This is a genomic window from Blastococcus sp. SYSU D00813, from assembly GCF_054050735.1.
Map to the genome: position 1 here is coordinate 1 of NZ_JBJGZX010000027.1, position 54,754 is coordinate 54,754.

Annotated in this window: 60 protein-coding genes (1 of these 60 cut by a window edge); 37 read left to right on the forward strand and 23 right to left on the reverse strand. The window is 74.7% G+C overall.

Annotated elements, in window-relative coordinates; all coding sequences use genetic code 11:
* Positions 1-126: 126 nt before the first annotated feature.
* The 9 genes from ACI8AX_RS16930 to ACI8AX_RS16970 form a co-directional block, all read right to left on the reverse strand.
* A complete protein-coding gene (locus ACI8AX_RS16930) occupies positions 127-891 on the reverse strand; it encodes a hypothetical protein (RefSeq protein WP_456551005.1) in 765 nt (254 codons plus the stop codon).
* On the reverse strand, positions 888-1,196 hold the full coding sequence (locus ACI8AX_RS16935) for a hypothetical protein (RefSeq protein WP_456551006.1): 309 nt from the start codon (positions 1,194-1,196) through the stop codon (positions 888-890). The genes ACI8AX_RS16930 and ACI8AX_RS16935 overlap by 4 nt, the downstream gene beginning before the upstream one ends.
* A gap of 241 nt (positions 1,197-1,437) precedes the next feature.
* Positions 1,438-2,523, reverse strand: coding sequence for a flagellar biosynthesis protein FliA (locus ACI8AX_RS16940; RefSeq protein WP_456551007.1), 1,086 nt, complete (start codon positions 2,521-2,523; stop codon positions 1,438-1,440).
* Between the two features lie 57 nt (positions 2,524-2,580).
* A complete protein-coding gene (locus ACI8AX_RS16945; RefSeq protein WP_456551008.1) occupies positions 2,581-3,111 on the reverse strand; it encodes a hypothetical protein in 531 nt (176 codons plus the stop codon).
* A gap of 199 nt (positions 3,112-3,310) precedes the next feature.
* Positions 3,311-3,613, reverse strand: coding sequence for a carbon storage regulator CsrA (gene csrA / locus ACI8AX_RS16950; RefSeq protein WP_456551009.1), 303 nt, complete (start codon positions 3,611-3,613; stop codon positions 3,311-3,313).
* A 79-nt stretch (positions 3,614-3,692) separates the two neighbouring features.
* Positions 3,693-4,097, reverse strand: a complete 405-nt coding sequence (gene fliW, locus ACI8AX_RS16955; protein ID WP_456551010.1) for a flagellar assembly protein FliW — start codon at positions 4,095-4,097, stop codon at positions 3,693-3,695.
* Entirely contained in the window at positions 4,094-5,029 is a 936-nt protein-coding gene (gene flgL / locus ACI8AX_RS16960) for a flagellar hook-associated protein FlgL (protein WP_456551011.1), read from the reverse strand. The genes fliW and flgL overlap by 4 nt, the downstream gene beginning before the upstream one ends.
* Positions 5,029-6,456 (reverse strand): flagellar hook-associated protein FlgK, encoded by a 1,428-nt coding sequence (flgK, locus tag ACI8AX_RS16965; RefSeq protein ID WP_456551012.1) that lies wholly within the window; start codon positions 6,454-6,456, stop codon positions 5,029-5,031. The genes flgL and flgK overlap by 1 nt, the downstream gene beginning before the upstream one ends.
* Position 6,457: 1 nt before the next feature.
* A complete protein-coding gene (locus ACI8AX_RS16970) occupies positions 6,458-6,949 on the reverse strand; it encodes a flagellar protein FlgN (RefSeq protein ID WP_456551013.1) in 492 nt (163 codons plus the stop codon).
* A 247-nt stretch (positions 6,950-7,196) separates the two neighbouring features.
* Here ACI8AX_RS16970 and ACI8AX_RS16975 point away from each other — a divergent pair, with 247 nt between their 5' ends.
* A complete protein-coding gene (locus ACI8AX_RS16975; RefSeq protein WP_456551014.1) occupies positions 7,197-8,024 on the forward strand; it encodes a sigma-70 family RNA polymerase sigma factor in 828 nt (275 codons plus the stop codon).
* A 159-nt stretch (positions 8,025-8,183) separates the two neighbouring features.
* Here ACI8AX_RS16975 and ACI8AX_RS16980 read toward each other — a convergent pair whose 3' ends face one another.
* Positions 8,184-9,257, reverse strand: a complete 1,074-nt coding sequence (locus ACI8AX_RS16980) for a glycosyltransferase family protein (RefSeq protein ID WP_456551015.1) — start codon at positions 9,255-9,257, stop codon at positions 8,184-8,186.
* Positions 9,258-9,638: 381 nt separating this feature from the next.
* On the opposite strand from ACI8AX_RS16980, the gene ACI8AX_RS16985 reads away from it, so the two are divergent.
* From ACI8AX_RS16985 to ACI8AX_RS17135, 31 genes are all read left to right on the forward strand, one after another.
* Positions 9,639-10,424, forward strand: coding sequence for a flagellin N-terminal helical domain-containing protein (locus ACI8AX_RS16985; RefSeq protein WP_456551016.1), 786 nt, complete (start codon positions 9,639-9,641; stop codon positions 10,422-10,424).
* A gap of 135 nt (positions 10,425-10,559) precedes the next feature.
* Positions 10,560-11,840 carry a flagellar filament capping protein FliD gene (fliD, locus tag ACI8AX_RS16990; protein ID WP_456551017.1) on the forward strand — a complete coding sequence of 427 codons (1,281 nt, stop codon included), beginning with the start codon at positions 10,560-10,562 and terminating at the stop codon, positions 11,838-11,840.
* A gap of 32 nt (positions 11,841-11,872) precedes the next feature.
* Positions 11,873-12,259, forward strand: coding sequence for a flagellar export chaperone FliS (gene fliS / locus ACI8AX_RS16995; protein ID WP_456551018.1), 387 nt, complete (start codon positions 11,873-11,875; stop codon positions 12,257-12,259).
* The gene (locus tag ACI8AX_RS17000) at positions 12,256-12,600 is read left to right on the forward strand and encodes a hypothetical protein (RefSeq protein ID WP_456551019.1); all 345 of its coding nucleotides are present in this window, start codon (positions 12,256-12,258) and stop codon (positions 12,598-12,600) included. The genes fliS and ACI8AX_RS17000 overlap by 4 nt, the downstream gene beginning before the upstream one ends.
* Positions 12,601-12,988: 388 nt before the next feature.
* On the forward strand, positions 12,989-13,336 hold the full coding sequence (locus ACI8AX_RS17005; protein WP_456551020.1) for a flagellar basal body rod protein FlgB: 348 nt from the start codon (positions 12,989-12,991) through the stop codon (positions 13,334-13,336).
* 1 nt (position 13,337) lies between these two features.
* The gene (locus ACI8AX_RS17010) at positions 13,338-13,736 is read left to right on the forward strand and encodes a flagellar basal body rod protein FlgC (protein ID WP_456551021.1); all 399 of its coding nucleotides are present in this window, start codon (positions 13,338-13,340) and stop codon (positions 13,734-13,736) included.
* A 2-nt stretch (positions 13,737-13,738) separates the two neighbouring features.
* The gene (gene fliE, locus ACI8AX_RS17015; RefSeq protein WP_456551022.1) at positions 13,739-14,062 is read left to right on the forward strand and encodes a flagellar hook-basal body complex protein FliE; all 324 of its coding nucleotides are present in this window, start codon (positions 13,739-13,741) and stop codon (positions 14,060-14,062) included.
* The gene (gene fliF, locus ACI8AX_RS17020; RefSeq protein ID WP_456551023.1) at positions 14,062-15,657 is read left to right on the forward strand and encodes a flagellar basal-body MS-ring/collar protein FliF; all 1,596 of its coding nucleotides are present in this window, start codon (positions 14,062-14,064) and stop codon (positions 15,655-15,657) included. The genes fliE and fliF overlap by 1 nt, the downstream gene beginning before the upstream one ends.
* Before the next feature lie 28 nt (positions 15,658-15,685).
* A complete protein-coding gene (gene fliG / locus ACI8AX_RS17025) occupies positions 15,686-16,765 on the forward strand; it encodes a flagellar motor switch protein FliG (RefSeq protein ID WP_456551024.1) in 1,080 nt (359 codons plus the stop codon).
* Positions 16,749-17,564, forward strand: coding sequence for a FliH/SctL family protein (locus tag ACI8AX_RS17030; RefSeq protein WP_456551025.1), 816 nt, complete (start codon positions 16,749-16,751; stop codon positions 17,562-17,564). The genes fliG and ACI8AX_RS17030 overlap by 17 nt, the downstream gene beginning before the upstream one ends.
* Positions 17,561-18,916: a FliI/YscN family ATPase gene (locus tag ACI8AX_RS17035; RefSeq protein ID WP_456551026.1), complete on the forward strand. Its 1,356-nt coding sequence runs from the start codon at positions 17,561-17,563 to the stop codon at positions 18,914-18,916. The genes ACI8AX_RS17030 and ACI8AX_RS17035 overlap by 4 nt, the downstream gene beginning before the upstream one ends.
* A 16-nt stretch (positions 18,917-18,932) precedes the next feature.
* Positions 18,933-19,406, forward strand: a complete 474-nt coding sequence (locus tag ACI8AX_RS17040) for a flagellar export protein FliJ (RefSeq protein ID WP_456551027.1) — start codon at positions 18,933-18,935, stop codon at positions 19,404-19,406.
* Positions 19,394-20,356 (forward strand): transglycosylase SLT domain-containing protein, encoded by a 963-nt coding sequence (locus ACI8AX_RS17045; RefSeq protein WP_456551028.1) that lies wholly within the window; start codon positions 19,394-19,396, stop codon positions 20,354-20,356. The genes ACI8AX_RS17040 and ACI8AX_RS17045 overlap by 13 nt, the downstream gene beginning before the upstream one ends.
* The gene (locus ACI8AX_RS17050) at positions 20,353-21,699 is read left to right on the forward strand and encodes a flagellar hook-length control protein FliK (RefSeq protein ID WP_456551029.1); all 1,347 of its coding nucleotides are present in this window, start codon (positions 20,353-20,355) and stop codon (positions 21,697-21,699) included. Before ACI8AX_RS17045 ends, ACI8AX_RS17050 begins: the two co-directional genes overlap by 4 nt.
* 13 nt (positions 21,700-21,712) lie before the next feature.
* Positions 21,713-22,135 (forward strand): flagellar hook assembly protein FlgD, encoded by a 423-nt coding sequence (locus ACI8AX_RS17055; RefSeq protein WP_456551030.1) that lies wholly within the window; start codon positions 21,713-21,715, stop codon positions 22,133-22,135.
* 47 nt (positions 22,136-22,182) lie between these two features.
* Positions 22,183-23,445: a flagellar hook protein FlgE gene (locus tag ACI8AX_RS17060; RefSeq protein ID WP_456551031.1), complete on the forward strand. Its 1,263-nt coding sequence runs from the start codon at positions 22,183-22,185 to the stop codon at positions 23,443-23,445.
* A 405-nt stretch (positions 23,446-23,850) separates the two neighbouring features.
* Positions 23,851-24,141, forward strand: a complete 291-nt coding sequence (locus tag ACI8AX_RS17065) for a flagellar FlbD family protein (RefSeq protein ID WP_456551032.1) — start codon at positions 23,851-23,853, stop codon at positions 24,139-24,141.
* Positions 24,142-24,144: 3 nt separating this feature from the next.
* On the forward strand, positions 24,145-24,915 hold the full coding sequence (locus ACI8AX_RS17070; RefSeq protein ID WP_456551033.1) for a flagellar motor protein: 771 nt from the start codon (positions 24,145-24,147) through the stop codon (positions 24,913-24,915).
* On the forward strand, positions 24,912-25,874 hold the full coding sequence (locus tag ACI8AX_RS17075) for a flagellar motor protein MotB (RefSeq protein ID WP_456551034.1): 963 nt from the start codon (positions 24,912-24,914) through the stop codon (positions 25,872-25,874). The genes ACI8AX_RS17070 and ACI8AX_RS17075 overlap by 4 nt, the downstream gene beginning before the upstream one ends.
* A complete protein-coding gene (locus tag ACI8AX_RS17080; RefSeq protein WP_456551035.1) occupies positions 25,871-26,341 on the forward strand; it encodes a flagellar basal body-associated FliL family protein in 471 nt (156 codons plus the stop codon). The genes ACI8AX_RS17075 and ACI8AX_RS17080 overlap by 4 nt, the downstream gene beginning before the upstream one ends.
* Before the next feature lie 123 nt (positions 26,342-26,464).
* Positions 26,465-27,436: a flagellar motor switch protein FliM gene (locus tag ACI8AX_RS17085; protein ID WP_456551036.1), complete on the forward strand. Its 972-nt coding sequence runs from the start codon at positions 26,465-26,467 to the stop codon at positions 27,434-27,436.
* Positions 27,433-28,188 (forward strand): flagellar motor switch protein FliN, encoded by a 756-nt coding sequence (gene fliN / locus ACI8AX_RS17090; RefSeq protein ID WP_456551037.1) that lies wholly within the window; start codon positions 27,433-27,435, stop codon positions 28,186-28,188. The genes ACI8AX_RS17085 and fliN overlap by 4 nt, the downstream gene beginning before the upstream one ends.
* A complete protein-coding gene (locus ACI8AX_RS17095) occupies positions 28,185-28,604 on the forward strand; it encodes a FliO/MopB family protein (RefSeq protein WP_456551038.1) in 420 nt (139 codons plus the stop codon). The genes fliN and ACI8AX_RS17095 overlap by 4 nt, the downstream gene beginning before the upstream one ends.
* Entirely contained in the window at positions 28,604-29,443 is an 840-nt protein-coding gene (gene fliP, locus ACI8AX_RS17100) for a flagellar type III secretion system pore protein FliP (protein WP_456551039.1), read from the forward strand. The genes ACI8AX_RS17095 and fliP overlap by 1 nt, the downstream gene beginning before the upstream one ends.
* An 82-nt stretch (positions 29,444-29,525) precedes the next feature.
* Complete coding sequence (gene fliQ, locus ACI8AX_RS17105; protein ID WP_456551040.1) at positions 29,526-29,801, forward strand: flagellar biosynthesis protein FliQ; 276 nt, start codon at positions 29,526-29,528, stop codon at positions 29,799-29,801.
* A gap of 5 nt (positions 29,802-29,806) precedes the next feature.
* Positions 29,807-30,571 carry a flagellar biosynthetic protein FliR gene (gene fliR / locus ACI8AX_RS17110; RefSeq protein ID WP_456551041.1) on the forward strand — a complete coding sequence of 255 codons (765 nt, stop codon included), beginning with the start codon at positions 29,807-29,809 and terminating at the stop codon, positions 30,569-30,571.
* A 55-nt stretch (positions 30,572-30,626) separates the two neighbouring features.
* Positions 30,627-31,775 carry an EscU/YscU/HrcU family type III secretion system export apparatus switch protein gene (locus ACI8AX_RS17115; RefSeq protein ID WP_456551042.1) on the forward strand — a complete coding sequence of 383 codons (1,149 nt, stop codon included), beginning with the start codon at positions 30,627-30,629 and terminating at the stop codon, positions 31,773-31,775.
* 182 nt (positions 31,776-31,957) lie between these two features.
* A complete protein-coding gene (gene flhA / locus ACI8AX_RS17120; protein ID WP_456551043.1) occupies positions 31,958-33,991 on the forward strand; it encodes a flagellar biosynthesis protein FlhA in 2,034 nt (677 codons plus the stop codon).
* Positions 33,978-36,893, forward strand: a complete 2,916-nt coding sequence (locus tag ACI8AX_RS17125) for a hypothetical protein (protein ID WP_456551044.1) — start codon at positions 33,978-33,980, stop codon at positions 36,891-36,893. The genes flhA and ACI8AX_RS17125 overlap by 14 nt, the downstream gene beginning before the upstream one ends.
* On the forward strand, positions 36,890-37,138 hold the full coding sequence (locus ACI8AX_RS17130; RefSeq protein ID WP_456551045.1) for a hypothetical protein: 249 nt from the start codon (positions 36,890-36,892) through the stop codon (positions 37,136-37,138). The genes ACI8AX_RS17125 and ACI8AX_RS17130 overlap by 4 nt, the downstream gene beginning before the upstream one ends.
* A 159-nt stretch (positions 37,139-37,297) precedes the next feature.
* Entirely contained in the window at positions 37,298-38,209 is a 912-nt protein-coding gene (locus ACI8AX_RS17135; RefSeq protein ID WP_456551046.1) for a hypothetical protein, read from the forward strand.
* Positions 38,210-38,297: 88 nt separating this feature from the next.
* Here the strand turns inward: ACI8AX_RS17135 and ACI8AX_RS17140 are convergent, their stop codons facing one another.
* From ACI8AX_RS17140 to ACI8AX_RS17155, 4 genes are all read right to left on the reverse strand, one after another.
* Positions 38,298-39,596, reverse strand: a complete 1,299-nt coding sequence (locus ACI8AX_RS17140; RefSeq protein WP_456551047.1) for a PhoH family protein — start codon at positions 39,594-39,596, stop codon at positions 38,298-38,300.
* 257 nt (positions 39,597-39,853) lie between these two features.
* Complete coding sequence (locus tag ACI8AX_RS17145; protein WP_456551048.1) at positions 39,854-40,150, reverse strand: hypothetical protein; 297 nt, start codon at positions 40,148-40,150, stop codon at positions 39,854-39,856.
* 5 nt (positions 40,151-40,155) lie between these two features.
* On the reverse strand, positions 40,156-41,373 hold the full coding sequence (locus ACI8AX_RS17150) for a DUF885 domain-containing protein (RefSeq protein ID WP_456551049.1): 1,218 nt from the start codon (positions 41,371-41,373) through the stop codon (positions 40,156-40,158).
* 13 nt (positions 41,374-41,386) lie between these two features.
* Positions 41,387-42,166: an isoprenyl transferase gene (locus ACI8AX_RS17155; protein WP_456551050.1), complete on the reverse strand. Its 780-nt coding sequence runs from the start codon at positions 42,164-42,166 to the stop codon at positions 41,387-41,389.
* Positions 42,167-42,308: 142 nt separating this feature from the next.
* On the opposite strand from ACI8AX_RS17155, the gene trhA reads away from it, so the two are divergent.
* Positions 42,309-43,124 (forward strand): PAQR family membrane homeostasis protein TrhA, encoded by an 816-nt coding sequence (gene trhA / locus ACI8AX_RS17160; protein ID WP_456551051.1) that lies wholly within the window; start codon positions 42,309-42,311, stop codon positions 43,122-43,124.
* A gap of 4 nt (positions 43,125-43,128) precedes the next feature.
* Here trhA and ACI8AX_RS17165 read toward each other — a convergent pair whose 3' ends face one another.
* The 6 genes from ACI8AX_RS17165 to ACI8AX_RS17190 form a co-directional block, all read right to left on the reverse strand.
* Positions 43,129-44,379 carry a geranylgeranyl reductase family protein gene (locus tag ACI8AX_RS17165; RefSeq protein ID WP_456551052.1) on the reverse strand — a complete coding sequence of 417 codons (1,251 nt, stop codon included), beginning with the start codon at positions 44,377-44,379 and terminating at the stop codon, positions 43,129-43,131.
* A gap of 12 nt (positions 44,380-44,391) precedes the next feature.
* Positions 44,392-45,054 carry a maleylpyruvate isomerase N-terminal domain-containing protein gene (locus ACI8AX_RS17170; RefSeq protein ID WP_456551053.1) on the reverse strand — a complete coding sequence of 221 codons (663 nt, stop codon included), beginning with the start codon at positions 45,052-45,054 and terminating at the stop codon, positions 44,392-44,394.
* A gap of 20 nt (positions 45,055-45,074) precedes the next feature.
* Positions 45,075-45,677, reverse strand: coding sequence for a hypothetical protein (locus tag ACI8AX_RS17175; RefSeq protein WP_456551054.1), 603 nt, complete (start codon positions 45,675-45,677; stop codon positions 45,075-45,077).
* Between the two features lie 121 nt (positions 45,678-45,798).
* Positions 45,799-46,698, reverse strand: coding sequence for an ABC transporter permease (locus tag ACI8AX_RS17180; protein ID WP_456551055.1), 900 nt, complete (start codon positions 46,696-46,698; stop codon positions 45,799-45,801).
* Positions 46,688-47,500 (reverse strand): ABC transporter ATP-binding protein, encoded by an 813-nt coding sequence (locus ACI8AX_RS17185; RefSeq protein ID WP_456551056.1) that lies wholly within the window; start codon positions 47,498-47,500, stop codon positions 46,688-46,690. The genes ACI8AX_RS17180 and ACI8AX_RS17185 overlap by 11 nt, the downstream gene beginning before the upstream one ends.
* 20 nt (positions 47,501-47,520) lie before the next feature.
* Positions 47,521-48,609, reverse strand: coding sequence for an ABC transporter substrate-binding protein (locus tag ACI8AX_RS17190; protein WP_456551057.1), 1,089 nt, complete (start codon positions 48,607-48,609; stop codon positions 47,521-47,523).
* Between the two features lie 434 nt (positions 48,610-49,043).
* Here ACI8AX_RS17190 and ACI8AX_RS17195 point away from each other — a divergent pair, with 434 nt between their 5' ends.
* Positions 49,044-49,613 carry an AMIN-like domain-containing (lipo)protein gene (locus ACI8AX_RS17195; RefSeq protein ID WP_456551058.1) on the forward strand — a complete coding sequence of 190 codons (570 nt, stop codon included), beginning with the start codon at positions 49,044-49,046 and terminating at the stop codon, positions 49,611-49,613.
* Between the two features lie 200 nt (positions 49,614-49,813).
* Positions 49,814-50,386, forward strand: a complete 573-nt coding sequence (locus ACI8AX_RS17200) for an AMIN-like domain-containing (lipo)protein (RefSeq protein WP_456551059.1) — start codon at positions 49,814-49,816, stop codon at positions 50,384-50,386.
* A 45-nt stretch (positions 50,387-50,431) separates the two neighbouring features.
* On the opposite strand, the gene ACI8AX_RS17205 is transcribed toward ACI8AX_RS17200, so the two are convergent.
* Both ACI8AX_RS17205 and mca read right to left on the reverse strand, forming a co-directional pair.
* A complete protein-coding gene (locus tag ACI8AX_RS17205; protein WP_456551060.1) occupies positions 50,432-50,749 on the reverse strand; it encodes a hypothetical protein in 318 nt (105 codons plus the stop codon).
* The gene (gene mca / locus ACI8AX_RS17210; protein WP_456551061.1) at positions 50,746-51,633 is read right to left on the reverse strand and encodes a mycothiol conjugate amidase Mca; all 888 of its coding nucleotides are present in this window, start codon (positions 51,631-51,633) and stop codon (positions 50,746-50,748) included. Before mca ends, ACI8AX_RS17205 begins: the two co-directional genes overlap by 4 nt.
* Before the next feature lie 205 nt (positions 51,634-51,838).
* On the opposite strand from mca, the gene greA reads away from it, so the two are divergent.
* Both greA and ACI8AX_RS17220 read left to right on the forward strand, forming a co-directional pair.
* The gene (gene greA / locus ACI8AX_RS17215; RefSeq protein WP_456551062.1) at positions 51,839-52,339 is read left to right on the forward strand and encodes a transcription elongation factor GreA; all 501 of its coding nucleotides are present in this window, start codon (positions 51,839-51,841) and stop codon (positions 52,337-52,339) included.
* 23 nt (positions 52,340-52,362) lie between these two features.
* On the forward strand, positions 52,363-52,683 hold the full coding sequence (locus ACI8AX_RS17220) for an RNHCP domain-containing protein (RefSeq protein WP_456551063.1): 321 nt from the start codon (positions 52,363-52,365) through the stop codon (positions 52,681-52,683).
* 149 nt (positions 52,684-52,832) lie between these two features.
* On the opposite strand, the gene ACI8AX_RS17225 is transcribed toward ACI8AX_RS17220, so the two are convergent.
* On the reverse strand, positions 52,833-54,754 hold the 3' portion of the coding sequence (locus ACI8AX_RS17225) for a M3 family metallopeptidase (RefSeq protein WP_456551064.1). It continues 118 nt past the right edge of the window; the window shows 1,922 of its 2,040 coding nt (coding positions 119-2,040); the start codon falls outside the window, past its right edge; its stop codon occupies positions 52,833-52,835.

The window sequence follows — 54,754 nt, forward strand, 5'->3', positions numbered from 1 at the left end:
CCCCCCCCCCCCCCCCCCCCCCCCCCCCCCCCCCCCCCCCCCCCCCCCCCCCCCCCCCCCCCCCCCCCCCCCCCCCCCCCCCCCCCCCCCCCCCCCCCCCCCCCCCCCCCCCCCCCCCCCCCCCCGCTACAGCCAGGGCAGGGTGGGCAGCGCCGTCCAGGGCAGCCGCACGCAGGGTTCGCCGGTCGACTCGGCCAGGCGGGCCGCGACCCCGGCGGCGGCGCCGGCCACCGGCCGCCCGGGGGTGAGCACCACGTGCATGTCCGGCATCACGAGCCCGGCGGCGGCCACCCGGTCCAGCTCCCGCTCGGGCGCGGCGAACGGCGCCGACGCCAGCATCGGCGCGGCCGCGTGCGACCACAGCGCGACCGGCCCCTCGACGCGCAGCTGCGTCTCGACGGCGGCCGCGCGGGCCAGCGCCGCGGCGCGGACGCGGGAGACGCAGACGGGGTCGACGGCGGACGACGGCGTCCACGGCAGCGCGACCTCGTCCCGGCGGACGACGACCCGCCAGGCCACCGCGGTCCGTCGCGGGTCGCTCCAGTCGAGCACCGCGACCCCGGCCGTCGCCGCGGCGGCGTCGGGCACCGGGCGGTGCGCCACCCAGGAGCTGAGCGCGGCCGCGAGCGCACCCGGCGTCGGCGCGACACCGGCCGCGGTCATGTCCTCCGCCAGGTCGCGCAGCGGGGTGCGCAGGATGCGCTCGTCCTCGCGCAGCACGACGACCGGGCCGTGGGAGCGGTCGTCGGCGAGCACCACGCGCAGCCGCGGGGTGGCCAGCTCCGGCAGCACCTCGCGGGCGACGTCGAGCAGGTCGGCGGGGTCCACCGGGACCGGGCGCAGCCGGGCGAGCAGGCCTGCGGTGGACCGGCCGAAGCGGGGGTCGCTCACCGCGGCGCCCGCACCAGCGCCGTCCGCAGCGCCTCCGGCAGGGCCGGCAGCGCCAGCACGCTCCGCAGCTCCACGTCGGAGAGTCGCACGGGCAGGACGTCGTCGTCCCAGCCGGCGATCCGCCGCACGCGGGCGGCGGGACCGGGCCAGACGGCGTCGCGGGCCATGGCCACGTGCAGCTCGGTGAGGACGTCGGCGAGGTGGATCGCCGCGACGGGGTGGACCTCGTCGGCGGCGAGCCCGGTCCGCACCGCGGCCGCGAGGGCGGCACGCGCGGGCGCGGCCAGCCAGTGCGGCACGAGCACGTCCGGGGTCGGGTCCCCCGCGGCCAGGGCGCTCAGCTCGAGCTCCCCGGAGACGTCCCCGGCGCCACGCGGCGGAGCGGGGAGGCGTTCACGCTGGAGATATCGGCAGTCCGGCGGCCGGTCGGACCCGGTCCCTTGACAAATCTCCACGGACGGTCCCGTTCCGCTGAGGTGCGCGGACCTGCCCGGAGACGCCACCGGCCCCGGTCCGCGAGGGACCGGGGCCGGCGTGGCCGTGCGCTCAGTCGGTGAGCTCGGACAGCTGGGCCTTGAGCGCCCGCTCCACCCGGTCGGCGTGCACGTTCATGTTGCGCACCGAGGTCCCGAGGTCGGCCGACAGCTGGGTCTTGGTGACCCCGCCCCACGTGGTCAGGTACCAGGTGGCCCAGCCCAGCACGTTGGGCTGGCCGGCCCGCTGCTCGCGCCGGGCGGTCGGGTCGGGGGCACAGGCGGCGGTGAGCGCGTGCGACAGCAGGGTCTGCTCGGCCTCGCCCATGATCTCGTCGGGCGCCTCGGAGCTGTCCGGGATCAGGATCTCCGCGGCGTCCGGTGCGCCGTCCAGCGACTGCAGGTTGCGCAGCCCGTTGAGCGTGGCCACGGTCTGGGAGTTGCGGCGCAGCGTCGCGACGCTCTGCCCCATGTAGGCGGCGAGCTCCTTCTCCGACGGACGGCGCTGGTGCTCGGCGACGAAGGCGGCGATCGCCTTCTGCTGCTTGTTCTCGGTGTCGGCGGCGGTGCGGCCGTGCGCGGCCCGGCCGAGGTCGTGCACCCACTTGGACAGCTGGGTGGCGAGGAACGCCCCGAACGGCACGCCCTTGGTCTCGTCGAACTGGCCGACCGCCTTGAGGATCCACTCGTAGACCTGCTGGACCAGGTCGTCGGGGTCGGGCAGGTGCAGCCGGATGGTGCTCATGTTCCGCTGCAGGCGCTTCATGCTGACCGGCCCGTAGTGGCGGCACAGCTCGTCGAGGAAGGCCGGGGGCAGGTCCCGCGGGGCGCGGCGCCGGACGCCGGCCTCGGCCCGCAGCCCCACCGTGGTGATCCCGCGGCCGGCGCACCAGGCCCGGATCCAGTCGGCCAGCACCGGGCCCTGCCCGCACGCGCCGTCGACCCGGTAGAGGCCCTCGCCGTGGTCGAAGCTGACCTCGACGCCGTCGGGCAGGGCCGCCTCGAACTCGTCGAGCGGGAGGTCGCGGTCCACGCGGAAGTGCACGCGGTCGCGGGGGGTGATCGGGACACGGGCGAAGCCCTCGGCCTCGGGGACGCCCCCGAACACGAGGGGCTGGCGGGGGCGGGCATCGACGGCGGGGCCGGGGATGGTGGTCACGGGAGCTCCAGGCGAGGCGGGGAAGAAGGCGTCGCGGCGGGCGGCGGCCCGGGAGGACTAGAGGAGGACGTGCTCGGCGGCCGGGACGGCGCGCGGGGCAGGGACGGCGTCCGTGGCGGGGACGACCGTGGCGACCGGCGCGCCCACACCCAGGCTGGCCATGAGACCGGCCGCGGCGGCGCGCTCGGCCGGGCCGGGCTCGGCCGAGTAGACCGGCATGTGGTCGTAGAGCGTGGTGAACAGGTCGCTCACGAAGGCGTAGGCCGCCTGGGCCTGCGGGGAGAAGCGGGCGACGCCGGCGCGCGGGCCGAGCTCGACGCCGACGGTGACCCGCACGGTGCGCTCGTCCTTGCCCAGCCCGGTCACCGAGACGGCGACGTCGGGGTGGGCGGCGGCCAGCGCGGCGAGGCCGGCGAGGCAACGGCGGGCCGAGCCGCGCCGCGGCCGCAGGGCCACGTGCACCACGACCGTGTCCGCCTCCTCGGCCGCCAGGGCCGGATCGGTCCCGGGCGCCGTGGCGCAACCCGTCGACTCGGTCGACAGGTCGTGGAGCTCGGCCGGGACGGCCGGGTCAGCGCTGCGGTACATGGAATCGCCCCCTCGTCGTGCTTGGGGGCAACTCTGGCGCATGACGACGACGACACCGCGACAACACTCGCTCAGCGGACCGCAGTTGTCTGGCCCACTCTTCGGCACTTCTTGCCCGTGTCGCTGCTCTGTCGCAGCCCGGCCGCCGCTGCTTCGGCAGACTCTGCCGAGCGGCGGACGGCCGGGCCGTGCACTTGCGTCAGGCCGAGGTCGTCCCGGTGGGGGCCGGCGTCGTCCGGGTGGCCGCCGTCGTCCTGGTGGCCTCGTCGGCCGTGCCGGCCGGGGCGAAGGCGGCCAGCGCCCCGAGGGTGTCGGCCGTGACCTGGGCCGCGAGCAGGTTGGCCTCGGCGATCTGCCGGTAGACCTCCTCGCGGTGGATGGTCACCTCGCGCGGCGCCTTGAAGCCGAGGCGGACGGTGCCGCCCCGGACCTCCACGACGTGCACCTCGATGTCGTCGCCGATGCGGATCGTCTCGCCGACGCTGCGGGTCAGGGTGAGCATGTGAACCCCTCCATGGGTCTGTGGTGGCCTCCGTGGCACCCCGCGGGAGCGGGGACGGGCGCGGTGTGCGCCTCCTGGGTTATCGGCGCAGTGGCCGCCGGATGGGATGGGCGGCATCCATCAGGACCACCTGGGTGGCGCGCCAGTTCGCCGGGTTGACCACCACCGGCGCGCGCAGGTTCGCCGTGGCCGCGGCCGGGCCCTCCGCGGGAACCGTCACGAGACAGAACAGCTGCGCGTCGGCGGGGTCGGCCAGGCCGAGGTCCGCGCAGACCGACCGGGGCAGCTCGGGCGCGTAGTCCGGGAAGTACCGGGCCGGGGGGATGGCCAGGAACCGCGGACCGTCGGCGTCGAGCGACTGCAGCCAGAACAGCAGCCCGTCGCCGTCCGCCGTGACGAGCACGTAGTCACGGTGGTCGGGGAAGCCGGGCACCGGCTGCACCATGCCGAGCAGCGGCAGGGTGGCGACGGGGGCGAGCGTCATCGCAGGTAGTCCACGAGCGAGGTCTGGATCGACTGGGCGGTGGCCGACAGCGCCGCCTCGTAGCCGGTCTTCGACAGGTTCAGCTCCATGATCGTCTTCGGCAGGTCGATCTCCTCGACGTCGGCCAGCTGGCTCTTCAGGGTCAGCTGCAGATCGGCGTTGACCTGCCCGGCCCGGTCGAGCCGCGCGGCGCGGCTGCCGATGTCGGCCGCCGCCGTCAGCAGGCGGTTCATCGCGCCGTCGAGGGCGTCGAGGTCGGTCCGCAGGTCCGAGGCGTCGGCGCCGGCGGTCAGCACGTGGTCGGCGATGTCGCCGACGATGGCGAACAGGTCGCGCCCGGTGCGCTGGTCGCCGAAGGCCTCCGGCCCGGTGAGGTCGACGCGGACGACCTCGCTGTCGGAGATGCGGCGGGTCAGCGGCACGGTGAGGTCGGTGACGACCCCGCCGCCGTCGACGGTGGTCCCGCCCACGCCGACGTAGGCCCCGGAGGCGTCGTACGCCTGCGTGCCGGTGGTCGCGCCGCCGAAGACCGGGCGGCCGCTGATGGTCTGGTTGGCCAGCCCCAGGAGGCTCTCGCGCAGCGAGTCGACCTCGGTCTGGATGGCGGCGCGCGCGGCGTCGGACATGGCGCCGGTGTTGAGCCCCTGGACGGTGAGGTCCCGGACCCGGCGCACCTGCGACAGCATCGACTCCAGGGCGCTGTCGGCGGCCTCGAGCCAGCCCTTCCCGTCGGAGATGTTGCGCGCCTGCTGGTCCACGGCGCTGGCGTCCTTGCGGATCTGCATCGCCCGGTTCGTGCCGGTCGGCGAGTCCGAGGGGGAGCTGATGACCTTGCCGGAGGTGAGCTGCTGCTGCAGCTTGGAGATCCGGTCCTGGTTGGCGTAGAGCCCGAGCAGACTCGTCTGCGCGATGGCCCGCTGGGTGACGCGCATCAGCGACCCACCACACCCGTGCCGTTGATGAGGGTGTTGAGCGCCTCGTCGATGGCGGTCACGAGGCGGGCCGCGGCCGCGTAGGCGTGCTGGTAGGACATCATGTTCGTCATCTCCTCGTCGAGGTTGACCCCGGCGCTCCCCTCGCGGGCGGCGTCCACCTGGTCCCGGACCACGGTCTGCACCTCGAGGTTGCGCGTGGCCACCGCCGACCGGAGCCCGAGCCCGACGATGAGCTCGCGGTAGGTGGCGTCCACCCCGGCGGGGTCGAGCGACAGCCTGTACAGCGCGTCGGCGTTGTCGCCGTTCGCGGTCACCCCCCCGCCGGGGGCCGGCCGCGCGGCGGCGACGTCCCGGGGGTCGGTGACCCGGACGGTGAGGCTGGCGGCGGTCACCAGGGCCGGGTCCACCGGGCCGGTGCCCGTCCCGTTGCCGAGCAGCGGCACGCCGCTGTCCCCGTCGAGGTCCAGGCCCGCCGCGTGTGCCCCGTTGAAGGCCGCGGCCAGGTCGCCGGCGAACGTGTCCAGGGCGGTGCGGTAGCTCGGGACGACGGACGTGAGGACGTCGAGCTGCCCCCGCGCGGTGCCGCCGGGCGCCACGGTCGTCCCGCCGGGGACGGTGACCAGACGCGGCGGGTCACCGGCCACGCCGCCGATCCCGGTGGTGCCGGTGAGCTGCAGGGAGATCGCGCTGCGGCCGGCGACCAGCGTGGACCCGCCGACGACGACGTCGACCATGCCGCCGTCCCGCGCGACCGCCGTCGCGCCGACCTGCTCGGCCAGCTTCATGACGAGGGCGTCGCGCTTGTCGGTCAGCTCGTTGACCGAGGCGCCGCTCAGGGTGCCGGACTGGATCTTCGTGTTGAGGTCGGCGATCGACAGCGCGGTGGCGTTCACGTCGGCGACCAGCGCCCCCAGCGCCGTGCGGGTGTCGTCCCACTGCTGGTCGAGGTCGTTCGCGGTCGTCCGGACGCCGGCGGCCAGCGTGCTCAGGCGCTCGATGACCTGGCTGCGCGCCGCGAGGTCCAGCGGGTTCTTGGCGACGTCGCTGAAGCCGCTCCACATCTCGGCGAGCATGCTCTGGATGCCCGTGTCGCCCGGCTCGCGGAAGGCCTGCTCGACCTGCTCCAGGGCCTGGCTCTCCACCGTGAGGCGCGCCGTCGAGGACGTCTCCAGGCGGCCGCGCGCCTCCAGGAAGGCGTCCCGGATGCGGATGACGGTGTTCGAGTCCACGCCGGAGCCGACGCCGTCGCTCACCGACCAGATCGCCGGCAACGTGGCGCCGTTCATCGACGCCTGCTCGACCCGCTGGCGGGAGTAGCCGGCGGTGTTGACGTTCGAGATGTTCTGACCGGTGACGTCCAGTCCGCGCTGGGCCGCCCACAGCGCCGTCGTGGCGCGGGTGAGACCGCCGAAGGTGCTGCTCACGTCAGAGTGCTCCGTCCAGGGTGACCGCCCGGTTGCTGCCGGCGGTGGTACGTCCGGTGGCGCCGTAGGTGCCGGCCGTGGCCGAGGGCGCCCGGACCGACAGCAGCGCCTCGTCCAGGGCGGCGAGGCCGCCCTCGATGAGCTCGCGGTTGGTGTCGGAGAGCGTGCGCAGCTCGGTCACGAGCACCAGCAGCGCCTCGTGGTGCTTGGTGAACAGGTCGTTCCACGGGGCCGGTGCGGCCTCGGCGACCTGGCGCAGGGAGGGGTTGGCGTCCAGACCGAGCCGCACGGCGAGGGACTCGGTGACGGCGGCGCGCTCGACCTCGAGGGTGCGCAGCTGGTCGAGGACGACCTCGATCTCGTGCGCGATGCGGGCCAGCCAGCGGGTCTTGCCGGTGACGATCAGGTACTGCTTCTCCTCGGCCTTGAACAGGAGGAGGTCCAGCAGCTCCTGCTCCCGCCACAGCAACGTCGACAGGTGCTGGTAGTCCACGTCCCACCGCCTCCCTCGTCCGTGCGGGGGCCGGTGCGGCCCCGTCGTCTCGCAGACCAGCCATCGGCACCCGGCGAGGAACCCTCAAGCCGAGGGGCGGACGTTGTCAGATGTTCGCGACCGGACGACGGTGCCGACGGGTGCGTGGCCTGCCGAGAGAAGGGACGTGCGAGCAGCCCGATCCCCGGTGACCGAGCGTCCTGCGGCCGTTCCCCGACCCCGATCGCCGGGTGCGGTGGACGCGCTGGTGACCGAACACCTGCCGTTGTGTTCCTTCGCCGTGAACGCGGTGGCCTCCCGCATCTCACTGCCCTCCCACGTCAGCCGCGAGGACCTGCTGTCCTGCGCGAAGGTGGCGTTGGTCGAGGTCGCGCGCCGGTTCGACCCGGACGCCGGCGCCACCTTCGCCACGTACGCCCTGCCGCGGCTGCAGGGAGCGGTGCTCGACGAGCTGCGCTCGGGTGACTGGGCGAGCCGCTCGGTGCGGGCCGCGGCCCGGCGGACCGACGCGGCCGCCGACGCGCTGACCGTCAGCCTCGGCCGCCCGCCGACCCGCGAGGAGCTCGCGGAGAGCCTCGGGGTGCGGCAGGGCGACCTGGACGCGCTGCAGGTCGACGTCCACCGCGCGGTGATGGTGAGCATCGACGCCGAGGCCGGCTCCGACACCGGCGGCGGCCTCGACCTCCCCGACCCCGGCGAGTCGCCCGAGCGTGCGGTGCTGCGCACCGAGCGGGCGCGGTACCTCCAGCAGGCGATCCGGGAGCTGCCCGACCGCCTCGACGAGGTCATCGACCGCAACTTCTTCGGCGGGGAGTCGCTCACCGAGATCGCGGCCGACCTCGGGGTCACGCTCTCCCGCGTCTCGCAGATGCGCGCCCGCGCCCTCACCCTGCTGCACGCCGCCATGAGCGAGGTGTGGGAGGGACGGGCCGTGCCGGCCGACGGCGGCGTCCGCGCCCGCAACCAGCAGCGCTCCTACGTCGACCGGGTCGCCGGCCGCAACGCGCCTCCCCCGCTGCCCCGGCCCCGCAACCCGTGGGCCGACGTGGCGCAGCGCGCCACCCGTCCGGCCTGACCGCCCGCACGCACGACGACGGCCCGGACCCCGGCAGGGGGTCCGGGCCGTCGTCGTCCCCGGGCCGGTCCCGGGGACGACCGGGGACGACCGGGGACGACCGCCGAGACGCCACCGGCCCGCCCGGAGGACCGGGGCGGGCCGGTGGCGTGCAGCCGGTCAGGCGCCGATGCGGTCCGCCCTGGAGCGGACGTCACGGGCCCGGCGCCAGGCCTCGAGCCACATCGGCGCCGTGTGCTCGGTCAGGTGACCGGCCAGCACCGCCTCCCGGTCCCGCGCGGCCACCTCGCGGCGGTAGTCGGTGTCCTGCAGGGCCCGGCCGACCAGCTGCGCCCAGTCCCGCGGCTTCTTAGCGCGCCGGCCCAGGCCGAGGCGCTCGTACTCCGCGCTGGGCGAGCGGACGGCGTGCACCCCGCGCGCGGAGTACTCCAGCACCTTCAGCCAGCTCTTGCTCGTGTTGAAGCGGTCGATCCGCAGCGGCGCGATGCCGACGTCGAACCGCTCGCCGACCGCGGTCAGGTAGCCGTCGACGTCCTGGATGAACGGCATCTCCTCGGGCGCCTCGGGCAGCCGCAGCCAGTCGCGGACGTCGGAGGCCTGGCCGAGCACGGCGAACCGGCTGCGACCGCGGGTGCGCTCGAGCGCCTGGGCCAGGCCGGACTCCATGACCTGCAGGTCGTACGGGTGCGTGGTGGCCGAGCCGGTCCAGCCGACGGTCAGCACCTCCGGGTCGCGCTCGTAGGCCGGCGGCAGCTCGACGATCCGGCGGGGGATCGCGTTGGGCACCACCATGCCGCGGCCGTGCCGGCCGTACTCCTGCAGCAGGGCCGGCGTCGAGACGGTGAGGAAGTCGGCCTCGGCGGCGCACTGGCGGGCGAGGTCGGCGGCGCCGCTGCGGACGAGCGCGGCGTGCCCCTGGTGGCCGAAGGGGACGGCGGAGAGCAGGTCGTCCATCTCGACGACGACGGCGACGCCCTGGGCCTGCAGCAGCCGCATGCACTGCAGCATCTCGATCGTCTTGGGCAGCTGGAGGACGACGACGTCGGCACCCTGGGCGTCCACGCCGCCGACCGTCAGCCCCTCCTCCCCGGGGCGCTGGACCATCGTCGTCGACAGCCCGCGCACCACCTGCACGTCGACGTCGGGGAACGCCTCGCGCACGGCCCGCGCCGGCTCCTCGACGCGGTGGTACAGCGAACCCAGGAACAGGGTGCGGCTGATCAGGACCTTCATGGGCGTGCGTCCTCACTGCACTCGGCCCGGGCGCGCGGACCCGTCCGGCGGCGGCGCGGGGCGGGACGGCAGCGCTCCGGGCAGTGGAGACCGGGGGCGGTCGGCGCGTGGTCGCGACGGACTCCCCCGCTGTACCCAGCACCCTCGCCGCCGGGCGCCGGTCCCCGCCCCCGGACACGCCGGACCCGGGCGCCGGGGCCCCCACTCGCCACGGCAGTCCCAGCAGCCCCGCACCCCCGGACCGGCCCGCCCGGGTGACATCGCGGAAAAAGTGGGGCGTTCGGGTCAAGGTGCCACCCGGCCCGGCCGAAGTCTCCCCTGCAACGCCCGCCAGCACGGATGCCAGCGGGATCAGGAAGGCCCCGTCCAAGGAGGAACACCATGGGTCTCAGCGTCAACACCAACATCGCGGCGTTCAACGCGTACCGCAACCTGTCGGTCACCGACACCCAGATGGGCAAGTCGCTGGAGAAGCTGTCCAGCGGTTTCCGCATCAACCGCGCCGCCGACGACGCGGCCGGCCTGGCCATCTCCGAGGGCCTGCGCTCGCAGATCGGTGGCCTCAAGGTCGCCGCCCGCAACGCGCAGGACGGCATCTCGGTCGTCCAGACGGCGGAAGGTGCCCTCACCGAGGTCACCTCGATGCTGCAGCGGATGAACGACCTGGCCGTGCAGTACGCGAACGGCACGCAGAACACCGAGTCGAAGGCCGCGATCTCCCAGGAGTTCGAGGCCCTCAAGACCGAGATCGGCCGGATCCAGACCAACACCAAGTTCAACGGTGTGGCCCTGTTCGGCAACTCGTCCACCGCGACCTTCCAGGTCGGCTACGCCTCGGCGGACAAGATCGACGTCGCGCTCAGCGCCAGCACCAGCGTCAGCAGCCTCTCCGCCAGCGGTGGCAGCGACGCCGTCCAGGCCGTCATCACGTCGACCTCGACCGCTCGGGCGAACCTCGGTGCGCTGCAGAACCGCTTCGAGCACACCATCAACAACCTCAACGTCACCATCGAGAACCTGACGGCTGCCGAGTCCCGGATCCGGGACACGGACATGGCCCAGGAGATGACCAACTTCTCCCGGACCCAGATCCTCAGCCAGGCCGGTACCGCGATGCTGGCGCAGGCCAACCAGGCGTCGCAGAACATCCTGCAGCTCCTGCGCTGACCTGAGCAGCACCACCAGTTCCACCCGGTGAGGGGGGTGGCCATCGGCCACCCCCCTCATCGGCGCTCCGCCCCGTAGCACCCGATCCCGAAAGGCCTCCTCGTGGTCAGTGTCAGCACCGGTCTCATCTCGGGCATGGACACCGCAGGCCTGATCGACTCGCTGGTCGCGATCGAGGCCAACTCGCAGACGCTGCTCAAGAACAAGCTCGTCGACACCAAGGCCGACGCGACCGCCTACCGCGCCGTCAACACGAAGTTCGACGCGCTGCGCGCCGCGGCCGAGGCCCTGGGCAAGGCGGCCACGTGGGGCGCGGCGAAGGCGACCAGCAGCTCGGCGGCCGTCGCCGTCACGGCGAGCGCGACCGCCGTCCCGGGGTCCACCACCCTCACCGTCGACTCCCTGGCCGCCCGGCACACCGTCGTCGGCACCGCCGCCTGGACGCCGCCGGCCTCCGATCTCACGGTCACCCTCGCCGACCGGGACGGCGACACCGCTGCGAAGACGGTCACCATCACCGCCGGCTCCTCCCTGAACGACGCGATCGCGACCATCAACGCCGCGGGCGCCGGGATCACCGGCAGCGCGATCGGCGGCCGGTTGCAGCTGTCCGCCGCGGCCGCCGGCGCGGACGGCGCCTTCGACGTGACCGGCCTCGGCGTCGAGGTGCTGACGGCGGGCTCCGACGCCAAGGTCACCGTCAAGGGCACCGGCACCTACAGCTTCTCGGCCACCTCGACCAGCAACACGTTCACCGACCTGCTGCCCGGCGTGACCGTGACGGTCGGCAAGGCCTCGACCGACCCGGTCACCGTCGACGTGGTCAGCGACCCCGACGCCGTCGCGACCGCCGTCCAGACGCTCGTCGACGCCGCCAACGCCGTGCTCAGCTCGATCAAGGGCTACACGGACACGACCACCGGCAGCATCGCCGTCCTCAAGGGCGACAGCACGCTGCGCGGCCTGGCCGGCAAGGTGCTCGAGGCCGTGTCGGACGCGATCGGCGGGACGGCGTCGGCCGCGCAGGCCGGCATCCAGCTCACCCGGTACGGCACCGTCACCTTCGACAAGGCCGCCTTCACCAAGGCCCTGACCGCCGACCCCGCGCTGACCCAGAAGCTGGTGAGCGGCTCGGGCAGCGGGGCGACCGCGGTCGAGGGCGTGGCCCAGCGGCTGCTCGGTGTCGTCAAGGAGGCCAGCGACTCCGTCACCGGCTCGCTCGTCGTCCGGGCCAAGACCCAGGACGCCGCCGCCACCGCGCTGCAGGACCGGATCGACGAGTGGGACCGCCGGCTCGAGCTCCGCCGCGCCGCGCTGACCAAGCAGTTCACCGCCATGGAGACAGCGCTCGGCTCGCTGCAGAACCAGTCGTCGTGGCTGGCCTCGCAGCTGGGCTCGCTCTCGTCGAAGTCCTGACCCCCGAACGCTCCCCCGAACCTGGAGGTCCCATGACTACCGCCGCCCTGCGCGCCCGCTACCTGGGCGACTCGGTCGCCACCGCGTCCCCGCAGCAGCTGCTGGTCATGCTCTACGACCGGCTGGCCCTCGACCTCGAGCGGGCCACGACCGCCCTGACCGAGGGGGACCGGGCCGCCGCGAACGAGCAGCTCAAGCACGCCCAGGACATCGTCTTCGAGCTGCGGGCCAGCCTGCAGGTCGACGTCTGGGAGGGCGGCCCCCGGCTGGCCTCGCTCTACACGTGGCTGCTCAACGAGTTGATGCAGGCCAACACCAAGGGCGACCTGCGGCGCGTCGGCGACTGCCGGCGGGTCGTCGAGCCGCTCCGCGACGCCTGGCGGCAGGCAGCCGCCAGCCTGGCCGCGAGCCCCGCGTGACCGCGCGGCGGGCCGGCGACGACTTGCCGGCCGAGTGGGCGACCGTCCTCGAGGAGATGGAGGGCGAGGTCCTCGCCGCCCAGGAGTCGCTCGACGCCGGGCGGACCGAGGACATCGCCGCCTGGGGCCGGCGCACCGCCGACTGGACGCCGCCGCAGCACCTCGGCCCGCTGCCGATGGACCTGCGCGAACGCGCCGCCCGGCTGCTGCAGCACCAGCTCGCCGTCGCCGAGGAGCTCGCCGAGCGGATCCTGCAGTCGCGCCAGCAGCGCGACCTCGCCGCCCGCATGGCCTACGCGCGCACGCGCCCCGTCGCCGCCTTCGTCGACCGCGCCATGTAGTCCGGCCCCGTCCTCTGGAGGGGGTCCTCACAGCACCCCCCACGACCGGGTCCGCCACACGGCGGGCCCGGTCGTCGGCGTTGCGGGGCGGGCGCGACGGGCAGGGGTGGCGGACGTGGCGCACCAGCGGTCACACCGGCCACCGGTCCCCCGCCGACCTCGTCCGGACCCCGCGTCCCGCCCGTCACCTGCGTGGCGGACGGAGGTCAAGCGGCGGGCGCCGGCTGCCGATGACTGCCCTGCACGGACAGCACCATCTTCGCCACGGATCGGCGGCTCCCACTCGCTCGCGAGTGTCTCTTCGTCGTACCCGGAGGCCCGTCGTGTCCTGCCGTCCTGCCCGCCTGCGCTCCGCTCGTCGGCGCACCGCCCCTGCGCGGGCCGCCCGATGATCGGCGACGTCACGATGACGACGCTGCACGCGGCCCTGTCCGGGCTCGCCCAGCGGCAGCGCGTCACCAACGACAACATCGCGAACATCAACACCCCGGGCTACCTCGCCGGCGTCACCGACTTCGAGTCGACGCTGCGCAGCGAGCTGGCGCACGGCAAGACGCCGAGCGTGACCGGCGGTTCGGTCTCCCGGTCGCTGGAGCCGACCAACACCAACGGCAACAACGTGAACCTCGACGCCCAGACCGTGACCGCCACCGAGACCGGGCTGCGCTACCAGCTGGCCCTCAACGCGCTCGACGGCAAGTACGGCCTGCTGCGCTCGGCCCTGAGGACGCAGTGACGTGTTCGACGCCCTGAACATCTCCGGCACCGGTCTCTACGCGCACCGCAAGTGGCTGGACGCCGTCTCGGACAACATCGCGAACATCAACAACGTCAGCTCCACCGACGGCGAGGCGTTCAAGGAGCGCTTCGTCGTCGCCCAGGCCGTGGACTACGGCAGCGGCGAGGGCGGCGTCCGGGTCGCCGGGGCGGAGTTCGGCAGCGGCGAGGGCCGGCTGGTCCACGAGCCGGACCACCCGCTGGCCGACGCGGACGGCTACGTCCGCTACCCGGACATCGACCTCGCCGACCAGATGACCCAGTTGATCATGGCGCAGCGCGGCTACCAGGCCAACCTCTCGTCGATCGAGCGGGCCACCGACGCCTACCGGGCCGCCCTCAACCTCGGGAAGAACTGACCATGACCTCGCCCATCGGCGGCATCTCGATCCCGTCCTTCCCCACGATCTCCTCGATCGGCCAGACCCAGGCCGTCTCCGAGCCCCCGGCGGTCCCGGCCACCGAGAACGGCTTCGCCGACGTGCTCACCGGGGCCATCGAGGACGTGCAGGGCGCGCAGTCCTCCGCCGACGCCCTCGCCGTCCAGGCCGCCACCGGCGACCTCAAGGACGTGCACGACTACATGATCGCCGCCCAGGAGGCGGCGCTCACCACCGAGATGTTCGTGACGCTCAAGAACAAGGCCGTCGAGGCCTTCACTGAGATCATGAGGATGCCCATCTGATGCCCGCTGCACTCGCCGGCCCCCTGGGGCGGCTGCGCTCCGCGCTCGAGACGATCAGTCTCGGGCAGAAGGTCGTCATCGGCCTGCTCGTCGTCGGGCTCGGGCTCGGCGGGTTCTTCTTCTACAACTGGATCACGACGCCGACCATGGCGCCGCTGTTCAGCAACCTGGCCTCCAGCGACGCCTCGGCGATCGTCGACGAGCTCAACGCCAGCGGCGTCTCCTACGAGCTCGCCGACGGCGGCGGCACGATCCTGGTCCCCAACGAGCAGGTCTACGACCTGCGCCTGGCGATGAGCGGCAAGGGCCTGCCGGCCGGCTCGGACACCGGGTACGCGCTGCTGGACGAGCAGGGCATCACCACCAGCGAGTTCCAGCAGCAGAAGCAGTACCAGCGGGCCATCGAGGGCGAGCTGGCCAACACCCTCGAGTCGCTCGAGGGCGTGCGGCAGGCCGTCGTGCACGTGGCGCTGCCCGAGGACGAGGTCTTCGCGACCGACGAGGCCGACCCGACCGCGTCGGTGCTGCTGGACCTCGCGCCGGGCACCCAGCTGTCGGGCGAGCAGATCCAGTCGGTGACCAACCTGGTGTCCTCCAGCATCGAGGGGATGACCCCGGAGCAGGTCACCGTCAGCGACACCTCCGGGCAGCTGCTGTCGGCCGCCGGGCAGGGCGTCACCTCCGCCGCCGGCGACGCGCGCTCGCAGATGGAGACCGACTACGAGAACCGCCTGGCGGCCAACGCACAGTCGATCCTCGACCGCGTGCTCGGCCCCGGCCGCTCCGAGGTCTCGGTGCGCGCCGACCTGGACATGAACCAGAGCGAGAGCACCTCGACCACCTACCAGGACAACGGCGCCCGGCCGCTGTCGGAGCAGACCGCCAGCGAGGAGTACACCGGCAGCGGCGCCGCGGTCGGCGGCGTCCTCGGCCCGGAGAACACCGCGGACGCCGGCACCACCGGCGGGGACTCCACCTACACCACGGAGTCGTCGACGGCGAACAACGCCGTCGACCAGACCGTCACCAACACCGTGACCGCACCGGGGCAGGTCAACCGGCTGACGGTGGCCGTCGTCCTCGACGACACCGTGGCCGGCAACCTCAACCAGGCGCAGGTGCAGGACCTGATCGGCAACGCGATCGGCCTGGACCCCGAGCGCGGTGACGACATCTCCGTCGCCTCCCTCGCCTTCAACGACGACGCCGCCGAGCAGGCGGCCGCGGAGATGGCGGCGGCCCGCGAGGCCGAGCAGCAGGCCCAGATGTGGTCGCTGATCAAGACCGGCGCCATCGGCCTGGGCATCGCCCTGCTCGTCCTGGTCGTGTGGCTGCGCAGCCGCCGGCGCGGCGAGGACGAGGACGAGCCGCTCGAGTTCGACGACGACGTCATGGCCGAGCTGGAGCGGCTGCGGGTGGCCAGCACCCGCGACGAGACGGTGCTGCTCGAGCGGACCGTCGACAACCGGGCCCTGGAACTCGAGGCCGCCGAGCGGGCCCGGGTCCGCGGCGAGATCTCCACGATGGTCAGCGAGCGGCCCGACGAGGTCGCCCAGATGCTGCGCGGCTGGCTGAGCGAGAGCGGCACCAAGTGACGACCACCCCGACCGAGAGGGTCCGACCGTGAGCATCGCGAGTGTCGAGCAGCTCGTCGGCGCCGCGCCGACCAACCTGCCCGCGCTGCCCCCCGCCCCCAAGCGCCCGGAGATGCCCGGGCTGCGCAAGGCCGCCGTCTTCCTCGCCCAGATGACCAAGGACGAGGCCGGCGTCCTGCTCGCCAAGCTGCGGCCGCGCGAGGTCGAGGCGCTGACGCGCGAGCTGATGAAGCTCAACACCGTGGAGCCCGACGACGTCGACGGCGTCCTCACCGAGTTCCACGAGATGATGTCGGCGCAGCGCTACGTGGGCCGCGGCGGCGTCGACTTCGCCCGCGAGATCCTGGCCGCGGGCCTCGGCGAGGACAAGGCCGAGGGCATCCTCGCCCGGCTCAACGTCGTCTACACCGAGGTGCCGTTCGCCTCGCTGCGCAACGTCGACGTCCGCCAGCTGGTCACCTTCCTCAAGGACGAGCACCCCCAGGTCATCGCCCTGGTGCTCGCCCACCTGACGCCCGCGCAGTCGGCCGAGGTCCTGTCGGCGTTCACGCCCGAGCAGCAGGCCGAGGTCGCCCACCGGATCGCCACGATGGACCGCACCACCCCCGAGATGGTGCGGCTGGTCGAGGAGGAGCTGGGCCGGCGGATGGGCTCGCTGCTGGCGCACCAGGACATGTCCACGGTGGGCGGCGTCGAGACCCTGGTCGAGATCATCAACCGCTCGCCGCGGCCCACCGAGCGCTCCATCCTGGAGTGGCTGGACAACACCGACCCGGAGCTGGCCGAGCAGGTCCGCGCGCAGATGTTCGTGTTCGAGGACATCGTCACCATCGACGACCGCTCGCTGCAGCTGGTGCTGCGCGAGGTCGAGGCCAACGACCTGGCCACCGCCCTCAAGGGCGTGCGGCCCGACGTCCGCGACAAGGTCGTCCGGAACCTCTCCGAGCGCGCCGCCGAGAACCTCGCCGAGGAGATCGAGCTGCTCGGCCCGGTCCGGACCCGGACGGTCGAGGAGGCCCAGGGCAAGGTCGTCGGCGTCATCCGCACGCTCGAGGAGCAGGGTGTGCTGACGATCAACCGCGGTGGCGACGATGACTTCGTCGCCTGACGACGGCCGGACGTCGGTCCTGCTGAGGGGGGCGTCGGCCCGCGCGGCCACGCCCTACCGGCAGGCCGCCGGTGTGCCGCTGGCGCCGCCGGTGCAGCAGCAGGTCCCCGCGCCCCGGCCGGAGCCGGTGCCGGAGCCGGTGCCGTCGCCGGAGGTCGTGGAGCGGCGGACGACGGTGCGCCGCGCCGCCGACCTGCCGGTGCCCAACGGCCGCGGCGTGCTGCGCCTCGGCGACGTCTACGCCGAGGAGCTGGCCCGGCTGCGCGAGCACGCCCGCCGGGAGGGGTTCGCCGCCGGTCACGCCGAGGGCGTCGCCGCCGCGGCCGGCGCCATGGCCGAGGCCGAGCAGGCCGCCCAGGCCCGGCTCGCCGACTCCCAGGCCCGGTGGGAGCGCCGGCTGGTGTCGGCGACCGCCGCTCTCGGCGCCGCTGCCACCCAGTTGGAGCAGGCCGCCGTGCCCGCCGCCGAGGAGCTGCGCGACCAGGTGCTCGACGCGGTGCTGGTCCTGGTCGAGGACCTGCTCGGGCGGGAGCTCGCGACGGTCGACTCCGCCGGGGTGGACGCCCTGCGCCGGGCGATGACGCTGCTGCCCGCCGACGCCCCGAGCGTGGTGCGGCTGCACCCCGACGACCTGGCCGAGGTGCCCGCCGAGGCGCTGGCCGCCCTCCCCGCGTCGGTGACCGTGGTCGGGGACCTGTCCGTCGAGCGCGCCGGTGCGATCGGCGAGTGCGGCGTGCAGCGGGTCGACGCCCAGCTGGGCAGCGCCCTGGCCCGGGTCCGGGCGGTGCTGCGCTCATGAGCACCCTGATGGCCCCGTCGCAGGGGCCCGCCGCGAGCTGGCGAGCGGTGGGGGGCGACGGGGTCCTTTCTCGCGCCCGGCTCGCGGCCCGGCCGGAGCTCACCGGTTCCGTCGTCGGCGCCATGGGGCTCACCCTCAGCGTCGAGGGCGTGCCGGCGGCCGTCGGCGACCTCGTCGAGGTGAACCCCGGCCCGCGCGGCCTGCTGGCCGAGGTGGTGGCGGTCGCCCGCGACCGGCTGACCTGCATGCCGCTCGGTGAGCTGTCGGGCGTGCAGTCCGGCGCGCCGGTGCGCAGCACCGGCATGCCGCTGCAGGTGCCGGTGGGCCCGGCCCTGCTCGGCCGCGTGCTCGACGGCCTGGGGCGGCCCATCGACGGCGGTCCCTCGCTGGGCGGCGGCGTGCACTGGGTCGACCTGGCCAGCGAGACCCCGCACGCGCTCGCGCGGCGCCGGGTCGAGCAGCCCCTGCCGGTCGGGGTGCGCGCCCTCGACACCCTCGTGCCCATCGGCAAGGGCCAGCGGCTGGGCATCTTCGCCGGCTCCGGCGTGGGCAAGTCGACGCTGCTGGCGCAGATCACCCGCGGCACCGAGGCCGACGTCCGGGTGATCGCGCTGATCGGCGAGCGCGGCCGCGAGGTCAAGGAGTTCCTCGAGGAGAACCTCGGCGCCGAGGGGCTGGCGCGCACCGTCGTCGTCGTCGCCACCTCCGACGAGCCGCCGCTGGTGCGGCTCAAGGCCGCCTTCGTCGCCACCCGCATCGCCGAGGGCTTCCGGGACCAGGGCCGCGACGTGCTGCTGCTCATGGACTCCATCACCCGCACCGCGATGGCCCAGCGGGAGGTCGGCCTGTCCGCCGGGGAGCCGCCGGCCACCCGCGGCTACCCGCCGAGCGTCTTCGCGATGATGCCCAAGCTGCTGGAGAAGGCCGGCACCGGCGCGACCGGGTCGATCACCGGCCTCTACACCGTGCTGGTGGAGGGCGACGACCACAACGAGCCGATCGCCGACACCGCCCGCTCCATCCTCGACGGCCACGTCGTGCTGACCCGCAAGCTGGCGACCACCGGCCACTTCCCGGCCATCGACGTGCTCGAGTCCATCTCCCGCGTGGCCGGCGCGGTGGTGCCCGCGGCCCGGATGGCCGACGCCCGCGAGGCCCGGCGGCTGCTCGGGGCGCTGCGCGACGTCAAGGAGCTCGTCGAGATCGGCGCCTACCAGGCCGGCAGCGACCCGCTGGTCGACCGGGCCCGCGCGCTGTCCCCCGCGCTCGACGCCTTCCTCCGCCAGTCGATGGACGACACGACGAGCACCGCCGAGGCCTGGGACCGGCTGCGCCGCATCGTGACGTCCTGATGCGGCGGGTGCGCTGATGGGCAAGCGGCAGGCCTTCCGCCTGGCGCCGGTGCTGCGCGTGCGGGACGCGGCGGAGAAGGCCGCCTCGCGCGCCTACGCCGACGCCGAGTCGGCGGCGCGCGCGGCGGAGCGCCGCGCGGAGGAACTGGCCGGCGCGCTGCCCGCCCGCGCCGTCACCGGCACGCACACCCGGGACGGCTTCCTCGCCGCGATGGTCGCATCGCGGGCCGCGGCTGCCGATGTAGCAGCTGCACGGTCGACGGCACAGGCGTCGGCCGAGCACGCGGAGCTCCTGCGCGCCCGGTGGACCGCCGCCGCGCAGGAGACCAAGGCGCTGGAGAAGCTGCGCGACCGGCACGAGCTGGCCCTGCGGCACGCCGAGGACGCCGCCGAGACCCGGGCCGTCGACGACCTGGTCACCGGCCGGTGGTCCGCCCGGACCGAGCCGGGACGACCGGAGCACAGGGAGGAGGAGACGTGGAGGGGCTGACCGCGGTCCAGGGCCGCATCGCCGCGATCCAGAACCGGATCCTCATGCTGTCGGCCAACCAGGTGTCCCCGACCTCCGCCGCCTGGTCGAGCGCGGCCGCCGCCGCCGGCCTGACCGGCACCTCGGCGAGCGCCGCGGCCGGGAGCGGCACCGGCACCGCCGGCGCCTCCGTGGTGGAGGCGGCGCGGCGCTACCTCGGCGTCCCGTACGCCTGGGGCGGTACCGACCCGGCGTCGGGCCTGGACTGCTCGGGGCTCGTGCAGCGGGTGTACGAGGACCTGGGCATCGACCTGCCGCGCACCTCCGCCCAGCAGGCCACCGCCGGCACGCCCGTGGCGAGCCTGGCCGAGGCCCGCCCCGGTGACCTGGTCTTCTTCGACCACTCCTCGTCGCGGTCCGGCATCGACCACGTCGGCATCTACATCGGTGACGGCAAGATGATCGCCGCGCCGCAGGCCGGCGACGTCGTCAGGGTCCAGGACGTCGGCAACCCGGCGCTCATCCGCCGCGTGCTGCCCGACACCCCCGCCGCGGCGCCGGTCGCCACGGCGACCTCCGGCGGCGGCCTGGGCGGCGTCCCCTACTCCGACCTGTTCACCGCGGCCGGCGCCCGGCACGGCGTCGACCCCGCGCTGCTCGCCGCGGTGGCCAGGACCGAGTCGGGCTTCGACCCCTCGGCGGTCTCCGCGGCCGGCGCGACGGGCCTCATGCAGTTCATGCCCGCGACCGCCCGCGGTCTCGGGGTCGACCCGAGCGACCCGGCGTCGGCGATCGACGGCGCCGCCCGCTACCTGCGGCAGCTGACCGACCAGTTCGGCTCGACCAGCCTGGCCCTGGCCGCCTACAACGCCGGCCCGGGCACCGTGTCCCGCTACGGCGGCATCCCCCCGTACGGGGAGACCCAGTCCTACGTGTCGAAGGTCCTCAGGGCCGCGGAGACCTACTCATGACAGCACCCGCCCTCCCCTCGCTGCTGCCGGCCGCGCCGAGCCTGCCCCCGCAGGCCGCGGCGCTGCGCCACTCGCCGCGCTTCGCCTCCGCGCTGGACGACGCGCTCGGCAGCGACCGCGGCCGCCCCGAGGCCGGCCCCGACGCGACGGCTCCGGAGGACGACGCCCCGGCAGCCCCCGTGGCCGATGCGGACGCCGCCCCCGAGGAGGAGGCGGAGGCGGGGCCGGCCGGCCCGCAGGTGCTCGACCCGGCTGCCTTCGCCTTCGCCCTCGCCGTCGTCGTCCCGGCCGGCGCACCCACCCCGGCTCCGCCGGCGGGCGCCACCGCCGTCCCGGCGACCGGCCCGGTCGCGCCGGCGCCCGCCACCGCGGCACAGGGCGTGCCCGCGCCGGTGCCCGGCACGACGCCGGCCGCCGTCCCGGCGGGTGTGCCGGCCGGCCTCCCCGCGGCCCCGACCGCCACGGGCCTGCCGACCGCCCCGGCCGCCGCGACGCCGCCGGCGGCCCCGGCCGCGACGTCCGTCCCCGCGGCTCCTGCCCCGGCGGACGCTCCGGTCCCGGCTCCTGCCGCCGCGGTCCCTGCCACGGTCCTCCCGTCGGTCGCCGGCGCCGCGTCGGGTCTCCCGGCCGGCGTCGTCGTCGTGCCCGCTCCCCCGGCGGACACCGCGACGCCGACCGCACAGCCGGCCGACCAGGCCGCCGCACCGGCCGCGCCGGCCGTCGCCGGGCTCCCCGTCCCGGCCGCCGCCGCCGCCGGGCAGGAGCACGCCGCCACCGGGCAGGGTGCCGGCGGGGAGACCCCCGCGCCCCCGGTGACGCCGGCCGCCGCCCCGGCGGCTCCGGTGACGTCCGCGCCGGCGCCGGCGGGCGCTGCCGCCCAGACCCCGGCGCCGCCGCCACCGCCCGTCGCCCCGCAGGTCGCCCCGGTCGTGGCCCAGCTGGCCAGCCGCCCCGACGGCACGCACACGATGACGATGGTGCTGACGCCGGAGTCGCTGGGCACCGTCGAGGTCCGGGTGACCGTCCACAACGGAACCGTCGACCTGACCCTGCGGCACGCCTCCGAGGCCGGCCGCGCGGCCCTGCTGGACGCGCTGCCCGACCTGCGCCGCGACCTCGAGGCCTCCGGGCTGACCTGCTCGAAGCTGGACGTGAGCCGCGACGGCGGCGACCCCTGGACCGCCGCGCAGCACCAGCAGCAGCGGGAGGCCCGCGAGCGGGCCGCCGCCCGCGGCGACGGGGAGGGCAACGGCCGCCCGTGGACCCGCGAGACCGACGCCGACACCGGCCGCCTGGCCCGTCCCGCCCACCCCATGTCGTCCGGACTCGACGTCCGGGTCTGAGAGAGGACCTGCGATGACCACCCCCGTGAGCGGCGCGACCACGGTGCCGCCCGTCGTCCCCACCACCTCGGTGGAGCGGCCCGACCAGATGGGCAAGGACATGTTCCTGCAGCTCCTGGTCGCCCAGATGCGCTACCAGGACCCCAACAACCCGGCCTCCACGACCGAGTTCATGTCGCAGACGGCGACGTTCAGCCAGGTCGAGAAGCTGGAGGAGCTGTCGGAGCAGAACGCGTCGCTGCTCACCCTGCAGAAGTCGCTGTCGGCCGGGGCGCTCGTCGGCCACGCCGTCGCCTGGACCGACGAGAACGGCGTCACCCGCACCGGGACGGTGAGCTCCGTCCGCTTCGGGGCCGACGAGCCGGTCGCCGTCGTGGGGGGCCGCGAGGTGCCCTTCACCCGCCTGACCGAGGTCTCGCTCCCCGCGTCGTCGTAAGCCCTCCCCTCCGAAGTCCCCCACCCCATCCCCCGAAGGGACCCCCCGTGCTCCGCTCCATGTTCTCGGCCATCTCCGGCCTGAAGGCCCACCAGACCAAGCTCGACGTCACCGGCAACAACATCGCCAACGTCAACACGGTCGGCTACAAGAGCCAGTCCGCCGTGTTCGAGGCGGCCCTGTCCCAGACGCTGCGCGCCGGCGGCGCGCCCGTCGACGGCAACGGCGGCAGCAACCCCGCGCAGGTCGGCCTGGGCGTCAAGGTCGCCGGCATCAGCACGAACTGGGCGCAGGGCGCCACGCAGACCACCGGCCGCGCCACCGACTTCATGATCGAGGGCGACGGCTTCTTCGTGGTGCGGTCGGGCACCGAGCAGCTGTTCACCCGCTCGGGCTCGTTCGGCTTCGACCTGGCCGGCAACATCATCACCGACAGCGGCGCCATCCTGCAGGGCTGGACGGCCGACGCCGACGGCAACATCGACCAGAACGGTGCGATCGCCAACCTCACGATCCCGTTCGGCCGCGGCGTCGCCCCGAAGATGACCGGTGGCGCGGGCGAGATCGGTGGCACCGTGGCGGGCAACCTCTCCGCCGCCGCCGCCGTGGGCACGCAGGTCGAGACCCAGGTGACCATGTACGACGACCTGGGTCAGGAGATCCCCGTCTCCTACGTCTTCACGCGGACGGCGGGCGGCTGGTCGGCCGACGTCACCCGGCCCGGCACCCCGGTGCCCCCGGCCACCACCGCGCCGCCGGTGAGCCTGCTGGCCGCGCCCGTGGCGCTGACCTTCGACGGCAGCGGCAACCTCACCGCACCGGCGGCGGGCACGTTCGACCTGACCGCGCTGCCCGCGGGCTGGACCGGCCCGGTGACGATCGACATCACCGGCGTCACCCAGTACGGCAGCCCGACCACGGCCTCGGCGACCAACCAGAACGGCTACGGCGCCGGTGTGCTCGAGACCTTCAGCCTCGGCAACGACGGCACGGTCAGCGGGGTCTTCTCCAACGGCGAGATCGTGACCCTGGGCCGCATCGCGCTGGCCACCTTCGCCAACCCCGGCGGCCTGGAGAAGGCCGGCAGCAGCACCTACCGGCCCGGCAACAACTCCGGTCTGGCGCTGATCGGCACGCCGGGCACCGGCGGCCGGGGCTCCCTGCTGGCCGGCGCGCTGGAGATGTCCAACGTCGACCTGGCCGAGGAGTTCACCGGGCTGATCGTGGCCCAGCGCGGGTTCCAGGCCAACAGCCGGGTCATCACCAGCTCCGACGAGGTGCTGCAGGACCTCGTCAACATGAAGCGATAAGCCGTCGCACCGCGGCCCGGCTCCCCGTCGGGGGGCCGGGCCGCGGCGTGCGTGCCGTCGGACCCCCGGGCCGGCCCCGCTCGGGGCGGCCACGCCGGGGGGCCCGGCTCGAGAGCCTCCCCACCTGGGCCGACGGCCGGCGCGACCACCACCGACGGTGCGCCGGGGGGCCCGGCTCGAGAGCCTCCCCACCTGGGCCGACGGCCGGCGCGACCACCACCGACGGTGCGCCGGGGGGCCCGGCTCGAGAGCCTCCCCACCTGGGCCGACGGCCGGCGCGACCACCACCGACGGTGCGCCGGGGTGTTCGGCTCAAGAGCCTTCCCACCTGGGCCGATACCAGTAACAGCCGCGCCGATGCCGCAGCGGCTGCTTCCCCCATCGAACGAGCAAGAGGTCAGACCCGTGATCCGAGTGACGCGCCTGAACGGGGAGCAGTTCGCCCTCAACCCCGACCTGATCGAGCGGGTCGAGGGCCACCCCGACACCGTGGTGTTCCTGGTCGACGGCACCAAGTTCGTCGTGCGCGAGAGCGTCGACGACGTGCTGACCGGGATCCGGGAGTACCGGGCGAGCATCCTCGCGACCGCCTACGAGATGGACCGCGGCTCCTACCGCTCGCCGCTCACCGAGTCCACCGACGACAGCCCCTCGCGCGGCTCGGTCGTCCCCTTCCCGGCCCGCGAGGAGCGCTGACCCGTGGATCCCGCATCCCTGATCGGCATCGTCCTCTCGCTGGTCGCCCTGCTGGTCTTCATGATCATGGAGGGGGCCGACCCGATGAGCCTGATCTTCCTCCCGGCCATCGTCCTGGTGATCGTCGCGACCTTCGGCGCCGCGATGACCGGCCAGACCATGGACGACCTCAAGAAGATGCCGGGCTGGTTCAAGATGGCCGTGCTCCCGGCCAAGGTGCCGCCGGCCAGCGACCAGATCCAGACCCTGGTCAGCCTCGCGGAGAAGGCCCGCAAGGAGGGCCTGCTCGCGCTCGAGGCCCAGGTCAAGCAGATCGAGGACCCGTTCCTCAAGCGCGGGCTGCAGATGGGCATCGACGGCACCGACCCCGAGCAGCTGCGCGACGTCCTCGAGAGCGAGATCGCGGCCAAGAAGGCCGAGGACAAGGTCGCCGCCAAGTTCATGACGACGATGGGCGGCTACGCGCCGACCATCGGCATCGTCGGCTGCATCGTCGGCCTGATGAACGTCATGGGGAACCTGAGCAACCCCGAGGCGCTCGGGCCGATGATCGCCGCGGCGTTCGTCGCCACCCTGTGGGGCGTCATGGCCGCGAACTTCTGGTTCCTCCCCATGGGCGCCAAGATCCTGCGGGTCAGCGAGCTGCAGGCCGCGCAGATGGAGCTGCTCGTCGAGGGCATCTCCGAGATCCAGGCCGGCACGAGCCCGCGCGCCGTCCGCCTGAAGCTCACGTCCCTGATCCCGCCCAGTGAGGCCGCCAAGGAAGCCGCATGAGCGGCGGCCACGGCGGCCGGCGACGGAAGAAGCACGCCGAGCACGAGGAGCACGAGAACCACGAGCGGTGGCTGGTGTCCTACGCGGACATGATGACGCTGCTCCTCGTCCTCTTCGTCGTCCTCTTCGCGATGAGCCAGGTCGACAAGGAGAAGTTCGCCGCCCTCGCGTCGGGCCTGTCCGAGGCCTTCGGTGCGCCGATCCAGGCCATCACCGGCCCGGGCACCAGCTCCGACTCCTCGGTGCTGCCGGCCCTCGACGCCGCCGTCGACATCCAGATCCCGCCGGCCCCGGCCGCGGAGGAGTCGGTCGACGCCGCCGCCGCCGAGGCCGCCGCCCAGGAGGCGCGGCAGCTGAGCGCCGAGGCGCAGGCCCAGTACGACTCCCTGCAGGGCGTGCAGGCGCAGATCGACGGCGCCCTCGCCGCCGCCGGATACGCCGGCGCGGCGCGGTACGAGATCAACGAGCGGGGGCTGGTCGTGCACATCGTGTCCGACCCGGTCCTGTTCGACGCCGAGAGCGCCACCCTGCTCCCGCAGGGCCGGGCGATCCTGGACGCCATCGCCCCCGCGCTGGCCGGGCTGCCCAACCAGCTCGACGTCGAGGGGCACGCCAACCACCTGGCGGTCACGCCCGGCGGTCCCTGGCCGTCGAACTGGGAGCTCTCGGGTGCCCGGGCCTCGACCGTCGTCCGCTACCTCGCCGGCACCGGCGTCCCCGAGACGCACATGTCGGCCACCGGCTACTCCTCCACGCGGCCGATGGTGCCCGAGAGCGACCCCGGCGCGATCACGCTCAACCGCCGGGTCGACATCGTCGTCCTCTCCACCGCCTCCGCCGAGGCCAACGAGCTGCTGCCCGGCCTCAGCGCGGGCGCCGGCGGCACCGCTCAGGCCGGCACCACTGCGACCGACACCACCACCGACACGACCGACGCCACCGAGGGAGGCCACCCGTGAGCAGGAAGAAGACCGACGACGCCGAGGCGACGGAGGACGAGGCGAAGGGCGGCGGCAAGAAGAAGCTGCTGATCATTGTGGCGGTGGCCCTGCTGGCCATCGGCGCGGGCGCCTACTTCTTCCTTTTCTCCGGCGACGACACCTCCGAGCCGGTGGCCGGGGAGGTGCTGCCGCTGGAGTCGATCGCCGTCAACCTGGCCGGCGGCGGGTACCTGAAGGTCGGGATCGCCCTCCAGCTGACCGAGGACGCCGCCTCCGGTGGCCACGGCGGCGCGGCGGTCGACGGCTCCCGGGCCCTCGACCTGATCATCTCGACGTTCTCCCAGGCGCAGCCGACCGACGTCGCCACCGCCCGCGACGCGCTCAAGGAGTCGCTGCGGCACCAGATCATCGAGGCCTACACCGACCACGAGGCCGGTACGCAGATGGTCATGGACATCTACTTCACGGAGTACGTGACCCAGTAGCCGCACCCCGGGACGGCCGCACCAGGAACCACGCGGTCCCCACCCGTCACGTCCTCCCCGGCTGACCGGCGGCGCCCCGCGCCGCCGGTCAGCCTGCGTCCGGGGTCCGCCGATGAGGGAGGCGTGACCCGCCCCGAGAACGGACCCGCGCCCGGGGGCGCCGGGATGCCGGCCACGGGGAGCCGCCGCCGCGGCGCGCCCCGCACGTACGACTTCCGACGCCCCACCAAGCTCTCCCGCGAGCACGTCCGCGTGCTGCAGATCGCGCAGGAGGCCTTCGCCCGCCAGGCGACGACCGTCCTGACGACGCTGCTGCGCACCGGCGCCCGGATGGAGCTGCAGAGCATCGAGCAGCAGTCCTACGACGACTACGTCGCGACGCTGCCCAACCCGTACTTCCTCACCACGTTCACGCTCGAGCCGCTGGCCGGCAAGGGGCTGCTGGCCTACCCGCTGGACATCGCGATGGCCACCGTGGACCACATGCTGGGCGGCTCGGGGGCCGCCGAGCAGCCGGACCGGCCGATGACGGCGATGGAGACGACCATCACCGGCCAGCTGCTGACCCGGCTGCTGGAGGAGTTCGCGGGCGCCTTCGCGCACATCGCCGAGATCCAGCCGGTGCGCGACGGGCTGGAGTACAACCCCGCGCTGGCGCAGGCCGCGGCCGGCTCGGACACCGTGATGGTGGCGAGCTTCGAGCTCGCCGTCGGCGACCGGGACGGCCAGGCGACGCTCGTCCTGCCGTTCTCGTCGTTCGCCACGCCGCTGAACAACGCCACCTCCCCGCACCTGTCCGAGGCCGCCCAGCGCAAGCGGCAGCGCGCTGCCGAGCTGCTGGCCGCCCGGCTGGAGCTGGTCCCGGTCGACGTCAGCGTGCGGTTCGCGCCGCTGGAGGTCTCCTCCAGCGACCTGCTCTCCCTCGCGGTCGGTGACGTGCTGCTGCTCCGCCACCCGCGGGACAGCCCGCTCGAGGTCACGACCAACGACGTGACGTTCGCCTACGCGATCGCCAGCAACCACCGCCGCCGGCTCGCCGCCGCCATCGTGCCCACCCCGTACGCCGCCCGGGACACCACAAAGGACACCGCATGACCGCCACGCTCGACTCCGTCCAGGCCTCCGAGACCATCGCCGCCGTCGTGGTCGCCGCGGCCTCCGCCGCGGCCTCGCTGGTGCCCTCGCCGGTCGACCTGGTCGCCGGCGACGCCGTCACCGACCCCGACGCGGTGGTCCTGCCGGCGACGGCCGCCGCCGCGGTCAGCGCCCGGCTGTCCGGCGAGGTCACCGGCGACGTCGTCCTGGTGCTGTCGGCCGAGGTGGTCGAGGCGCTGGACAACTCCCCGGTGGGCCCGATGGACGTGGCGACGGCGCTGCGGCCGGCGCTGGAGGCGGCCGCCTCCGCCCTGGGCCGGGTGCGGGTGGACTCCGAGCGCACCGAGGACCCGGTCACCGCCCTCGACGGCCTCCGCGACAAGGGCATGTTCGTCGCGGTGCCGCTGCTGGGCGGCGACGAGGTCGGGGAGCACACCGCGACCCTGGCGCTGCAGGTGACCCTCCCCCAGCCGCAGCGGACCCAGCGGGGCAGCCTCGAGCTGCTACGGCACGTGGCCATGGAGGTCACCGTCGAGATCGGCCGCACCCGGATGACCGTCGGCGAGCTGCTGTCGCTGCACCCCGGCGAGGTCGTCGAGCTGGACCGCGCGGCCAGCGCACCGGCCGACCTGCTGGTCAACGGCACGCTCATCGCCCGGGGCGAGGTCGTGGTCGTCGACGAGGACTTCGGCCTGCGGATCAGCGAGATCGTCAGCGACGCCGCCTCCGAGCTCGGGGGCATGGCCCCATGACCTGGATGCTCATCCGGCTGATCCTGTCGCTGGCCTTCGTCGGCGGGGTCCTGTGGTTCGCCGCGCGCCTCGCCCGCAAGCGCGGGATGGGCGCCTCGAACGGCCTGGTCGAGGTGGTGGCCAACCAGCGCGTCGGCCGGGCGAGCACGGTCAACGTCATCCGCATCGCCGACCGGGTGCTCGTGGTCGGGGCGACCGACCAGACGGTGACCCTCCTGGCCGAGGTGGACGGCGAGACGGTCGAGGCCGTCCTGGCCGACCACCAGGCCGCGGCACTGACCGGCGGTTCCGGGGACGGTGCGCGCCGCTCCCTCGTGGGCGCCCGCCCCGGCGGCGTCCTGGCCGGCTCCGTGCTCGACCGCGGCAGCTGGAACGGGTTCGTCCAGCAGATGCGCGAGCGGACGGTCCGTCGCTGATGACCCCGACCCCCCTGCCCGCGCGGGCGACGTCCCCGGCCGTGCGCCGGACCGTCGTCCTGCTGCTGGCGCTGATCGGCGGCGCCGTGGCGGCCGTGCTGCTGGCCGGCCCCGCGTCGGCCGCGCCGACGACACCCACGCCCCCGGCGGCGCCGACCGCACCGGTCGCGCCGGCGGTCGACGGCGGGGTCGACATCTCCGTCGGCGGCGGCAGCCCCAGCACCTCGGTGACGCTGATCCTGGCGATCACGGTGCTCTCCGTGGCGCCGTCGGTGCTGCTGCTCGCGACGTCGTTCACCAAGATCGCCGTGGTGCTGTCGCTGACCCGCAACGCGCTGGGCCTGCAGCAGTCGCCGCCGAACTCCGTGCTCACCGGCATCGCCCTGTTCCTCACCCTGTTCGTGATGGGGCCGGTGTTCTCCGACATCAACGAGCAGGCCGTGCAGCCCTACCTGGACGGCCAGATGTCGGTCGGCCAGGCCTACGACGTGGGCGTCGTCCCGCTCAAGGAGTTCCTCCTCGAGAACACCCGCGACGACGAGCTCGAGCTCATGGTCGGGCTCTCCGGCGAGGAGCAGCCCGAGGACCGGGAGTCGGTGAGCATGACCACGCTCATCCCGGCGTTCGTCCTGTCCGAGCTCAAGAGCGCGTTCATCATCGGGCTGGTCATCTTCATCCCGTTCCTGGTGCTGGACATGCTCGTCAGCTCCGCGCTCATGGCGATGGGCATGATGATGGTGCCGCCGTCGATCGTGTCGCTGCCGTTCAAGCTGCTTCTCTTCGTGATCGTCGACGGCTGGGCGTTGATCACGACCTCACTGGTCGGGAGCTACACATGACGAACGAGCTCGTGAGCTCGCCCATGGGCAGCGCGACGCCGGCGGCGGTCCCGTCGACGACGAGCGCCGGCGAGGGGTCGTCGTGACCGACGCCGACGTCACCGAGATCGCGATCAAGACGATGATGGTCGGCGCGAAGGTCGCCGCGCCCATCCTCCTCACGGCGCTGCTGGTCGGCTTCCTCATCTCGCTGTTCCAGGCCGCCACGCAGATCCAGGAGGCGACGCTCTCCTTCGTCCCGAAGATGATCGCCGTCGCCATCGCGCTGCTGGTCACGGGCAACTGGGTGCTGTCGGAGATGGTCAGCTTCACCCACTCCCTCTTCGACACGCTCCCGCGGCTGCTCGGGCGGACCTGACCGGCATGGACCTCGAGGTCCCGGCGGTCACGCTCGTGGCACTGCTGATGGCCACCGCCCGGGCGGCCGGCTTCGTGCTGGTGGCCCCGCCGTTCAACACGCGCAGCATCCCGGCCCCGGTGAAGGGGGCGCTGGCGCTGGCGCTGTCGGTGGCCCTGTTCAGCCAGATCGCCGCCGGCCTGCCCGAGCCCACCGCCGGTTTCGTCATCGTCGGCGCCGTCACCGAGGTGGTGATCGGCGCGGGCCTGGGCTTCGTCGTGCAGGTGTTCTTCGCCGCCGTCCAGTTCGCCGGCGACCTCATCGACGTCAGCGGCGGCTTCTCGCTGCAGCCCGCCTACGACCCGCTGTCGATGAGCACCACCGGGACGATCAGCCGGCTGTACTACCTGCTGGCGACCACCCTGCTGTTCACCAGCGGCGGGCACCTGATGATCGTCCGCGGCTTCGCGACCTCCTACGAGGGGCTGCCCGTCGGCGGGGCCGTGCCGGTCGACCACATCGGCCAGGTGCTCGTCACCGCGTTCTCGATGATGTTCCTCGCCGCGCTGCAGATCGCCGGCCCCATGGTCGCCGTCCTGCTGCTGGCCGACGTCGCCCTCGCCCTGCTGTCGCGCGCCGCGCCAGCGCTGAACATCTTCGCCATCGGGTTCCCGGTGAAGATCATGCTCACCCTGGCGCTGCTGGGGTTGACCTTCCCGCTGCTGCCCCCGGCCCTCGACGCGCTGCTCGAGCAGGCCACCCGGGCCATCGTGTCGCTGCGGAGCGGCTGATGGCGCGGCCGGCGGCCGGCGTCCCCCTCTCCCGGTCCGGTGAGGGGGTGAGCTGATGGCCAAGGACGGTCCCGGTGGGGAGAAGACAGAGAAGCCGACTCCCAAGCGCCTCAAGGAGGCGCGCAAGGACGGGCAGATCCCCCGGACCCAGGAGCTGGGCACCTGGGCCGGGGTGGCGGTCGCGAGCTTCCTGATGCCGATGCTGGTCGGCAACGCCTACGACGCCGTCGGCGAGCTCTTCGTGCAGATCGGCGCGGTGGCCGACGACCCGCAGCCCGAGCGGGTCACCGGCCTGCTCGGGCAGGCGCTGTCGGCGTTCCTCTCCACGCTCATGCCCGCGGCCCTGGGCCTCATGGTCGTGGGCATCGTGGCGTCGGCGGCCCAGGGCGGGGTCACCGTCTCGGCCAAGGGCATGAAGCCGACGCTGAAGAAGCTCAACCCCTTCCCCGGCGTCAAGCGCATGTTCGGCACCCAGGGCCTCTGGGAGGCCACGAAGGCGGTGATCAAGACCGCGGCGCTGGGCGTCGTGGTCGTGGTCTTCAGCGACCGGGCGCAGTCACTGGTCGCCTCGGCCGGCGCGCTGCCGATCTCGGCGATCGTCAGCACGTTCACCGACTGCGCGGTGCTGATGCTGCGGGTCGTCGCCGTCACCGGCCTGGTCATCGCCGTCGCCGACTACGTGATCGTCCGCGTCAAGACGATGAAGCAGCTCAAGATGAGCCGCTACGAGATCGAGCAGGAGCACAAGCAGTCCGAGGGCGACCCGCACCAGAAGGCGCACCGGCGGTCGGCGGCCCTGGCCATGTCGCGCAACCGGATGATGGCCGAGGTCGCCGAGGCCGACGTCCTCCTGGTGAACCCGACCCACGTGGCCGTGGCGCTGAAGTACGAGCCCGCGAAGGGCGCGCCCCGGGTCGTGGCCAAGGGCGCCGACCTGATCGCCGCCAAGCTGCGCGAGAAGGCGGCCGAGGCCAGGGTGCCGATGGTGCAGGACATCCCGCTGGCCCGTGCCCTGCACGCCTCGTGCGACATCGGCCAGGAGGTGCCGCCGCAGCTGTTCACCGCCGTCGCCCGGGTGCTCGCCTTCGTGATGCAGCTCGGCGCCCGCGGCGTGCGCGGCGGGTTCCACCGCCCCGGCTTCGAGGCGCCCGACGTCGAGGGGCTGCCCGTGGCCGGCCGCAGGAGGCTGCCCGCGGCGTCCTGACCCCTCCCCTCCGCGACGAGATCTGCACGGTCGTCGGCATCAGCGGCTGATGGCGACGAGTGTGCAGGTCTCGCGATGCCGCCTGCCCGTGACCGGCGGGGCGGCTGTGACGCGTGCGCCGGGCCCGCTGCCGGCCGGTGCCGGGGTTGAGCCGAACTGCCGATGAGTTCGGTGTGAGAGGCATGAGCAGGGCCGCGGTCCCGATCGGCGTCGTGGCCATCGTGCTCATGCTGGTGGTGCCGCTGCCGTCGACGGTGCTCGACGTGCTGCTGGGCCTGAACATCACCGCGTCGCTGCTGATCCTGCTGGTCTCGATGCAGATCAAGCGGCCGCTGGACTTCGCCGTCTTCCCGGCGCTGATCCTCATCGCGACGCTGTTCCGCCTGGCGCTGAACGTCTCGTCGACCCGGCTGGTGCTCAGCGAGGGGTTCGCCGGCAAGGTGATCGAGGCCTTCGGGCACTTCGTGATCAGCGGCTCGCTGATCGTCGGTCTCGTGATCTTCGTGATCCTGACGATCATCCAGTTCGTCGTCATCACCAACGGTGCCGGCCGCGTCGCCGAGGTGGGCGCGCGCTTCACCCTCGACGCGATGCCCGGCAAGCAGATGGCGATCGACGCCGACCTCAACGCCGGCCTCATCAACGAGGCGCAGGCCCGCAGACGGCGCAGCGAGGTCACCGCCGAGGCCGACTTCTACGGCTCGATGGACGGTGCCTCGAAGTTCGTCAAGGGCGACGCGATCGCGGCCATCATCATCACGCTGATCAACCTCATCGGTGGCTTCGCGATCGGCGTCATGCAGAACGGCATGGCCCCCGGCGAGGCCGTCGAGACCTACTCGCTGCTGAGCGTCGGCGACGGCCTGGTCTCGCAGATCCCCGCGCTGCTGCTGTCGACCGCGACCGGCATCATCGTCACCCGCTCGGCGAGCGACGGCGACATGGGCAGCGACCTGCTCGCGCAGCTGGGCCGCTTCAAGCAGCCGGTGCGCATCGCCGGCGGCGGCGCCCTCGCCCTGTGCCTCATCCCCGGCATCCCGGTGCTGCCGTTCCTGATCATCGCGGGGCTCTTCTTCTTCCTGGCCTCCCGCATGCAGGAGACCGTCGACGTGGACGAGGACGCCGAGGTGACCACCGCCGGCGACGACGAGCCCAAGCCCGACTCCCCCGAGGCCATCGCCGAGAAGATGCGGGTGGACCCGCTGGAGCTCGAGGTCGCCTTCGACCTGGTCGACCTGGTCGACTCCAGCCGCGGCGGCGACCTGCTCGACCGGGTCAAGGCGCTGCGCCGGAAGGTCGCCATGGAGACCGGCCTGGTCATCCCGCTGGTGCGCACCCGCGACAACCTCGACCTGCCCGCCTCGCAGTACGTCATCTGGCTCAACGGCGTCCCCGCCGCGAAGGGCAGTTCCCCCGCCGGCACCGTCCTGGCGATCGGCGACGGCCTCGACGGCCTGCCCGGCCGCGCGACGCGCGAGCCCGTCTTCGGGCTGGCCGCCAAGTGGGTGCCGCAGGAGCTGCAGCGGCAGGCGGAGATGGCCGGCGCCACCGTCGTCGACCGCTCGTCGGTGATCACGACGCACCTGGCCGAGGTCGTGCGGCAGAACGCCGCGGAGCTCCTGGGCCGCGAGGACGTCCGGCTGCTGGTCGAGATGGTCAAGCGGACCCACCCGATCGTCGTCGAGGAGCTCACCCCGGCGCTGCTCACCCTCGGCGAGGTCCAGCGGGTGCTGCACGCGCTGCTGGCCGAGAACGTCTCCATCCGCGACCTGGTGCGCATCTTCGAGGCGCTGTCGGTCCGGGCGAAGACGTCGACCGACCTCGACGGGCTGGTCGAGGCCGTGCGCGCCGCCCTCGGCGCCGCGATCAGCCATCCCTACGTCACCCCCGACGAGCGGCTGCACGTCCTCACGCTGGACCCCGGGTTCGAGCAGCGCCTGCTCGAGGCGGTCCGGCAGAGCGACGCCGGCCAGGTGCTGGCGCTGGACGCCGGCGCGGTCGACGCGCTCGTCACCGGGTGCTCCGGGCTGCTGGAGGAGGCCGAGCGCCACGGCTTCGCGCCGGTGCTCGTGTGCTCCCCCCAGGTCCGGGCGGCGCTGTCCCGCCTGATGCGCCAGGTCCTTCCCCGGCTGCCGGTGATCTCCTACTCGGAGGTCTCCCGGACGGCCACCATCGAGTCACTGGGAGTGGTGAGCGGTGCCGTTGCCATCCGTTGAGGCCGCCACGCGTGAGGGCGCCATCGCCGCCGCGCGGGAGAAGTACGGCTCGTCCGCGCGCGTGGTCGCCGTCCGCAAGACGCGCAGCGGCGGGGTCATGGGCTTCTTCGCCACCGAGCGCTACGTCGCCGAGGTGGAGGAGGTCGAGCCGCGCCGCCGCGAGCCGGCGCCGCTGGCCGACTCGCGCCGGCGCATCGAAGCCGCTCTGAGCCGCGACGACCGCTTCGCCGACGGTGCGGACGACGACGCGTACACGCCGGCCCACCGCGAGCCGGTCCGCCGTGGTGCGGCCCGGCCCTCGCGCGACCCGGTCGACGAGCTGGCCGGACTGCTCGGCCACGGGGCCGGCGAGGCGCCCGAGGTCGGCGTCTACGACCGGGCGAGCTTCGCCCGGGCGGCGTCCGCCTCGCGTCCCGCGGCCGCGCGTGGCGGTGCCGGTGCCGGTGCCGGTGCGGCGACGGGTGCGCGACCGGCGACGGCGGCGCAGCGCAACCGCACCGGGGCTACCGCCCGCCCGCCGGCCACGCCGTGGACCACCGAGGAGCCGGCCGCTCCGTCGCTGTTCACCTCGGCGCTGGCGCAGGTGGTGAGCGACGACTCCGAGGTCCGGGCCGCCGTCGAGGAGGCCGTGGCCACCGCCGTGCCGCAGTCGCCGGCGCCGCGCACCCCGGCCGCCGGCCGGACGGCCGCCGGCCGTTCCGCCGCCCGCCGGGCGCCGGCCACCCCGGCTCCCGCGGCCGGTGCCGGCCTCGCGGCCGCTCTGGCTGCCGTCGAGCGGGCCGCCGCGGACAAGGCGGCCGCCGAGCGGGCCGCGGCCGAGCGCGCCGAGGCCGCTCGCCTGGCGGCCGAGGAGGACGCCGCCCGCATCGCGGCGCAGCGGGAGGCCGCCCGCCTGGCGAAGGAGCGCGCGGCGGCAGAGAAGGCCGCCGCCGAGGAGGCCGCCCGGATCGCCGCCGAGCAGGAGGCCGCGCGCATCGCCGCCGAGCAGGAGGCCGCCCGCATCGCCGCCGAGCAGGAGGCCGCACGCATCGCCGCCGAGCAGGCCGCCGCTGCCGAGGCCGCCCGCATCGCCGCCGAGCAGGAGGCCGCCCGCATCGCCGCCGAGCAGGAGGCCGCACGCATCGCCGCCGAGCAGGCCGCCGCTGCCGAGGCCGCCCGCATCGCCGCCGAGCAGGAGGCCGCCCGCATCGCCGCCGAGCAGGAGGCCGCACGCATCGCCGCCGAGCAGGCCGCTGCTGCCGAGGCTGCCCGGATCGCCGCCGAGCAGGAAGCCGCCCGCATCGCTGCCGAGCAGGCCGCTGCTGCCGAGGCTGCCCGGATCGCCGCCGAGCAGGAGGCCGCCCGCATCGCGGCCGAGCGAGCCGCCGCCGAGGAGGCCGCCCGCATCGCCGCCGAGCAGGAGGCCGCGCGGATCGCCGCCGAGCAGGAGGCCGCCCGCGTCGCCGCCGAGCGCCAGGCGGCCCGTCTCGTGGCCGAGCGTGAGGCCGCCCGCATCCTCGCCGAGCAGGCCGCGGCCGCCGAGGCCGCCCGGCTCACCGCCGAGCGCGAGGCCGCGCGCTTCGCGGCCGAGCGGGAGGCCGCCCGGATGGCCGAGCCGATCACCGTCGAGTTCGCCGTCCCGATGGAGGAGGCCGGCGCGCCCGAGTGGCTGTCCGAGCCGGAGCTGGCCGGACCGGCCAGCGTCCGCGAGGAGGCCATCGCCGAGGTGCTGCGCGCCGCGCTGGCGCACGACACCTCCGACGACGTCCTCACCGACATCCTCCGCGGCGTGCTGTCCAACTCCTCGCAGCGCCCGGTGAGCCGGTCGGCCGCCGCGGCCGAGCAGAGCTGGGTCGAGGGGGCCGCGGAGTCCGACGAGTGGGAGGTCGTGGCCGACGTCCTCGCCCCCACCGCGAGCGACCCCGCGCCCATGGCGCTGGACTCGACCGCGATCCTGCCGCCGCTGTCCCTGCTGCCGCCGCCCAGCCCGGGCTCACAGCTGGCCGTCCCGCCGCTGCTCGGCGGCCGGCCGCCGGTGCCGCCGCCGCGGCGCCTGCCCCCGGTGCCCGGCCAGGCGGTCGCCCGCGTGGCGTCGTCCCGGGAGCCGCAGGGACTGGCCACCGTCACGCCGCTGCCGGTGCCCCGCGCGGGCGTCCGGTCCGGCGGCAGCCCCGTCGTCGTCACCTCGGTGCGCGAGCGTCCCGGCGGGCTGGTGCCCGCCGGGGGCATGGTCGACCCGCGGATGATCGAGGCCGTCGGCGTCGTGAACCGGCTGCGGGCCCTGGGGCTGCCCGAGGCGCTGCTCGGCGGCGGCTTCGCGGCCGACATCGCGGCCAACGGCACCTACGCCGCGCTGACCCGCGTGCTCGCCAAGCTCCCGGCGGCGCCTGCGGTGCCCACCGGCCCGGGCGAGGTGCTGCTGGTGGTCGGGCCCGGCGCCGAGACGCTGGCGGCCGCCCGCTCGCTGGCGGCCTCCCTGCGCCTGGACGCCGACCGGCTGCAGTGGGCCAGCCGCGGCGACCTGGCCAACCTGGTGCCGCACGGCAGCCGGATCGCGTCGGTCGACACGGCGATGGAGCGCAAGCAGGAGTCGCTGCAGGCCGGCGAGATGACGGTCGTCGCGGTCGACGCGCCGCTGCGTGCCGGCGGCCGGACGTGGCTCGAGCAGATGCTGGCCATCTGGGCACCGTCGGCGGTGTGGGCGGTGGTCGAGGCCACCCGCAAGTCCGAGGACCTCGGCCCGTGGCTGGACGCCCTCCCGCGCGTGGACGCGCTCATGGTCCAGGACACCGACCTGACGGCCGACCCCGCGGCGGTGCTCTCCCGCGCCGCGGTCCCGGTCGCCCTGCTCGACGGCGCGCGGGCCACCGCGCACCGCTGGGCGTCGCTGCTGTGTGAGCGACTGGAGACCGACGAGACATGAGCCCGCTGCGCTGGGAGGTCCTCGGGCTCGCGTTCGTGCTGGCCCTGCCGGTGCTCGCCATGGGTCTGCGTGGCGACCTCACGCTCGACGACGTGGTCGCGCGACTGCCCTGGTGCCTCGCCGCGGCCTGGGCGGCGGTGGCCCTGCTCACCGCCGTCGCCCGGCCGCGGCCGCAGGGGCGCAGGCCCGTCCCCGGCGCGGAGCCGGCGACCCCCGCGGACACGGAGCCCACCCCGGCCCCCTGACCGCGCCCCGCCCCCGCTCCGACTCTTGCGGTGTTCCCTGTGCTGTTGCGGTCCTGCAGCACCGCAGGAGCACGTGGAACACCGCAAGGGGGGCGATCGGCTGTCCACAGATGCGGGCACGGACCACCCGGAGTGGGCGGCGCTCGTGACGCTCGCCGGGTGACCGACCGCCCTCCGCCTCCCCTGCTGCGCCCGGCCGCCCTCGCGCAGGGCCTCTCCGACGACGAGCTGGCCCGCACGGTGCGCCGTCGGGAGCTGCTCCGCCTCCAACGAGGCGCCTACGTCGAGCCGGACACGCCCGCCGACGACCGGCTCCGCGTGATCGCGACCGCAGGAGGTCTGCGGGTACCCGGCGTGATCGGCCACGCCTCGGCGGCGCTGCTGCACGGTCTCCCGCTCTGGCGGGTGCCGGTGGGGAGGCTGCACGTGATCCGGCGACCGGGCTCCGCCGGCAGCGGCAGCGCGCGGGTGCACCTCCACCTGGCGCTGTTGCCGGACGAGCAGGTGACGGCGGTCGACGACGTGGCGGTCACCGGCGTGCCGCGCACGGTCGTCGACCTGACGCGGACGGCGTCCTTCGAGTCCGCGGTCGTGACCGCCGACGCCGCGCTCGCACGGGAGCTCACGACCGGGGACGCGCTGCGGACGTGTCTCGACAGGATGCGACCGGTGCCGGGGACCCGGCGCGCAGCACGGGTCCTCGGATTCGCCGACGCCCGCAGCGGCAGTGTCGGGGAGAGCCGCAGCCGCGTCCTGATCCACCAGCTCGGACTGCCGGCGCCGGACCTGCAGGTGGAGGTCCGGCGGGCCGACGGCTCGCGGATCGGGTCCTGCGACTCCGGCTGGGAGGACGAGCGGACGGTCGGCGAGCTCGACGGGCGGATCACGTACGGCCGGCTGCGGCCGGGACAGGACCCCGGCGACGCGGTGTTCGCCGAGAAGCTCCGGGAGGACGACGTCCGCGACACCGGGCGCGAGGTCGCCCGGTGGGTCTGGGCGGATCTCGACCGGCCGCAGAGGGTCGGGGACCGCCTGCTCCGCGCCTTCGCCCGCGGCCGCCGACGCCGCTGACCTCACCGCCTTCTGCGGTGTTCCCCGCGCTCCTGCGGTGCTGCAGGACCGCGAGACCACGAGGAACACCGCAGGAGCGCGGCAGGGGTCAGAGCGGGAGGTCCTCCAGCATCTCGGTGACCAGGGCGGCGATCGGCGAGCGCTCCGAGCGGGTGAGGGTCACGTGCGCGAACAGCGGGTGCCCCTTGAGCGCCTCGATCACCGCGGCGATGCCGTCGTGCCGGCCGACCCGCAGGTTGTCCCGCTGGGCGACGTCGTGGGTGAGCACCACCCGCGAGCCCGAGCCCAGCCGCGACAGCACGGTGAGCAGGACGCCTCGCTCGAGCGACTGCGCCTCGTCGACGATCACGAACGAGTCGTGCAGCGACCGGCCGCGGATGTGGGTCAGCGGCAGGACCTCGATCAGGTCCCGGGAGGCGATCTCCTCGGTGACCTCGCGCGACACCAGCGCGCCGAGCGTGTCGTAGACCGCCTGCGCCCAGGGCGACATCTTCTCGCCCTCGCTGCCGGGCAGGTACCCGAGCTCCTGCCCGCCCACGGCGTACAGCGGCCGGAAGATCACGACCTTCTTGTGCGCCCGCCGCTCCATCACCGACTCCAGCCCCGCGCACAGCGCGAGCGCCGACTTGCCGGTGCCGGCGCGCCCGCCGAGGGACACGATGCCGATCTCCGGGTCCAGCAGCAGGTCCAGCGCCACCCGCTGCTCGGCCGACCGGCCGTGCAGGCCGAACGCCTCCCGGTCGCCGCGGACCAGCCGCACCTGCTTGTCCGGCGTGACCCGCCCCAGCGCCGACCCGCGGGAGGAGAGCAGCACCAGCCCCGTGTGCGAGGGCAGCTCCGCCGCCGCGGGCACGAACGCCTCCCCGGACCCGTACAGCGCGTCGAGCTCGGCGTCGTCCAGGGAGAGCTCCGCCATCCCGGTCCAACCTGCGTCGACGGCCTCGACCACCCGGTACTCGTCGGTGTCCAGCCCGACCGCCGCGGCCTTGACCCGCAGCGGCACGTCCTTGGTGATCAGGCAGACGTCGCGGCCCTCGGCCCGCAGGTTCAGCGCCACGACCATGATCCGGCTGTCGTTGCTGTCGTTGCGGAACCCGGCCGGCAGCACCGACGGGTCGCTGTGGTTCAGCTCGACGTGCAGCGTGCCGCCCTCGTCACCGATGGGCACCGGAGCGTCCAGCCGGCCGTGCGCCAGGCGGAGGTCGTCGAGGATCCGCAGGGCCTGCCGGGCGAACCACCCCAGCTCGGGGTGGTGCCGCTTGTCCTCGAGCTCCCCGATGACGACCAGCGGGAGGACCACGTCCGAGTCGCCGAACCGGCGCAGCGCGCCCGGGTCGGAGAGCAGGACGGAGGTGTCGAGGACGAACGTGCGGCGACGAGTGGTCACGTGTCGACTCCCGTGGGGCGCACGACGCGCCCCGGCTCGATGGCGGCCGGGCCCCGGCGCAGGGGCCGGGCACCGGCCCCCCTGGTCGACGAACTCGTCAGCACCAACCGGGCCTCCCGTGGACGGCGGAGGGATCCCCGTCGTCCACCGCCGACGCTAGGCCGAGGAGGTGACAGGAACATGTCGAGCGGGCCACGTGTCCCCCGAAGAGGGCACCACCGGCACCACCCGTCCCAGCGACCGACCGCCCGCCCGGCTCACCACTCCCGGCGGTGCGGGTCGCGCGGGACGCGCGGCAGGGTGGGCGCCTCGCGGGTCGCCGGGAAGCCGTCGGCCGGCGGCTCGTCCCAGGCCGGGGCGGGGCGGTCGGCGCGGCGGACGGCGCCCCGGCGCGGCCGCAGCGCCACCAGGGCCCACCCCAGGGGGACGACGAACACCGGCCACTGCAGCGACAGGTCGCCGATCCACAGGATCCCGGCCAGCAGCAGCACGAACAGGCAGCCGGCGCTCCACAGGCCCAGCAGCCGGGCCTCGCGGGGGTCGCGCCGTCCCATGGCGCTCAGGCGGCCTGCAGCTCGCCGGCGACGACGGCCGGGGTCAGCGGCTCGTCGAGCAGGCGCAGGAAGCGGTCGGCGACGGGCTGCTCCACCGGGCGGGCGTCCAGCCAGCGGGAGAGCAGCTCGAAGCCCTCGACGTAGGTGGTGATGTAGGCCCGCCACAGCGGGTGGGTCAGGAAGCGCAGCTGCTGGCGGGCCCGGTCGTCGCTCACCAGCGACCAGCGCTGGAGGTGCGCGACCACCTCGTCGGGGTCGGCTCCGCGGTCGTGCAGCATGATCGCGGCGTCCTGCCGGACCCGGTTCAGCGGCGCGGCCGCGGCGGCGATCCGCTCGGCGAGGACGCCGTCGAACCGCAGGCCCAGGTCGCCGAGCACCTCGGCCGCCCACGGCCCCCAGCCCTCCCCCACCGACGCCTGGACGCCGAGGTCGGCCAGCCCCTCGGCCATCAGGCACTCGGGGGTGTTGACCAGGAAGACCGTGTGCTCGACCCGCCCGGAGCGCTCGACCAGCCCCTGCTCCTTGCGGCAGTGCTCGGTGTGGTGCCCCGGGTAGGACTCGTGCGCGACCAGGTGCGGCAGCTGGCTGAGCCGGTGCGGCAGGTCGGCGTTGATCGCGACCCGGGACCGGTAGGCCCCCTCGTAGTAGTTGAAGCCCGACCACGGCTTGTCGGTGACGACCTCGTAGCGGACGGTCTCCACCTCCGGCAGCCCGTAGCCGGTGCGGACCCGGTCGCGCAGCGCGCTGGACAGCGCCTGGACGGCGACCTCCAGGCGCTGCGGCGGGCACTCCTCGCGGCGCCGGTGCCGGGCGTACCGCTCGGCGAGCGTCCCCTCCCCCGGCAGCAGCTCCTCGAGCGCGGCGTGCGCGGCCGCGTACTCGGCGGGGTCCCCCAGCTCGACGTCGACCTGGAAGTAGCTGCGCACCTCGTCGCGGAAGGCGACCGGCTCCCCGCTCGCCTTCCGGGCGCTGCACTCCAGCCCGGTCAGCTGGCCGCGCAGGAACGCCGTCCGGTCGTCCGGGAGGCCGGCGACGTCGAGCTCGCGCAGCAGCGCCCGCGCCTGGTCGCGCAGCCCCTGCGGCGTGGGCGCCGGCTCGCTCTCGACCGCCGCCCGCACCGAGGGGTCCCCGGTGTAGGCGTCGACGAACCCGCTCTCCAGGCGGTCGAACCGCAGACCGAGCCGGACGTACTCCAGCGCGACGTCGACCCCCGCTGCACTCATGCGCCCCACTCTCTCAACCGCCGAAGCGGCGGTGGCGGGCGGAGTAGGCGCGCAGCGCGCGGAGGAAGTCGACGCGGCGGAACTCCGGCCAGTAGACGTCGGTGAAGTAGAACTCGGAGTGGGCCGTCTGCCACAGCAGGAAGCCCGACAGCCGCTGCTCCCCGCTGGTCCGGATCACCAGGTCGGGGTCGGGCTGGCCGCGGGTGTAGAGGTGCTCGGCGATGTGCTCGACGTCGAGGATCTCCACGAGCTCCTCCAGCGTCGTCCCCCGCGTGGCGTGCTCGGCCAGCAACGAGCGGACCGCGTCGGCGATCTCCCGCCGTCCCCCGTAACCGACCGCCAGGTTCACCGTGGCCCCGGGGCGGTCGCGGGTGGCCTCCTCGGCCTGCTTCAGGACGGCGACGGTCTCGGCCGGCAGCAGCCCGAGGGCGCCCACCGGCCGCAGCTGCCAGCGCCGGTCGGGCGCCGACAGGTCCTCGGCGACGCCCTCGATGATCCGCAGCAGCGGCAGCAGCTCCGGCTCCGGCCGGCTGAGGTTGTCGGTGGAGAGCAGGAACAGGGTGACCACCTCGACGCCCGCCTCGTCGCACCAGCCCAGCAGCGAGGCGATGCGGTCGGCGCCGCGGCGGTGGCCGGCGTTGGGGTCCTCCAACCCGATGGACCGCGCCCAGCGCCGGTTGCCGTCGACGATCACCCCGACGTGCCGCGGCGTGTCCGCGCCGACCAGGCCCCGTGCCAGGCGCCGCTCGTACACCTGGGTGAGCAGGTCGCGCACGAACTGACGCACCCCCACGCGGGCCACCCTAGTGAACGGACCCCGTCCCCCGAACCACTCGCACGCTCGCGGCGGGCCTCTGGACGGGGCCACGAGGCTGACAGGGAGCTCACAGCCGGCTTCGGGTGCAGCGGCACCTACGCCTCCGTAACCTCGGTGCATGAGCAGTGCGCCCGAGGAGCGGTCCGGGATCCGGGTCGAGTCGGACGGAGCCGAACTCGAAGCGCCGCTCGGCCAGGCCCTCGCCACCGTCCGGGACGAGGGGGAACGGGTCGAGCGGGTGTGGACCGCCGCCGACTTCGGCGACGACTCCGACTGGGACCACCCCGACACCCGCCCGCGGATGCGGGGCTGGCTGCACCTGTTCGCCTTCTTCGGCGCGATCGCCGCCGGCGCCGTGCTCATCCCGCTGGCCGCGGTGCAGGGCGCCCGCGCCGGGTTCTCCGTGGCGGTCTACTGCGCGACCATCTGCGGGCTGTTCGGCATCAGCGCGCTCTACCACCGCCGCCGCTGGTCACCCCGCGGCTGGAAGGTGATGAAGCGGCTCGACCACTCGATGATCTTCCTGTTCATCGCCGGCACGTACACGCCGTTCGCGCTGCTCGCGGTCGACCAGCCCTTCGGCTACTGGGTGCTGGTGGCCGTCTGGGCCGGGGCGATCGCCGGCGTCTCCCTGAAGCTGACCTGGCCGACCGCCCCCCGCTGGGTCGGGGTGCCGCTCTACATCGGGCTGGGCTGGGTCGCGGTCTTCTTCCTGACCGACATCCTGCACATCGCCGGGGTGGCCTCCCTGGTGCTGCTGGCCACCGGCGGCGTGCTGTACACGGTCGGCGGCGTGGCCTACGCGATCAAGAAGCCCAACCCGTGGCCGGGGGTGTTCGGCTACCACGAGGTCTTCCACGCGATGACGATCGTCGCGGCGATCTGCCACTACATCGCCGTCTACTTCGCCGTCTTCAACTCGCCCTTCGTCTGAGCGGTCAGCTGAACGGACGGCGGTCGTCGAACCGGACCGAGCCCCGGCCCGCGGCGCGCCACAACCGCGCGACGACGTCGCGGTCGGCGTCGGTGACCAGGTTGCCCATCACGCGCAGCGCCACCGTCATCAGCGCCCGCGAGCGCATGCCCACCGGCCCGGCGGCGGGCAGGAAGCGCGGCACCGTGAGCAGGCCGGCCAGGCGCCGGGCGATGGAGAAGGCCTCCCCGTAGTGCCGGCGCAGGGTCGCCGGCCACGCGTGCGTCCAGTCCGGCTCGCCGAACAGGTCGACGACGGTCCGGCCGGTCTCCAGCCCGTAGTCGATGCCCTCGCCGTTGAGCGGGTTGACGCAGCCGGCGGCGTCCCCGACCAGCGCCCAGTTCCGACCCGCCACACCGGAGACGGCGCCGCCCATGGGCAGCAGCGCCGAGGCAGGCGCCCGCACCGGGCCCTCCAGCTGCCAGTCCTCGCGGCGGGAGGCGGCGTAGGCGTCGAGCAGCGGCCGCAGCTGCACCCCGGCCGGCCGGCGCGCGGTGGCCAGCGTGCCGACGCCGATGTTCACCTCGCCCGCGGCGGCGCCCAGCGGGAAGACCCAGCCGTAGCCGGACAGGAGCTCCCCCGCCGTGCCGCGCAGCTCCAGGTGCGAGGAGATCCACTCGTCGTCGGCGCGGCCGGAGGGCAGGTAACCCCGCGCGGCGACCCCGTAGGCGGTGTCCCGGTGCCACTCGCGGCCGAGCACGCGGCCCAGCGGCGAGCGGACGCCGTCGGCCACCACCAGCCGCTCGCAGCCGACGGTCACCGGCCCGGCGGCGGTCTCGAGCACCACGCCGGTCACCCGGTCGCCGTCCCGTTCGACGTCCACGGCCCGGGCGCCCTCCAGCGGCGTCGCGCCCGCCTCGAGCGCGCACCCCCGGATCCGCGCGTCCAGCTCCGTGCGCGGCACCGCGCTGCCGTGGTCGGGGAACTCCCCGCCGGGCCAGGGCAGCTGCCACTCCTGGCCGAAGCCGGCCGCGCGCAGCCCGCGGTTGCGGGCCCGCGACCGCGCCCAGTCGCCCAGACCGAGGCGGTCCAGCTCGGCGATGGCCCGCGGGGTCAGCCCGTCGCCGCAGGCCTTGTCCCGCGGGAAGACGGCGGCATCGGCCAGCACCACCTCGTGGCCGGCCCGCGCCGCCCAGGCGGCGGCCGCCGAGCCCGCCGGTCCGGCGCCGACGACCAGCACGTCGGTGGTGGACGGCGGGACGACGGCGCTGCTCACCGCCCCAGTGTCCTATCCGAACAGCGGGAGCCGGTCGGCCGCCTCGCCCAGCACCGCCCGGTCGGCCGCGGACAGCGGTTCGCGACCGGTGCCGCGGCGGGCGGCGGTGGCGTCGTCCCAGGCCTCCGGCAGGGCCCGGCCGAGCAGTTCCTCGAGCACCCGGCGGACCTCGGCCAGCGGCCCGGCGGCCGGTCCCGGCCGGTCCAGGTGGGCCACCAGGTCCAGGTGGTGGACGGCGGCCTCCACCACGAGCGAGGAGAGCAGGTCGGAGACGGTCAGGACGTGGCCCTGCGTCGTGACGAGGTCCCCGGCGTCGACGCGGCCGGCCGAGACGAGGACGGCGGCGGTCGTCTCGGCGTAGGGCCCGCGGATGGCCGGCAACCCACCCGTCACGCTCGCCGAGACGCGGGTCGCCCACAGGTCCCGGCCGTCGTCCTCCGCGGCCGGCTGCCACGCCCGCCAGTAGCCGACGGCGTCGGTGGTCGCCGGGCCCGCCGCGGGCGTGGACAGCGCCACCAGCCCGCGGCGGGCGTCGGCCAGCACGTGCCAGCCGAGGTCCACCGGCGTCCACCCGGCACAGCCGGTGGGGCGCCACTGCTCCTCCGGCGTCAGGTCGGCCAGCAGGCGGGCGAGGTCGCCGTAGGCGATGGCCAGGAGATCGAGCGGCGGGGGCACCCGGTCAGCGTGCCCGACGGTCAGTCCGCCCGCGGCCCGCGCGCCCGGACCTCCTCGACCGCGGTCATCGCCTCCCGCAGCTCGGTGAGCCACGCGTCGGCGTTGCGCCCGACCAGCCGCACCGCCCACGCCAGCGCCTCGGAGCGCGACCGGGCCACCCCGGCGTCGACCAGCGTGTCGAGCACCAGCCGCTCGGGCTGGCGCAGCCGGGTCATCACCGGCACCGACAGCGTGGTGAACAGCTCGCGGACGTCGCCGCAGACCGCTCCCCAGGCGACCGACCGCCCGTAGCGGTCCTGGGCGGCGTCGGCGATCGCCATCCGCTGCTCGCGGGTGTCCTCGCGGAACCGGGCGATGCGGCCGGCCCGGGCGGCCGCGGCGTCGCCCTCCCCGGCGTCGGGCTCGGGCAGCCGGCCGACCACGGTGATCTCGTCGCGGTCGACCACGAGCTCCACGGGGTCGGTGAACCAGCCGTCGGGCAGCCGACCGGCGAACCAGCCGGCGACCTCGGCGCGCTCGACCGGCGGCGGCGCCTCCTGGCCGCGGCCGCGACCCGGTCCCCGGCCGCGGCCCCAGGACCCGCGGCCGCCGAACGCGGCGTCGGCGAAGCGGTGTGCGTGCATGACGGCCTCCTCGTGGTGGTGTGGTGATTACACGCTTACACGGTAGGCCTCTCAGCGGGGGCGCGACAGGGCGCGGGTTCCGCCCTGGGTGGACGGGACCCGCGCCCTGTGGTGTCCGGGGTCAGCGGACGGTGAGCCCCCGGCGCACCAGCACCCGCCGCTCCAGCGGCGCGAAGACGAGGAGCTCGATCGCGATGCCCACGGCCAGGATCAGCGCGATCGACGTGATGACCAGCGACATCTGCGACAGCTCGCGCCCCAGGTTGAGCAGCTGCCCGAGCCCCTGCCCCAGCTGAGGCGAGTAGGTGATGAGCTCGGCGGCCATCAGCGACCGCCAGGCGAACGCCCACCCCTGCCGCAGGCCACCGAGGTACCCCGGCAGCGCCGCGGGCAGCAGCACGTGCCGCGTGCGGCCCAGCGCGGACAGCCCGAGCACCCGGCCGACCCGGTCGAACAGCGGCGGGACCTGCTTCATGCCGCTGAGCAGGCCGTTGGCGATCGAGGGGACGGCGCCCAGGAGGACCACCGTGTAGATCGCCGCGTCGGTCAGCCCGAACCAGATGATCGCCGCCGGGACCCAGGCGACCGAGGGCAGGCTCTGCAACCCGCTGACGATCGGGCCGATCGCCGCCCGCAGCCACCGGCCCCACCACATGGCCAGGCCGAGCAGCGTGCCGATGACGAGGGAGAGCCCGAAGCCGACGGCGCCGCGGCTGAGGCTCGTCCAGATCGCCTCGACGGCCCGGCCGTCGGTCACCGACTCCCAGAAGACCTCGGCGACGTCGGCCGGCGAGGGCAGCGCGTACGACGGCTTGACCTCGGAGACGTAGGCCAGCTGCCAGACGCCGACCAGCGCGGCGAGGAAGGCGACCGGCGGGAGCACCGAGCGGACGAACCGCCGGCCCGGCCCGGGGCCGGGAGGCAGCGTCGCCGAGGTGTCGAGGGCGTCGAGGCCGGCCTCGAGGGCCCGGGTGCCGTCGGCTGCCGGCCGCCCGGCCGGGGTCTGGGTGCTAGTTGCCATGGCGGCTGATCTCCCGGTGCAGCTCGGCGGTGATCTCGGCGGCGAGCTCGCTGACCCCCGGCGACTCGATGGTCCGCGGCTGGGTCAGGTCGACCCGCCACTCCCGCACGATGCGGCCGGGCCGCGAGCCCATGAGCACGACCCGCGTCCCCAGCCGGACGGCCTCGCGCACGTTGTGCGTCACGAAGACGACCGACAGCTGCTGCTCGGCCCAGATCCGGGCCAGCTCCAGGTGCAGCACGTCGCGGGTGATGGCGTCCAGCGCGGCGAAGGGCTCGTCCATCAGCAGCACCGAGCTGTCCTGTGCCAGGGCGCGGGCGAGGGCCACGCGCTGCCGCATGCCCCCCGACAGCTCGTGCACCCGCTTGCCGCCGTGCTCGGCGAGGTTCACCAGCGACAGCAGCCGCCCGGCCTCGGCCCGCCGCTCGGCGCGGCCGACGCCGCGCGCCTTGAGCGCGAGCTCGACGTTGCCGCTGGCGGTCAGCCAGGGCAGGAGGGCCGGCTCCTGGAACATCAGGGCCGGCCGCCGGGCGCTGACCTGCACGTCCCCGACCGTGGGCTCGACGAGCCCGGCGACCAGGTTGAGCAGCGTCGACTTGCCGCAGCCCGACGCCCCGACCAGGCAGACGAACTCGCCCGGCGCCACGGTCAGATCGACGCCGTCGAGCACCGGCGGGCGGCCGCGCTCGAAGACCTGAAACACCCCGGTGACCCGCACGGCGGCGGACGGGGACGGCGCCGCGGCGCCCTCCCCTCCGGGCTGCACCCGGGGGGACTCGGCGATGAGCTGCCTGCTGGTCATGGGTGCCTCCCTGACGCGGGTCAGGCCTCGCCCAGGCCGCCGGCGTCGACCGGCTCCAGGTCGAGGCCCGACAGGACGGAGTTGAGCGGGCGGAGGTCGTAGATGCCGTCGATGTCGACGAGCTCCTCGGTGGTGCCGGCGTCGAAGCCGTGCTGCGCCGACTCCTCGAGCGTGGCGGCCAGCGGGTCCCACGTGACGGTGAGGTTGCTCCACGCCCGGTCGAGGACGGCGGCGTCGAGCGCGGAGCTGCCCGCGGCCTCGAGCCCCGCGTTGACGGCGCCCTGGGCGGCCTCCGGGTCCCCGGTGGCCAGCTGGACGGCGGCGACGTGGCCGCGCAGCAGCGCCTCGACGGTCTCCGGGTTCTCCTCGAGGTACTCGGTCCGGACGATGATGTTGGTAGTCACGAACTGGCCGTCGGGCCACAGGTCGCGCTCGTCGACCAGCACCTGGGCGCCGGCCTCGAGCACCAGGCGGGAGGCCCACGGCTCGGGCAGCCACGCGCCGTCGATGTCGCCGGACTGGAAGAGCGCGAGGGTGTCGGCGTTCGCCGTCGGGGCGATCGTCACGTCGCCACCGCCCTCGATGCTGTTCTCCAGGCCCTCCTCGGTGAGCCAGGTGCGCAGCGCGACGTCCTGGGTGTTGCCGAGCTGCGGGGTCGCCAGCGTCGTCCCCTCCAGGTCCTCCGGGGAGTCGATGCCCTCGCGGACGACGAGCTGGGCGCCGCCCGACGCGGCACCGGAGACGATCCGGACGGCGTCGCCGTCGCTCTGCCCGTAGGCGTTGATCGCGGGGCTCGGGCCGATGTACGCGGCGTCGAGGGCGCCGGCGAAGACCGCCTCGACCACGTCGGGGCCGGCGTTGAACACCTGCGTGGAGAGCTCGGTGTCCCCGAGCTCGGCCTCGAACAGCCCCTCCTGCACGCCGATCAGCGCGGCGGCGTGCGTGACGTTGGCGAAGTAGCCGAGGCGGAGCTCGGCAGCGGCGCCCGAGCCGGCCGAGCTGCCCGGGTCGCTGCCCGGGTCGTCGTCGCCGCAGGCCGCGAGGGCGAGGGCGAGCGGCACGAGGGCCAGCAGTGAGGTGGCGCGGCGGGTCCTGCGGTGGGGGGTCATGGGTCCTCGTCTGGGGGGAGGGCGCGCGGCGACGACGGGAGCCACGGGGCGCACGTCGACGGACCGCGCGCCCGGAGATGGGTGGGGACGGCGGTGTCAGGCCGCCGTACAGAGAGCGCTGCTCAGCCAGCCGTGGTCCACGTGGCGGCAGGCCACGAGCAGGGGCAGCGGAGGCATGGGCGGAAAGATAACCCACACCATCCCCACCATGTCAGTAGGGTTTGCCACGGACCTGGCGCCGGGGCACCTCGAGCCCCCGAACCCGTCCTGGCGAACCTCGACAGCCACACGGGTGATCAGCCGATCACAGCAGCAACACCTTGCCAACCAACGCGCCGGTCTTTCGTCGGTCCTGGACATCACGAGGCCTTGTTGCTAGTCGGCGCGTCGGCGGACTCTGCCCGTCGTCCGATCCACATCACCCGGAGGTCGCCATGTCCCCGCGTCCCGCCCGCACCGCCCGCCGCCTCGCCGCCGCCCTCGTCGGGGGTGCCGCCCTGGGGGTGACCGTCCTCGCCGGCCCGGCGTCGGCGGCCCCCGCCTGCGCCACCGCCTGGGGCTCGACGCCCGAGATCGCGAGCGGCCCGGGTACCGGCGCCGTCGACGAGATCCGCACCGGTCAGCACGCCTGCTTCGACCGGATCGTCATCGACGTCGACGGCGCCTACGGCGATCCGATCGGGTACCGGGTGGAGTACGTCGACCAGGTCACCCACGACTCGTCGGGGGCGGTCGTCCCGCTGCGCGGCAACGCCGACCTGCGGATCGTCGTCACCAACCCCGCGTACGAGGGCGGGACCGCCACCTACGACCCCGCGAACGACGCCGAGGCCGAGAACGTGGCCGGCTACCGCGCCCTGCGGCAGGTGGCGTGGGCCGGGTCGTCCGAGGGGGTCAGCAGCATCGGGGTCGGCGTCCGCGCCCGGCTGCCGTACCGGGTGACGGTCCTGCCCGGGCCCGGCGACGACGCCCGCCTCGTCGTGGACGTCGCCCACACCTGGTGAGCACGGGTCCGGGCGCCGCCTCCCGCAGGCGGCGTCCGGGCCCCGGTCCGGCCGGTCCCCGGCCGGCCGGGCAGGTGGGAGGAGCGGGCGGACGTCGTCCCCCGCGACCGCACGGGGTCCCGCCTCCCGCGCGACGGCGCCCGTCCGCCGCCGTCGTCGGAGTCCAGGACACAGCACCACCCGCCTCCGAGGAGGCAGCCATGTCCCGTCCCCGCATCCTCCGTGTCCTCGGCGCCCTGGTCGGCGCCGCCGCCCTCTCCCTGACCCTCCTGACCGGCACGGCGTCGGCGGCGCCCTTCTGCGGTCAGGTCTGGGGCTCCACACCGGAGCACTCCGACCACCACGACCGGGAGCGACTGCTCGACGTCCGGTCCGGCCAGCACGCCTGCTTCGACCGCCTGGTGCTCGACCTCGGCGGGGAGGACGCGACGTTCGGCTCGTACGACGTCCGCTACGTCTCCTCGGTCAGCATGGACGGCTCGGGCACGCCGGTCCCCGTCCGGGGCGGCGCCGTCCTGCAGGTGGTCGTGCACGCGCCCGCCCACGACGACGAGGGCCGGCCGACGTACAGCCCGGGCAACCCCCGGGAGCTGGTCGCCGTCGGCGGCTACGCCACCTTCCGCCAGGTCGCCTGGGCCGGGTCGTTCGAGGGGCAGACGACCCTGGCCCTCGGCGTCCGCGCCCGGTTGCCGTTCCGCGTGTTCGCCCTCGCGGGCACGCCGGACAGCGACCACACCCCGCGGCTGGTGATCGACGTCGCCCACCGCTGGTGAGCGCACCGGCCGGTCCGGGCGGGAACGCCCGGGCCGGCCGCCCGCTCAGCCGCGGCCGGCCGGGCCCGGGTCGTCGTCGCGCGGCGGCTCGATCGCCCGCGGCGCCCGCCGGAGGGTGTCGAGCAGGTCCTCGCCCGGGGCGTCCCGGCGGTCCTCGACCAGCTCGGCGGGGGTGTCGGGGACGACGACGTCGCGCTCCTCACCCTCGACCGTGTCGAAGCTCGCCGGCACCCGCTTGAGGTGCCGGGTCATCGAGCGGACCAGGAAGCCGACGGCGATGAGCCCCAGCACGAGCAGGAGCAGGCCGAAGGGCCCGGACTTGCCGACGTCCTCGGGGACGTCGGTGGCCGCCCACAGGATCATCGGACCGTCACCTCGCTGCGGATCCCGGCGAACAGGTCGTCCTCGGGCAGCGGCGAGTCGACCAGCGAGCGGGCCAGCTCGTAGTCCTCGGTCGGCCAGACGCGCTGCTGCAGGTCCATCGGGACGGCGAACCAGCGCCCGGTCGGGTCGATCTGCGTGGCGTGCGCGATGAGGGCGGCGTCCCGGACCGGGAAGTACTCGGCGCACGGCACGCGGGTGGTCACCCGGTGGGAGATGTCGTGCTCGGGGTCCCAGTTCTCCAGCCACTCGGCGTACGGGGACTCCCCGCCCGAGGCGAGCACCGCCTCGTGCAGCGCGCGTGTGCGGGGCAGCGTGAAGCTCATGTGGTAGTAGAGCTTGCTCGGCTGCCAGGGCTCCCCGAGCTCGGGGTAGCGGTCCGGGTCGCCGGCGGCCTCGAAGGCGTGCACCGAGATCTCGTGGGTCTTGATGTGGTCCGGGTGCGGGTAGCCGCCGCGCTCGTCGTAGGTCGTGATGACGTGCGGGCGGAAGCGGCGGATCAGCTCGACGAGCGGGGCCGCGGCCTCCTCGACCGGCACGAGCGCGAAGCAGCCCTCGGGCAGCGGCGGGAGCGGGTCGCCCTCCGGCAGCCCGGAGTCGGTGAAGCCGAGGAACTCCTGCTCGACGCCGAGGATCTCCCGGGCGCGGGACATCTCCTCGACGCGGATCTGCGGCAGCCGCTCCCACACCTCGGGCTGGTCGAGCGCCGGGTTGAGCACCGAGCCGCGCTCTCCGCCGGTGCACGTGGCCACCAGGACGCGCGCGCCCTCGGCGACGTACTTGGCCATCGTCGCGGCGCCCTTGCTCGACTCGTCGTCGGGGTGGGCGTGCACGGCGAGCAGCCGGAGCTGGTCTGCGTCGGTCACCCGACCATCATCCCCCGCTCCGCGGAGGTGCCGCCGCCGACCGGCACCCCAACGGGTGTGGTGTGCCGCGCGTCACGCCGTCATCGGGTACGTTCCGGAACTCCGCCGACGCGCACACCGGCTCTCGGGCCGGTGTTAGCTTGGTGGATCACCCAGCGCGCCGTCCGACCGGGCGGTGTCCCCCGAGCCGCAGGAGTACCCCCGCGTGACCACCCCCACTGAGAACGAGCAGGGCATCTGGCTGACCCAGGAGGCCCACGACCGGCTGAAGGCCGAGCTCGACCAGCTGGTGGCGAACCGCCCGGCCATGGCCGCCGAGATCAACGCCCGCCGCGAGGAGGGCGACCTCAAGGAGAACGGCGGCTACCACGCGGCCAAGGAGGAGCAGGGCAAGCAGGAGGGGCGCATCCGGCAGCTCACCGACCTGCTCCGCAAGGCGCACGTCGGCGACGCACCGACCGAGGCCACGCACGCGGTCACCGGCACGGTCATCACCATCCGGTTCCAGGGGGACGACGAGACCGAGAAGTTCCTCCTCGGGTCGCGCGAGATCGCCGGCACCACGGGGCTGACCGTCTACTCGCCGGAGTCGGCGCTGGGCGCGGCCATCCTCGGTGCGGCACCGGGCGCGACGGTGACCTACCAGGCGCCCAACGGCCGGGACATCACGGTCGACGTCGTCGCCGTCGAGCCCTTCGTCCCCTGACGGGACGCACCCCGGACCTGCGCATGGCGCGCTCGCGACGGGCGGAGAACACCGGCTTCGAGTGCGGGTACTGCCACTCGGCGGTGCCGGCGAACACCGACGGGCACTACCGCAACCACTGCCCGTACTGCCTGTGGTCGCTGCACGTCGACGACCTGCCCGGCGACCGCGCCAGCGAGTGCCGGGAGCTCATGGAGCCGATCGGCCTGGTGGAGAAGTCGGGCAAGGGCTGGCAGGTGGTGCACCGCTGCACGGCGTGCGGCCACCGCCAGCCCAACCGGCTCGTCCGCGAGGGCGACGCCCCCGACGACCTCGACCTGGTGCTGCGGCTCCCCTGGCTCTGACGCCGCGGTCCGGTCCCCTGTGACGCGGCCGGTCGCGAGCGCTTCCCCGACGGCGAGGTCCCGGAGCACGTCGACGAGCTCCACCCGTAGCGGGCCGCCGGCTGCTGCCGCTCGTCACGCCCGACGAGGGCCCGGCCGGGGCCTGACCGTCAGGCGGCCAGACCCCGACGGCGCAGGAGCGGGGCCGGGTCGGCGTCACGGCCGCGGACGGCGCGGAAGGCGTCCAGCGGGTCGACCGAGCCGCCGACGGAGAGCAGCCGCTGCCGGAAGACGTCGCCGTTCTCGCGGCGCAGCCCGCCGTTCTCCCTGAACCACTCCACCGTGTCGGCGTCGAGCACCTCCGACCAGATGTAGGAGTAGTAGCCGGCCGCGTAGCCCCCGGCGAAGACGTGCTGGAAGTACGTCGTCCGGTAGCGCGGCGGCACCAGGTCGGAGGCGACGCCGGCGGCCTCCAGCGCCCGGCGCTCGAACTCCGCCGGGTCGCCGATCTCGGTCTCCGGGGTGATCCGGTGCCAGGCCTGGTCGAGCAGCGTGGCCGCGAGGTACTCCAGGGTCGCGAAGCCCTCGCCCCACAGCGCCGCCGCGTCGAGCGCCGAGACGACCTCGGCCGGCAGCGGCTCCCCGGTGTCGACGTGCCGGGCGTAGTGGTCGCGGACCTCGGGCCACATCGCCCACATCTCGTTGACCTGGCTGGGGAACTCGACGAAGTCGCGCGGGACGGCGGTGCCGGCGAACCGCGGATAGGTGACCGCCGAGCTGAGCGCGTGCAGCGCGTGCCCGAACTCGTGGAAGAGCGTGTCGACCTCGGTGAGGGTCAGCAGCGTGGGCTGCCCGTCGGCCGCGCGGGTGACGTTCAGGTTGTTGACGACGACGGGCCGGGTGCCCAGCAGGCCCGACTGCGAGACGAAGCTGCTCATCCACGCCCCTCCGCGCTTGCCCTCGCGCGCGGAGAAGTCGCCCAGGTACAGGCCGACGGCGTCCCCGTCGGCGTCGGTCACCTCCCACACGCGGACGTCGGGGTGGTACCCGGCCAGCTCAGGCCGCGGGGTGAACCGGTAGCCGTAGAGCAGCTCCGCGGCGTGGAAGACGCCGTCGACGAGGACCCGGTCCAGCTCGAGGTACGGGCGCAGCGCGGCGGTGTCGACGGCGTAGCGCTCGGCCCGCACCCGCTCGCTGTAGTAGGCCCAGTCCCAGGCGGCCAGCTCGACGCCGTCGGCCGCCGCCGCCTCGGCCAGGACGGCGGCCTCGGCGCGGGCGTTGGCGGCCGAGGGGCCGACCATCGAGGTGAGCATCGCGTCGACGGCCTCGGCGCTGCCCGCGGTCTGGTCGGCCAGCACCAGGTCGGCGTGGGTGTCGAAGCCCAGCAGCCTCGCCCGTTCGGCTCGCAGGCGGGCGATGCGGACGGCGACCGGCCCGTTGTCGTGCTCGCCGCCGGACGCGCGGGACAGCGAGGCCTCGAGCACCCGCCGGCGCAGCTCCCGGTTCCGCAGCTTGCCCAGCACCGGCTGCCCGGTCGGCAGCACCAGGGTGAGCAGGTACCCCTCGACACCCCGGTCGGCGGCCGCCCGCGCGGCGGCGGCGACCTCCTCCTCGCCCAGCCCGTCGAGCTCGGCGACGTCGTCCACGCGGACGGCGGCGGCCTCGGTGGCGGCCTGCAGGTTCTGCGCGAAGGTGGTCGACAGCTCCGACAGCGCGGAGTTGAGCTCGGTGAGCCGCGCCCGGCCGGCCTCGTCCAGGCGGGCACCGGCCAGCACGAAGTCGAGGTGGTAGCGCTCGACCAGCCGCAGCGACTCGGGATCCAGGCCGGCGGTTCCCCGGCCGGCGTGGACGGCGTCGATGCGGGCGAACAGGGCCGGGTCGAGCCGGATGGCGTCGGAGTGCGCCGACTGCAGCGGCGCCAGCTCCCGCTCGATCTCGCGCAGCCGCGGCGTGGACACCGACGACGACAGGTTGCCGAACACCGCCCCCGCCCGGCGCAGCAGCCGGCCGGAGCGCTCCAGCGCCACCACGGTGTTCTCGAACGTCGGCGGCTCGGCCGCGCCGGTGATCGCGGCGACCTCGGCCCGCTGCT

Excerpts from the sequence above, each read along its gene's own strand:
- ACI8AX_RS16945 (WP_456551008.1), bottom strand. The coding sequence starts at position 3,111 with ATGTACCGCAGCGCTGACCCGGCCGTCCCGGCCGAGCTCCACGACCTG.
- csrA (WP_456551009.1), bottom strand. The coding sequence starts at position 3,613 with ATGCTCACCCTGACCCGCAGCGTCGGCGAGACGATCCGCATCGGCGAC.
- fliW (WP_456551010.1), bottom strand. The coding sequence starts at position 4,097 with ATGACGCTCGCCCCCGTCGCCACCCTGCCGCTGCTCGGCATGGTGCAG.
- flgL (WP_456551011.1), bottom strand. The coding sequence starts at position 5,029 with ATGCGCGTCACCCAGCGGGCCATCGCGCAGACGAGTCTGCTCGGGCTC.
- ACI8AX_RS16980 (WP_456551015.1), bottom strand. The coding sequence starts at position 9,257 with ATGAAGGTCCTGATCAGCCGCACCCTGTTCCTGGGTTCGCTGTACCAC.
- ACI8AX_RS16985 (WP_456551016.1), top strand. The coding sequence starts at position 9,639 with ATGGGTCTCAGCGTCAACACCAACATCGCGGCGTTCAACGCGTACCGC.
- fliD (WP_456551017.1), top strand. The coding sequence starts at position 10,560 with ATGGACACCGCAGGCCTGATCGACTCGCTGGTCGCGATCGAGGCCAAC.
- fliS (WP_456551018.1), top strand. The coding sequence starts at position 11,873 with ATGACTACCGCCGCCCTGCGCGCCCGCTACCTGGGCGACTCGGTCGCC.
- ACI8AX_RS17005 (WP_456551020.1), top strand. The coding sequence starts at position 12,989 with ATGATCGGCGACGTCACGATGACGACGCTGCACGCGGCCCTGTCCGGG.
- fliE (WP_456551022.1), top strand. The coding sequence starts at position 13,739 with ATGACCTCGCCCATCGGCGGCATCTCGATCCCGTCCTTCCCCACGATC.
- fliF (WP_456551023.1), top strand. The coding sequence starts at position 14,062 with ATGCCCGCTGCACTCGCCGGCCCCCTGGGGCGGCTGCGCTCCGCGCTC.
- ACI8AX_RS17030 (WP_456551025.1), top strand. The coding sequence starts at position 16,749 with ATGACTTCGTCGCCTGACGACGGCCGGACGTCGGTCCTGCTGAGGGGG.
- ACI8AX_RS17035 (WP_456551026.1), top strand. The coding sequence starts at position 17,561 with ATGAGCACCCTGATGGCCCCGTCGCAGGGGCCCGCCGCGAGCTGGCGA.
- ACI8AX_RS17040 (WP_456551027.1), top strand. The coding sequence starts at position 18,933 with ATGGGCAAGCGGCAGGCCTTCCGCCTGGCGCCGGTGCTGCGCGTGCGG.
- ACI8AX_RS17050 (WP_456551029.1), top strand. The coding sequence starts at position 20,353 with ATGACAGCACCCGCCCTCCCCTCGCTGCTGCCGGCCGCGCCGAGCCTG.
- ACI8AX_RS17055 (WP_456551030.1), top strand. The coding sequence starts at position 21,713 with ATGACCACCCCCGTGAGCGGCGCGACCACGGTGCCGCCCGTCGTCCCC.
- ACI8AX_RS17075 (WP_456551034.1), top strand. The coding sequence starts at position 24,912 with ATGAGCGGCGGCCACGGCGGCCGGCGACGGAAGAAGCACGCCGAGCAC.
- fliN (WP_456551037.1), top strand. The coding sequence starts at position 27,433 with ATGACCGCCACGCTCGACTCCGTCCAGGCCTCCGAGACCATCGCCGCC.
- ACI8AX_RS17095 (WP_456551038.1), top strand. The coding sequence starts at position 28,185 with ATGACCTGGATGCTCATCCGGCTGATCCTGTCGCTGGCCTTCGTCGGC.
- fliP (WP_456551039.1), top strand. The coding sequence starts at position 28,604 with ATGACCCCGACCCCCCTGCCCGCGCGGGCGACGTCCCCGGCCGTGCGC.
- fliR (WP_456551041.1), top strand. The coding sequence starts at position 29,807 with ATGGACCTCGAGGTCCCGGCGGTCACGCTCGTGGCACTGCTGATGGCC.
- ACI8AX_RS17115 (WP_456551042.1), top strand. The coding sequence starts at position 30,627 with ATGGCCAAGGACGGTCCCGGTGGGGAGAAGACAGAGAAGCCGACTCCC.
- flhA (WP_456551043.1), top strand. The coding sequence starts at position 31,958 with ATGAGCAGGGCCGCGGTCCCGATCGGCGTCGTGGCCATCGTGCTCATG.
- ACI8AX_RS17130 (WP_456551045.1), top strand. The coding sequence starts at position 36,890 with ATGAGCCCGCTGCGCTGGGAGGTCCTCGGGCTCGCGTTCGTGCTGGCC.
- ACI8AX_RS17145 (WP_456551048.1), bottom strand. The coding sequence starts at position 40,150 with ATGGGACGGCGCGACCCCCGCGAGGCCCGGCTGCTGGGCCTGTGGAGC.
- ACI8AX_RS17150 (WP_456551049.1), bottom strand. The coding sequence starts at position 41,373 with ATGAGTGCAGCGGGGGTCGACGTCGCGCTGGAGTACGTCCGGCTCGGT.
- trhA (WP_456551051.1), top strand. The coding sequence starts at position 42,309 with ATGAGCAGTGCGCCCGAGGAGCGGTCCGGGATCCGGGTCGAGTCGGAC.
- ACI8AX_RS17175 (WP_456551054.1), bottom strand. The coding sequence starts at position 45,677 with ATGCACGCACACCGCTTCGCCGACGCCGCGTTCGGCGGCCGCGGGTCC.
- ACI8AX_RS17180 (WP_456551055.1), bottom strand. The coding sequence starts at position 46,698 with ATGGCAACTAGCACCCAGACCCCGGCCGGGCGGCCGGCAGCCGACGGC.
- ACI8AX_RS17185 (WP_456551056.1), bottom strand. The coding sequence starts at position 47,500 with ATGACCAGCAGGCAGCTCATCGCCGAGTCCCCCCGGGTGCAGCCCGGA.
- ACI8AX_RS17190 (WP_456551057.1), bottom strand. The coding sequence starts at position 48,609 with ATGACCCCCCACCGCAGGACCCGCCGCGCCACCTCACTGCTGGCCCTC.
- ACI8AX_RS17195 (WP_456551058.1), top strand. The coding sequence starts at position 49,044 with ATGTCCCCGCGTCCCGCCCGCACCGCCCGCCGCCTCGCCGCCGCCCTC.
- ACI8AX_RS17200 (WP_456551059.1), top strand. The coding sequence starts at position 49,814 with ATGTCCCGTCCCCGCATCCTCCGTGTCCTCGGCGCCCTGGTCGGCGCC.
- ACI8AX_RS17205 (WP_456551060.1), bottom strand. The coding sequence starts at position 50,749 with ATGATCCTGTGGGCGGCCACCGACGTCCCCGAGGACGTCGGCAAGTCC.
- ACI8AX_RS17220 (WP_456551063.1), top strand. The coding sequence starts at position 52,363 with ATGGCGCGCTCGCGACGGGCGGAGAACACCGGCTTCGAGTGCGGGTAC.